We start from the raw sequence: 50,361 nt of genomic DNA on the forward strand, positions 1-50,361 counted from the left end.
TGATTTTAAGCACTTATTGATCCCCCCTAACCCCCTTAAAAAGTGGGGAACCGGAATCAAAGTCCCCCAATTTATCGGGGGATTTAGAGGGATCTAGAACGTTTTGCTACCGACAAAAGGACTTTTCAAACATCCTCTAAGGCGACTGGCTTAATTTTTGACCTCCTAAAACTTTTAAAACACCCTCTTAGAAAAGGTAAATCTAATATTGAGTTTTATGGAGTCGAAAAAGCTAAGTTCATATCTAAGCAAAACAGTCTAGGTCATCTAGGTTACAAACATACAAAAGAAACTAGAGCTAAGTTTAGTCAACAACGTAGAGGTCGAATTATATCGCCTGAACATCGTATATTATTATCAAAACGACGTAAAGATGGTTTTGCTAGTGGAAAATTGAAATTAAGTCCTAAAGTCGGATTTGGTAAAGGTGGTTTTAGGAAAGATATTGGACATTATGTACGTAGTTCATACGAGCATATATTTGCACTATGGCTCATACATCAAGGTTTATATTATAAGTATGAACCTCAATTTTTTACACTAAATATCAATAACGAAGTTACTACGTTTACACCTGACTTTTGGGTTAATGGTTACTGGTTTGAGATCAAAAATTCTTACAACATTACTCTCAGTTATTTTCAGGAAAAGCTAAAACAGTTCAAGCTCCAATATCCTGATGAAGTGATTTTTATAATTGTTGGCGATTCAACATGGAATAATCATGAAGCTATTAATGTAACAATATCTAATTTACCTGAATTAGCCGAACTAATAGTGATGCTTAAACAAGTTGTCTGCATCAAAGACTAACTCCAATAAACCCAGTTTATTCACCACTAATAAATTCCCAAAATTAATTACCTTCTAGTAATTATCTTGTAGAAGGGACATCCTTGCCCGTTAAATACTCGCTTTGCGCTTGCCTTGACACCTATCGCATAAGAAAATTTTGAGCGTTTTTATTTGTAAATCCCCTGGATAATAAGTCTATTTTCTGTGTTGCCAATTCCCCAAACTCTACGTCAAACATCCGCATGATTTTGCTAGATTCGTTATCCAGCCGATCGCAAAATCTAAATCTGAAGCAACGCCCGATAATTTACGCCTTGATAACACTTATTTAAAAGTTGGCTGAGATTTTTCTTTGACCAGAGTCATGGAAGAGCGTTACAGTAATGTTTTGTCGAGCGCTGGAATCTCTATGTCTCAGGTATCGCTCCCCCAATCGCTCCAGAAAGACCTCCCCCTCACCGCTCTTGCGCCCATGCAGGATGTGACAAACCTCTGGTTTATGAAGGTCATTGCCCACTACGGCAGTCCTGACTACTTCTTTACCGAGTATTTCCGGGTGAATGATACCTCACGGCTCAATCGGAGCATTCTGGCAGCAATCACCGAAAACGACACAGGTCGCCCCGTTTTTGCTCAAATGATTGGCGAAAGCATCCCCGACTTAGTAAGAACAGCAAAGGAACTCTGCAACTATAATATCGCTGGAGTTGACTTAAACATGGGCTGTCCAGCACCCAGAATCTATCGCAAAAATGTTGGGGGTGGATTGCTACTCTCACCAGAAAAAGTGGATCGGATTTTAGGAGAACTACGGCAGGCAGTAAACGATCGACCTTTGACCGTCAAGATGCGCGTAGGCTTTGCAAATACAGATACCTTTTACGAAATTCTAGATATGATCAATCGCCACAGCATCGATTTGCTGAGTTTGCATGGTCGCACGGTGAAAGATATGTACCACGGGGCAGTAAAATATGATTTGATCGCCCAAGCGGTCAGACGGGTTGATTGTCCAGTGCTGGCCAATGGCAATATCCACTCGGCGAAAACTGCCCTGGAAGTACTTTCTCAAACGGGCGCGGCGGGTGTGATGGTGGGACGCTGGGCGATCGGCAATCCTTGGGTTTTTAATCAAATTCGCCAGGCTTTGCGCTTTGAGCCGATTACGCCCGTTCCTTTAGTAGAGGTACGCAACTATATTGATCGTTTATGGCAAACCCCCACAGCAGCAACTATGCCAGTGCGAGCGCGCGTCGGCTACCTGAAAATGTTCCTCAACTACATTGCCCTAAGTGTTGACACTGAAGGTCATTTCCTGCGGCTGATGCGACTGACGCAGACTGAGGCAGAACTGCTTAACCTGTGCGATCGCTTTCTCCTTACTGATCTGACGAAAACTTTAGCCTTAGCACCCTACTTAGGCGTGTAACCAAGGTTTAGTTTTCCAGATTCAACCTTAGCTACGATGGGCTACGTCTACACTAAACTTGTATCAATAAACAGCCTAAACAGTACGAATTATATGAGCTAAAACTTGAGATTTACTTAATTCACTTACCAAGCGCTGGGCTTGGTGTTTGTAGAGGGGATATTGGAGAGTTTCGGGTAGTTGCTTCATCAGAGTTCTTGCTAGCTGCATATCACAACCACACACCCGCAAGATGACGTTTGCTCCTTCAAAAGCTGCTTCTGCTGATAATGCTTTCTCTACTCGCACTAACCATTGACCGACTGGAATGCTTCCTCGTTCTACTCGTTGCAATCCTTCAATTGTTCCTAAAACCACTAAGCGATCGCCTACTCTCAGCTTGATATCATCAGAGGGCATAAACTTTGCCGTTTGATCGGTAGCTTTAACGTGTAAAATTGGTACTAATCCGTAGCCGTAAGCAATATCTGCTAGTAATCGTCCGTTAAGAGTATCTTCGGCTTCAATTTGATATTCAGTTACGAGTATGGTTTGGTTATTTAAACGAAATAAATTGAGGATGTTTTCCCCAAATGCTGCTGCCACGAATGCTTCAGCCGCAAGTCCATAAACGTCCATAAACTTAGCATAGGGCAGCAGTTGCGCGACATTCTCGCCAAAACGCGGATCAAAGGTGCGGATAGCCAAACTGGCTGTGGGGTTAGCAGCGTGGGTTCTCAAGGCAATTTCTAAGTTTGCTACCTCATCATCAGTCACAACAATGACGCTTTTAGCGGTGGTTATATTGACTTTATTGAGAGCATTGGTGATATTTCCGACAATTAGCGGCATTTGGGGTAATACTCCTGGTTCCAAGTCAGTGGCATGAACTCCCACTAACGGTTGCTTAAGTTCTTGCAATAGCTGTGCAACTCGCCGACCGACTCTCCCCAAACCAATTATGACTGTATGATCTGCTTTGGGCACAGGGGGACGACCCTTGGAAAATTGAAATCTGGCAGCTAGGATACGTTCAGTCATAATGGCATAGAGAATACCGACAAAAACCGTACCCGCCACAGTCAAGCTGATACTGAAGAGATGCAACCACCAAGGAACGGCAAAGGGCAGTTTTAATTGTCCAAACAGGTTGTCGTAGCCACCAAGGCTTAGAACTAGGGAAACATTGATGGCATCCTGTAAGGTGATTTTGGGATATTGTAGCTTGTATAGTACCGTCCCACATAAGAATAATCCCACCATAAAAATGCTGCAAACTATAGCTACACGCTGGGTTTGGCTGTTTTCTTTCCAAAACTGAGTTAGTCTGTTTCGGAGATTCTGCACTGTTAGGGTAGTAACAATCGCCTGCCAGAATTGCTTGATACTTTTGACAGATCGTGCTGATGGAGGGATAAGGTTTTGTCTGACTTCAATATAGGCGATGGTATCTCCTAGCAACACTTGAGCATCGGGTTCCCATTGGTAGAATATTTTTGGTAGGGGTTTCCCTGCTTTGGCATGGAAAAGAACTCGGCGGTGGGAATTATTGATGTCGTGAAGTCGGTGATAATGGCTCCAAGGATGGGAAACATCTATGGGTATTCTAACCACACGCACTAAATGATTTTCTAAAGTGAAAAAGCCCCTAGTTTCACTGCTTAAAGCTGCGATCGCAAAACTTCTGGCAGATAACTGAGTAGCTTCAAAGGCTACAAAATTCCTTAATTTTTTACTCAGTAATTCATTGAGATTTTCTTGCGCTGACCGGATGACTAGGCGGATATTGGGATTAAGCGATCGCGCCGCAAATGCTGCCGCAATATTCACCCGCTCATCACTGGTGACAATCAAAATTGCCTGACAACGACGAATCCCGGCTTGTTCTAATACCTTGGGTTGGCGACAGTCACCAATCACAAGTTTATCTACTAAGTCGGATATGTCAGTAATTTCCCATTTTTGAATGTTTTCGACTTCAATAGCATTTACATTTGCACCAAATTCTTTCAGGACAGATACACAATACTGCCCTAAATGGCCCAGTCCACAAACTAAGAAATAGTTGACATTTCTTGTCGCATTTTGTTCCATAATTAACGTACTTATATTTATATAGGACTCCTACTTGAGTTTTACTTCTTTGATGTTCAGCCAAATTACGGATAAACTAGCGGATTAGATGGTAAAGTCCTCAAATGTTCATATTAGATAGGTTGTGTTGCAAAAATTAGGACTGGTAGAAATGTCGTTGTGCCATAGTCTTGTATCAAGGTTAGCTTGTTAGTGAACGCAGACATGATTGCCCAAGAGTCTCCCTCAGTCTTGGGATTATGGTTTAAGGAAAATAGGCATTTGAGGCGATCGCTACTCATTAATTTAATAGATCAAGTTAAGGTTTGTTTAGCCATTTTGTCATCAGATAGCGATTATGATCTTCAAACCCAACTCGGCGATAAAAACTTTGGGCAGAAGTATTTTTCCGCTCAACTTCGAGATGTAATACCTGAACATTGAGAGAGGTGCAAACCTCCTCAAGAAAGTTAATTGTTTGCTTACCTATGCCTTGTCTTTGGTAATTAGCCTGGATGTAGAGTTCATCAATGAAAGCATCACGCCCTCCGTATTCTAGGCTATAGCCTAATGTGAGAACCACATAACCAATTGCTTTACTCTGACACTTAATCAACCAGACCTGACCCATTGATTCATCATTCAGCAGTTGAATCAGAGCATTACGAGCAACTACGGCATTAAAAACGATACAACCGTCTAATTCATACAGTTCTTGGATTAAAATGAGAAGTGCTTCAATATCAATATTTTCTGCTAGCTTGAAATCAATTTTCATGATGTATTTACTCTAAATTGCATTTGAATTCATCTTCAAGCAATAGGATTGTTATACTGTGATGAAAGTAGTAATTGGGGCAATTTATGCTACAGCGATCGCCTTTTTATCCGGCTCAATGTCTGGTTCCTGAGATTGTACTTCACATTCACCAAATTGCTGAATGAGTTGAGCAACCAAACCTGTCCATCCAGTTTGATGACTAGCACCAATTCCGGCTCCATTATCACCATGAAAATACTCATGGAATAAAATTAAATTTTGCCAGTGCGGGTCATTTTGAAACTTCTGTATTCCACCATAAACAGGACGTTGACCAGAGGCGTTTTGTAAGAAAATTCTAGTTAACCTTTGAGATAATTCTGATGCAACTTCCCAAAGGGTCATCATCTTACCAGAACCTGTGGGACATTCCACTTTGAAGTCATCGCCCAGGTAATAATGAAATTTTTGCAGAGATTCAATTAATAAGAAATTCACCGGAAACCAAATAGGCCCTCGCCAATTAGAATTACCACCAAACAAATCACTACTAGATTCAGCAGGTTCATAATCTACACGAAATTGCGAACCATTGACATCAAAAATATAGGGATGTTCGGCATGAAATCTTGAAAGTGCGCGAATACCATAGGGGCTAAAAAACTCATTTTCATCCAGCATTTTTTGGAGAATACTTCTTAATTTATCCCGTGAAACAATTGCTAATAATCTTCTAGCACCAATTCCTTTTGTTTCCATACAAGCTACATTTTGCCGTAAGTCAGGACGGTTTTGGATAAACCATTCCAATCGCTTTTTAAAACCAGGAAGCACTTTTAACATTTCTGGTTCAATACTTAGAATCGCAAATAGGGGAATTAATCCCACTATTGACCGGACTTTTAAAGTAATCTGCTGTTCAGTTAAACGCAGCACATCGTAGTAAAATCCATCTGATTCATTCCATAAACTGGCTTCCATTTCACCAATTTTATTCATAGCATCAGCTATGTAAAGAAAATGCTCAAAAAATTTGGAGGCAATGTCTTCATAAACAGAATTGCTCTTAGCTAATTCTAGAGCGATCGTCAACATATTTAAACAATACATCCCCATCCCACTGGTACCATCAGATTGGTCAATATGTCCGCCGGTGGGAAGGGTTGTACTGCGGTCAAATACACCAATATTATCTAACCCTAAAAATCCCCCTTGAAAGACATTATTACCCTTAGCATCCTTACGATTCACCCACCAAGTAAAATTGAGCATGAGCTTTTGAAAAACCCGCTCTAAAAACTGTTGGTCTGTTCGCCCATACATCTTTTGTTCAATCTTATAAATGCGCCAAGTTGCCCAAGCATGAACCGGGGGATTAACATCACCAAATGCCCATTCATAGGCGGGAATTTGCCCATTTGGATGCATATACCATTCCCGTGTGAGAACATCCAATTGGTACTTAGCAAAATCCGGGTCAATCATTGCTAAAGGAATGGTATGGAATGCTAGATCCCAAGCAGCAAACCAGGGATATTCCCACTTATCGGGCATAGAGAGAATATCTTCATTATAAAGATGGAACCACTCTTGATTTCTACCATTTTGCCGTTCTGGTGAGGGTGTTGGTGTGTTGCGATCGCCTTTCAACCAATCCTCTACAATATAATTATAAAATTGCTTACTCCACAGCATCCCAGCAAATGCTTGACGCTGCACATTCCGCATATCTTCATTAAGAACATATGGAGTAATACGTTGATAAAATTCATCAGCTTCTTGTTGTCGCTGACTAAAAGTTACCTCAAATTCTTTGCCCAATGGCTCAACTAAGTTGGGTGTATCACTGAGTCGCAATTTGATAGTTTGAGTTTCACCTGCGCCAACTGTTAATACATAATCAGCAGATGCTTTTGTCCCAATTTTATCAGGATTTATTGCTGATTTTTGACCATGTATAATGTAGTCATTAATGCCATCTTTCACATAAGCTGAGGTATTAGGAGAGCCAAATAATCGCTGATGATTTGTCTCGTTTTCTGTAAAGAGTATCTCTGTTGCTTGCTGACAATACAGCCACTTGTTTCCTAAAGTTGGGTGAGATGCTTCAATGATATTGAAGCTATTACCTGATTTGATCTCTATTAAAGTAGGTTTATCTGTCTCTTCATTCCAAGACCAAGTATTGCGAAACCAAAGGGTAGGTAACAGGTGCAATGTTTTTGCTTCTGTGCCTCGATTAACTACTTTGATTTGGATGAGAACATCTTCAGCAGAATGCTTGGCATATTCTACAAAAACATCAAAGTAGCGATTGTTATCAAATACACCTGTATCTAGTAGTTCAAATTCTGGCTCTTGACGATTTCGGCGTTGATTCTCTGCAACTAATTGGGAGTAGGGAAAGGCTGTTTGAGGATATTTATACAGGGCTTTCATATATGAATGTGTGGGAGTGCTATCTAAATAAAAATAATATTCTTTTACATCTTCTCCGTGATTACCTTCACTACCAGTTAGACCAAAAATTCTTTCTTTGAGAATAGAATCTTCACCATTCCAAAGAGCGATCGCAAAACAAAGCCGCTGATGATTATCAGAAATTCCCAAAATTCCATCTTCACCCCAACGGTAGGCGCGAGAACGAGCCTGATCATGGGTGAAATAGTCCCAGGCTGTACCATTGGGACTGTAGTCTTCCCGTACCGTTCCCCATTGGCGATCGCTCAGATATGGCCCCCATCTACGCCAATGTGCTTTGTGATGAAAGGCTTCTTGTAATCTGATTTCTTCTGCGGTTGGAGTTGTCATAATTTCACCCTGTGCTTCTATACAGTTTAGTTTAATTTATTAATAATCTCAGCTATTTTGCATGACTTTTGGAGTCAAATAGTTATACCGATGCGCTGTCTATGGGACTATTCACAAAACTGCAAATCTCAAGTCTTCAAGTGTTAGCGATATAAAACCTCTCTAGGAGCGATCGCTTTATTCTGCCTAAAATTACTATTCTTATATATAGGAATATTATAGTAATACCTATATTATGGAGACAACAGACCTCTTCAGGAGCGATCGCCCCATGAATTCCCCAGTCATCACCAAATCTGTCAGTCCAAAGACTTCCTATGTTCTGCTGTATGATGTCAGTTGGGATCAATTAGAAAAGCTAGATATAGACCTAGAAGGTACAGGTGCCCGACTAAGTTATTTAGATGGAATTTTAGAAATTATGTCTCCACTTTCCGATGACCATGAAGATGCTAAAAGTACTACAAGTCGTTTGTTGGAGGCATACCTGAGAGAAAAGAAAATTCGCTTCTACGTTAGGGGAAGTGCTACACTCGGCAAACGCAAAGATGGTACACGACGAGAACCAGATGAGTCTTATAACTTTGGCACTAAAAAACCGATTCCAGATTTGATTATTGAAATTATTGTCACCAGTGGCGGCATTAATAAGTTGGAGATATACAAACGTCTGAAGGTTCCAGAAGTTTGGTTTTGGGAAGATGGACTACTTTCGGTATATTGTTTGCGAGATGAGGAATATGAAAAAGTGTCCCAAAGTTCTTTTTTTCCAGACTTAGATATAGAATTGCTGGCGCAGTATTCACGCATGGCTGATCAGTATGATGCAGTTAATGATTTTAGCCAGGTAATTCGAGAACATAGATAACAGGTCAAAATCAAAAAATCGAATAGTATCGCTTATGTTTCAAAATATTTCATTGCTGTTTGGACTTTCTCAACTTGCCTGGGTGCTTGCATTTCGTTAAAAAGTGCGATCGCTTGCACAAAACTTTCCATACTCATGTTGATTTCACCCATTCTTTGATAAGTCAATGCTCTTTGATAATAACCTTCAGCTAAGTCTGACTTAGCACCTATTTTATCAAGGATTTCTATTGCTTCTAAATGATGAAAAACCGCCCTGGCAAACTCTTCCTCTTCTCGATAAAGCACAGCCAGACAACTTATAGCTTTAGCCTTAATCTGGGTAAAGTTGTTTTCTTCAGAATGAAATATAGCTCTTTGGCATAACTCAAATGATTTTTTAAGATTACCTAAATTTTTATAAGTCAAACAAAGCTGTACTAAGCTATGCCCTATTCCCCATAAAGTCACTCTATTTGATGATGATATTGCAAAATAAGCTTCCTCAGCAATATGAAAAGCATCTTCTCTGCTACCAGAACATGATTGAATTAAAGCTAGACAGCATTGAGCATAAGCTATGTAATCATCAAGATTAGTATTTTGCTCAACAAGGCTACAAACAGAATTAAAGCAATCTTCGGCTGCTCTCATTTCCCATAATTCGAGCTTGCAAAGCCCTGTATTAAATAAAATAGAGATTTTTGTTTGCTTAACATCTAAATTGTCTAATACTTTTTCTGATTTCTCATAGCACTCTATAGCTTCTCTAATACACCCGATGATTCGATATGTATATCCAAGTATATTGTAAAGATTAATTAGTCTTTCTTGCGATTTTATATTATCTATTATTCGCTTGATTACAGAGAAATTTTTCTGTAGTAGTCCTAGTTGATAAAACGAGCAACCCAAAGGCAACCCTACACTCCACTGTTCACCTCGTCCTTGTAAAATTACATCACCAGCTTGCTCAAAATCACTAATTTCTACATAGTGATAATAAGCTTCTAAAGCGGTTAAGGCATCTGTGATATTTTTGACTACTTTAACCTGTTGTGTCCAAAATTGTGCGGCTTTTCGGTTGACTAATTCCCATTCTTCACCGACTAACCTTAACCTACTAATCGCTTCATCACGAATTACCGGATGCAACCAGTACTGTCCTTTTTTTGCTTCTATCAAAGATAAATCTTGCAGAGCTTTAATTACACGTCGATATTGTTGTTCTGGAACATCCCAAAGCAAGCATAAAACTCCCTCAACTGGTATGGAAGAAATATCTTGATAACGATAGCATCCTAAACGACACAGTAAATGGTAGGCTTCTAAGTCATGTTCTCGGAGACGACTAAATTGACTAGCGACTAAATCTTTTAACTCTCTTTCTATTAATAAATCTGTACAGTTTTCCTGCCAATACGCATATATATCACCGTGAAAATCTGTCAATATTGCTCCTCTGAGAATTTGCATCGCTTTGGCATTACCTCCATAAGCTCTGCACATTTCACTGAGAATAGTAGAATCACAATTGATATAGCGGCGGCTGAAAAACTGTCGCCACGCTTCATCATCTAAACCTTCTAGTGGGTAGAGATAAAGCTCTACACTAGACTCACGTAAACGCTCACGACTTGTTACTAAAGTAACTGAATGCACATCTGGATCTGCTAATACTCTTAATAGCTCAACATAAGGACGACGATATTCCAGAAACTTGCCATTTTTATCGAGAGCAGTTTCTAAATTGTCGATAAATACTCCAATTTTGGGAGTTTGCTGTCGCAGTTTCCGGCGTAATCGTTCTAAGTTGATACCAAAGTCGCGCCCTGGTTCTTCGTTAAAATCTCGCCTCAGCCACTCCTCAACCACACTCTCTACTGGAGTAATATTTTGGATTTCTGTGGCCATCCACAGTTCTAGAACAAAATTAAACTTTTGAGTTTTAAAATACTTACGTGCTAAGGTAGTTTTACCAACACCGCCTTCACCCTGGATCAGAATAACTTTTGCTCCCCCACTTACGAGGGTGTGGAGTTCGGCTATTTGGCGATCGCGCCCAACAAAGTTAGAATCTAAATCTTGGAGTTTAGCGCCATTAGTTGCTAAATCTGGAATATGGGAAATTTTTTGCGACTGTTGAGTTGTCCAAAATCCCTGAACCACGCCTTGGAAGGTTGATTTTGAGACTTTCTCCCCTAGCACATCTGATAATAGATGCCAAAGTCCTGCACCAACTGCTTTTAAATGCGCTTCTGTATAACCACGACTATTGGCGATATCGTGGTAAGTCCGTTTTCCATCTTCCCACAAATTACGCAAAATAATCCTTTGAATTTTATCTAAGTGTTCTCTCTTCTTGAGAAAAACCAAGTTATCTACAAACTCTAAGGCTTCTTCTGCACCCATTTGTTAACTTGATGTATCCTTTTTACTTGATTATAACCATATTTTTACTACTTCTTCCTACTTGTCATACTACAAAATACTTTTTCCTACTCGGTAGGAAACTTACTTTATCGTACTGCAAAGGATTATAAAGTGTACTATTCTTGTAATTAATACAAGCGAAGTTAAGTTAAGCGCCAAGAAAAGGTGTTTGAGGAGAAATTTTACCAGCGCTACTACTGCAAGCTTAGTAAATCACAGATATTACTTGTTACTCTCCCATATTAATGACTCATGAAAGTGGTGTTTACTAAACAGGCAGTAGGTATTAACTAACTAGATTCTGTAGAGCATATTTCCGACTAAGTATGTAAGTCTTCACCATACAGGAGGTTCAATGATGTTAGACAAAGATTGTCATCATGATTGCAATCAAAATCAGTGCCCCTTTGCCCAAGATACACGTAATCCTAATAGATATGTTTGTCTCAAATGTGGTGTTGAGCGAGAAATAAATAGATATCCGTCTGGTTTAAGCTCATTTTTACTGTTGTTATTGAGCTTGTTTATTGCATTTCAACTGTTGATTAACTATGAAAAGCAAAATAATCCCCAAAGGCAACAACAGTCTTTGAATAATTCATCGAATCAGGCAAATATCCACCTGTAAAACTAATACTGTTCAAACGGGATAAGATTTCCCATAGCCTAATTTTTGAAAGAGCAATGGGGAATAAAAAAGAATATTCACTGCTCAAAATTCAGCTACTTTCGTGAGTAAAATTATGGACACAAATCAGGATACGCTTCTATTCCGTTTTGCCTCTAAGTCCCTGAAATATTTCTTGTTCGTGCTGTTTGGGATTGCGATCGCCTACGTATTATCCAGTGGTTTGGGTATCTTACAAATCATACCCATATTGTTGTACGTTTTACAACAGTTTTTGCTGCCACTGGGATTTATTTTGTTGTGTTTAATTACAACAGCAGTAATTCTTGAATCCCTGCGTTAAGAATCAAGGAGTAGAGACGCGATTAATCGCGTCTCTACAAGAATTATCTTCTTTGTCTCCCTTGTCTCCCTCCTGTTCAAAAACTTCAGTTGGTGGTATAAACAGCTAATCTGCACGAAATCCACACCTGCTGTTGGACTTTTGGCAGCAACCATACTACGGTGATCACAATTTGGCTACATAGTTCAACGAAGTGCAATCTTCAAACTTACGGTAGAATCACTTTAATTCGATAGATCGGGAAAAGCCAAAAACTTTGCTAATACTGGGTTTTTCTCTATGGGATTTTGACTTACTATAGTTATGTTTAAGCCTCGTTTTATCCGTTTCTTTCGTCACCTGAATTGGCGCACGCTCAAAAAAACTTTCGCCAGGACAACCGAAAGACGGCTTTTGGGACTGGCTTCGGAAATTGCCTTCAATGCCATACTATCGTTGTTTCCAGCGATTCTTGCTGTCCTCACAGCCATCGGCTTATTAGCAGAATCTTTACAAGCTACCTTTAAACAACTGGCGGTGCAATTAAGTCAAGTTTTACCCGAACAAGCCTTGGTTCTGATTCGTGATTTTGCCACCACAGAAATTACCAACTCCAAAAACAGTAGTTTGTTTTCTTTAAGCTTTGTATTAGCAATTTGGACTGCTTCTGGGGCGGTGGGTACTGCGATGACAGCCTTAGATCAAATCCATCAAATTCCTCCAGAGAAGATACGCCCCTTTTGGAAAGCCAAACTCGTCTCTTTGGGATTAACAGTCGGTACTATGCTGCTTTTGGTGTTAGCTTCTTTTTTAGTATTTACCAGCGATTTACTTTTGGGAATAGTGGTGCGCGGAAATGATTCTTTACTTTTTTTGTTGCATCTTTGGCAGCTGTTGCGCTGGCCTTTAGCTTTAAGTATTGTTGCTGTCGCCTTTAGCTTTGTCTATCGCTATGGCCCAAGCCAGTGGAACCCAGGTACGCCAATGATGCCCGGAGCAATTTTAGCAGCTGTTTTCTGGGCAATATTGTCTGCTCTATTTCGGCTTTATGTGGCGAATTTTGGGAATTATAATAAAGTATATGGTGCTGTAGGGGCTGTGATAGTTTTAATGCTTTGGCTGTCAATGAGCGCTGCTGTTTTGTTAATTGGCGATCAGTTAAACGTGACTGTCGGCGAAGATATGCGCTTCAAAGCACAGCGTAATCTAACTAAAAATGTTAATTAGTAAATCCCTGAGAAAACTTTTGATAAATCTCAGTAGGGGGAGTAGAATATCTAACAATTCAATCCAAAGTGAGCGATCGCCTTCATGCCTAATTCTCCGCCTCGATTTTCGATGATTGAACCTGATGCCAAAGCATCTACCTTGAAGCGTCTGCGTCAGTTCAGTCGGCTACTAGATAATGCTATCACTATTCCCGGCACACAGATTGGTATTGGTCTAGATCCAATTTTAGGACTTATACCTATTGGCGGTGATTTTTTGGGAGTCATGTTTTCTAGCTACATCATCTTAGAAGCAGCGCGGTTGGGTGTATCTAAAGCCACCTTGGGGAAAATGGTTTTGAATGTAATCATCGATAGCTTGGTAGGCGCTGTGCCCATTTTAGGAGACTTTTTTGATTTTGCCTGGACAGCTAACACTAATAATATCAAGCTATTGGAAGACTATTTAAAGTTTCCCAGCCAGCAAAAGAGTGCAGACGGATGGTTTATCTTTGCCGTTTTGGCTGGATTGTTGTTGATCTCCATTGTTTTAGTAGCATTACCCGTAATCCTAATTAGAATGCTATGGAACGTCTTAACTGGTGGTTAAATTGTTTGTTGATAATGGAATGAAAGATTGGTGGCAAGTTACTTTTCCCAAAGGGCGGCAAAGTCTAATTATTAGTGATGCAAAAGGTTATCCTGTACAAATTGCTTATGGCGAAAAAGGTACAGGTAAACCACTAATTTTATTACATGGCATGGGTAGTTGGAGCTACAATTGGCGCAACAGCATAGCACCATTATCTAAACATTTCCGGGTAATTTGTTTTGATGCCAAAGGTTATGGTTTTTCCGAAAAACCATTGTCTCGTCGGGAAGATAAGGGTCATCAAGTTATTGAATTTCAAAGAATTATTCAGGCATTATGTGATGAGCCTGTAGTGGTTGTGGCTGAATCTCTGGGGGCATTAGTTGCCCTGGCCATTGCTCAAGAAAATCCCCATTTAATCGGGCGGCTAGTAGTAGTCAATGCACCGATTTTTACCGAACGTCTACCTCATTGGGCTATGTGGTTACTTGCCAAAATGCCCTTAGATATAATGCAAACAATTGATTCTTTGCGTCTGGCATATCTGTTTGCACCTCTATTTAGAGAAATTATGGCCATAGAAAGACGTAGGGTACTATTTGATCCGTCAATTCTGACACCAGAAGATATCTATTGGATAACTTACCCGTTTATTGAGTTGCCTGGTACGATCGCAAAAGTTGCCGAAGAATTACAAATAGCCGCGCAAGAAATTGAGAATTGGCAAGCAAATAAGCCAAATATGCTCACCAAAATTCAAACTAATCTGAGTGCGATTAAGTGTCCTACACTAGTTTTGTGGGGTGAACAAGATAGTTGGTTTCCTACTAGTCATGGTGAAAAATTGCATCACTATATCCCCAATTCCAAATTACAAATTTTGTCTAACTGCTATCATGATGCCTCAACTGGGGCTTTTGAGGTGCTGAATGCAGCGATTCTGGAATTTTTACAGGATACTGACTTGGACTGAAGATTGTGGATGTTAATAAAGCATAACTTTTGCCGGGTGCTGTATTCTCGCTTGACATCAGCGCAAATATGGGCTTTATCTTCTTACAGCTATTTTCAGGTAAATGAACCACATCTTTTTTATCTGAATATTGCGATGTTGAGGACAAATATCGCAATTTTTGTAAAAATGTTGCGATGTTTAAGACAAATGCTGCGATGTTGAGGACAAATGTTGCGATGTTTAGGACAAATATCGCAATTTTAGTAAAAATATTGCGATGTTGAGGACAAATGTTGCAATTTTAGTAAAAATGTTGCGATGTTTAGGACAAATATCGATCCCCCCTAACCCCCCTTAAAAAAGGGGGGAACCGGAATCAAAGTCCCCCTTTTTAAGGGGAGCCACTGCGTTGGGCGGCTCTGCCGACTTGAAGCACGTGGCGTGGATTTAGGGGGATCTAGAACGTTTTGCTACCTACAATAGGACTTTTCAAACAACCTCTCAGCAGCCAGCTTTAGTAGGCTTTGTTTAGGTAGCCCCAGACTTTAATTTGAGGGCATATTCAATGCAAACAACGAATCGCCTCTAATAAACCTCTAGCTTTATTTAACGTCTCTTCGTATTCTTTCTCTGGCTCAGAATCAGCCACTAAACCGGCACCAGCTTGCACGTTCACTGTATTATCATGCACTACCATTGTCCGAATTGCGATCGCAGTATTTAATTGTCCTTCAAAATCGTAATATCCATATACACCAGAATAAACTCCCCGACGACTAGACTCTAACTCGTGGATAATTTCCATTGCCCTAATCTTGGGTGCGCCACTGACTGTACCTGCTGGAAAGCTAGCTTTCAGTAAATCCCATGCTGTTTTACCAAGCGCTAATTTACCCACAACATTGCTGACAATGTGCATTACATGGGAGTAACGCTCAACTACCATTAATTCATCAACTTTGACGCTACCACTTTGACAAACCCGCCCCAAATCATTCCGCCCTAAGTCTACAAGCATTATATGTTCGGCAATTTCCTTGGGGTCTTGGAGTAAATCTTGAGCTAATGCTGCATCTTCTTGGGTAGTTTTACCCCGTGGACGAGTCCCAGCAATTGGCCGTACCGTTGCTACTATTCCACCAGATGGATCTGTTTCGGCTTTCACCATCACTTCAGGACTAGAACCGATAATTTGCCAATCTTGGAAATTAAAGTAAGCCATGTAAGGCGAAGGATTTATCTGACGTAGAGAGCGGTAAAGTGCAAATGGATCGCCTGTGTATGCTGTTGATAGTCGCTGGGAAATCACTACTTGAAAAATATCGCCTGCTTTAATGTAATCTTTGGCCTTTTGGACACTGGCACAAAAATCGGGGCGGGTAAAGTTACTGGTGTATTCCTCTGCTTCGCCAGATACACGACTTCCAGGCGGTTTCCATTCCAATCGGGTTTTTTGCGGTGATAAAGGTAGAGATAGCTTTTCGAGCATTTGAGTGACGCGATCGCCTGCTTGTTGATATGCTGCTTTTAAATCTACTTTCGGATCACGTAAATCAGCATAAGCGATCGCCCAAATTTTCCGCTTTACTTGGTCAAAAATCAATAAGTGGTCTACTTGCATCCACAAGCCATCAGGGATATTTCGCTCATCTGGTGGATAAATTGGCACGCGCGGCTCAATCCAGCGAATTAATTCATAGCCCCAAAACCCAAACAAACCGCCAATCCCTGGCGGTAGCTGTGGTAGCTTGACTGGCTGAAAAGGTGCTAAACATTCGGCTAAAGCTGTAAAAGGGTCGCCTGCAAAAACGACTTGCGAACCATCGCGGTTTTTCTGGGTTGTGCGGTACGCCGCAGGCGCATGCCCTTGGGGCTTATCGCCCCTTGCTTCCAAAACCCACAAAGGATCACAACCGACTAAACTATAGCGTCCCAGTTTTTCCCCGCCTTCTATTGATTCCAACAAAAAACTATAGGGCTGACCTGCACAGACTTTATACCAAGCAGATACTGGCGTATCTAAATCTGCCACCCATTCTTGATATATCGGAACGAAGTTGCCTTGGAGAGCTAGGCGAGAAAATTCTGAGAAATCTGGGAATACCATAAATAGTTTAGGGCATGGGGCATTGGGCATTGGGCATGGGGCATTGGGCATGGGGAAGAATTTAGTTTATATTCCCCAGTTCCCAATCCCCAGTCCCCAGTCTTTAGTCCCTATACTTCGTGGGTAGCTTTACCACTGAACTTGAGTTGTGCTGGACTGGGGTTTTCCCCAATGCTGTGTGGGACATAACCCACTTTCCCACGACCTTCATTCACCTTTTCAGGGAATACGCCGTCAGCTGGGTGAATTAAAGTAGTTTCACCGTTGGGTAAAATCCGGTAGATTTTATAATCTGTAATTTTGAGTTTCCGGAGTTTTTGACCGCCCAAAGCAATGCCATATTCTTTACGAGCTATATACAGTAGGTTTTCACCTGCCCGCATAGTAGCAGCGCCAGCTGTAGGCAATTCAAATACTTGTTCCTTTGGGCTAGTCCAAGTGATTGCGTACTTTTCTTCAGTTTGTGCTTTACTGAGCAACCCACCAGTGCTGCCAGCAAATAGCGGTGTTTGTCCAGAGAGTGTTTCTGCCATTTAAAGTATTCTCTCAACGTTTTTAAGGAATCCTAACACCGCAACCAGGATCATATTGCGATCGCGTTATAGACTGTAACAGTTTTTAGTCATTTATCCTTTGTCATTTGTTAAAAACCAATGCCCCATGCCTAATGCCCAATGCCCAATGACTAAATACCTATTTACTCTTGACTTTTGTCCGCTTTTCCTGTCTACTAACTTGAACAGTAGGTATAGTGAAGTGAAACTGACTACCCTGGTCTTTGCCAATTGACTCTGCCCAAATTTCACCACTCCAACCATTAACAATTTGACGGCAAATTGCTAAACCAAGTCCAGTACCGCCAGTAGTGCGGCGCAGCGCTCCCTCTTCTTGATAGAAGCGGTCAAAAACTACTTCTAAAAGATTTGGTTCAATGCCGCGTCCAGTGTCAGCCACAGTCACCTCGACCATTTGATCGTTGTTGTGAATCGCTTTAATGGTGATTTCTCCTTCGGGTGGCGTAAATTTACAAGCATTGTCTAGGAGTTTTGCCAGTACTTCTACCAACCAATCACCGTCAGCTCTAACTAAAGGTAAATTTTGGGCAATTTGAGTTTTGATTTTGGGCGGCTTTTCCGTTAAGGAACGTGTGCGATTTTGGCTGAGTGCTAAATCCACACACTCTTGTAAGGTGAGTGATTCTGGATGCCATTGCACTCGGCCACTTTCCAAGTTAGAAAGCGTCAAGAAATCTTGTACTAGTTTTCGTAGCCGCTCTGAGTCGGAAAGAGCAGTGTTGAGCATTAACTGCTGCAACTCCAAAGGCATATCCGGTTCACTAGCGAGGCTTTCCAAGCACACTTGAATAGTGGATAGGGGGGTACGAAGTTCGTGTCCAGTTATCGCTATGAGGTTGCTGCGGGTGCGGTCTAGGGCTTCTAGCTGCTGGTTAAGTTCTTCTAGGTTGGCGTAAGCTTCCGCTTGAATGAGAGCTGCTCCTACTTGGGTGGCGATCGCTTTTACCAGATCCAATTCCCCAGGTTGGCACTCGTGCGGTGGCATCCGGCAATAATGTAACTCCACAATGCCTAATAATCGCCCCTGAGAGAACACTGGTTCCATCAGCCAGGAACGAATGGCAAACTTTTTGGCAATTAAGGAAAGTCCTGGCGAATTAGCAACGCGAGGGTCACTCAGCGTATCGCTTACACAAATCCCTTCCCCTTGTTCCACTATGTCCCGAAATAGAAAATTTTTCTCTAACTCCCAGGTTTGCCCACGAACTGATACAATGCCAGGAGTCAAAAACTCGTGTTCAATTATGGCTTGGCTATCTGCGGCTTGAGCGCGGTAAATTAGACAGCGACAAGCTTCTAGGTGTTGTCCTAATTCTTGTGCCGCTACCTGGAGAACTTCGTGAGGATCAAGCGATCGCCTAATGGCAGTACTAATAGAGTTAACTAATCGTTCTTTTCGTGCCTGAGCAGCAATTGAACGATAGGCTTTGTGCAATTTGTACTGACTAGCTTGCAAATAAGTTAATAAGCGCTGCACAAACGGATCTGTGTCAATATCACAAGCATATTCATTAACCTGTTCTGCTCCAGAGTAGATTCTCGGCTCCCCGACGCCAAACCTCTGGCGTGCCTCCTCAATTTTACTTGCCAGTTCTGGTCTGTAAACCAAAATTCTATCTAATAGCAATTCGGCTGCTTTCAGGCTAACTCCCCTTTCCGATGTCCAAACTCCCTCAAATCTTCGGGCTGTGTCCATATCCAGACTAGGACTTAGTTCCGGTAGTTGCTTGTTTTTAGCAATAGAGCCAAGGTTTTCCCGACAAACCAGACAAGTCGCATAATTATCAGCAATCACAACCAAATGCCACTCGTGACTTAAAGCATCCTCTGTTTCAAAAGCGACCTTTTCGTATTCTTCCGATCTGTTGGTAAAATCTGTTTCTGGAGCAGATAATACGTATATTTGATTACTCCGCAAAGCAAGTCGCTGGTAGCGATGAGCTTCTTGGCGATAGAATCGCTCTCGCTGGAAACTAGCAATTATCAGGGGTTGGGCTAAAGTCGCAGCCAAAACTTGATCTTCCATCGCGTGGGAGAGCGCCGTTAGTGAAGCCTTAAAATATAGCTGGGGCCGCAAGTACGGTAGGGACTTTAGCAGATCACTCAGCACAGAAGTCGAAATGCTCATGAATTATTGTTTAACGCTCAATCTCGATCAGATCCACGTCACAGCTGCATTGTACAAATTCCAACGGAGTCTTAAGTTAAATAGACAGTTGCGATATGTAAAGAATGATCAGAAGCACTTTCCGCCAAGGCAAACGCAACACTTTGTTACCAATTAGGAGGAGGTGTGTACTGTCATTTACAAATTTAAAAGCCTTGAGTAGCAAATAGAGCAACAGCGGTAATGCATTCGTCTTTCGCACCCTGGCGGGCTGTAGACATAGATGTGGCGTAGCCATTTGCCGAGACCGCTTTGTTCTTCACCCAAGTCTTTATCCATTGATTAATATTATGGTGTTTCAATAAATAGGCTACTATGCCTAATATACATTCTTGACCAACTTTGCCATATACTGGCACAGGTAAAATCTTTCTGAACTACGTACTAGAATACTAACTATTGTATGGTTTTAACTGTTGTGTTCAATAAAAACCACTGTTTATTGATTGATAGTCCACACGTTGGCATAGCCCGCACTTCTCTACGAAAGGCGGCGCCAACGACAACGCTCAGTACAAGTTCAGTCACCATCGTAGACATTGCCTAGTTTGCCTACGTTAATTTATGCTAACTAAAGAAATTTTTTTACCCAAGAATCATTACTGCTACATTCAAACAATCTAATCCATAATTAGTGATTACAATTAATCAATCAATTATAATAAATTTGTCTAATTAAATACCAAAGATATTTAAGACAAAATCGTATAATAGTAGGGAACAAAATGTGTCCAACAAAAGCTGTGAATTTTGCATTTTTGCTGAGTACTCTATATACCTTATATCTCTGAAAGTTCAATGACTAATGAATTATCTCCAAATGCTTAGTTTTCAGTCTTGACTTTAGACTTACTAAAATATAAATTTATCAAGATTTACTTATATAGATTTGAACGCTGCTATTTTGTCAGCAGTATGTAAAGATTACTTTGGCTCGAATGGCTCAAACGAGTTTTAGAGAGTGCCTTTTTCCCAGAAGTTATGAGGGTCAGAGGCCTCTACTGGGAAGACCAGAAAAATATAGACCTGTACACGGAACTTTGGCTAATGACACCGGATACGCTAATGACCCCGGAAAAAATTTTCCTAGATGGAAAAACTTTTATTCCTGCTGAACAATTACCGATCCCGGAGTGGCCTTGTGTTGTGAGTGAAAGACCACAACCGACACTGACGGTTAAAGATGATGATTTATTTTTTGTGACAGATACTATCGGGAACATTTCTGGTTGTTCCCTCAACGATGGCAATCCCAGTATGGGACTGTTTTGTTGTGATACAAGATTTCTGAATCGCTTGGAGTTGCAAATTGAAGGGCGATCGCCTGTACTCCTCAGTAGTACCGCTGAGAAAGGGTTTTCACTCTCAGTTTTGTGTACCAACCCCAAAATCGACGATCGCTTGAAAGGCGACACTGTAGGAATTCGCCGGGAAATGGTGCTGAATGGGGCGCTATTTGAAGAAATAGAAATATCCAACTACAGCACAACAACCATCAGTTTTGAACTAAGCATCAGCTTTGATGCTGATTTTGTTGATTTATTTGAAGTCCGGGGTTATGACAGAGAAAAACGAGGTAGGCTTTTACGCCTGGAACCAACGGCTGAAGAAGGAACATTTTCTTTGGTCGATGGCGTTTCGCCTGTACCTAAAGATCCACACGCCTCTAGGGAAGAATCCATAACACTCGCCTATCAAGGTCTAGATGGCTCAGTTATGGAATCTCGTATTTTATTCCAGCATCGGCAACCAGACTATTTCAAAGGTTACACTGCGGTTTGGCAGCTAGAGTTAGCTTCTCACGAAACTCAAAAGCTGGGCTACCGAGTGAATATGTTTAAAAACAACCAGTCCAGTTCAACTGTAAGCGCCGCCATTACTTTAGGACAGGCGAAAGCTGCTGAGTTGATGGAGGAGCAAAACTGGGTACAGCAAATTACACGCATTAGCTCAGATAAGAGTACCTTCAATCGAGTAATTGAGCGCGCTGAACAAGATATGTATTTGTTGCGCCAATCTTTTGGGAAGTATAAGACTGTTTCCGCCGGAGTGCCGTGGTTTTCAACACTATTTGGTCGAGATTCGCTGATTACAGCTTCCCAAACCCTAATGTTAAACTCGCAAATCGCCAAGGAAACCCTGATCCTACTGGCGACATATCAAGGTAAAATTGACGACGAATGGCGCGAAGAAGAACCGGGTAAGATTTTGCACGAGTTACGTTTAGGAGAAATGGCTCGTTGTCAAGAAATTCCCCATACACCCTACTACGGTACAATTGATGCCACTCCCCTGTGGCTGATGCTCTATGCCGAACATTATGCTTGGACTCACGATCAAGAACTCCTAGAGCAACTTTGGCCAAATGCTCTAGCAGCAATGGAGTGGATCGATCGCAATTCCAAACAAACCAGCTACCTCAGTTACTTCCGTAAATCCAAACGCGGTCTTGTTAACCAAGGTTGGAAAGATTCTGGTGACTGTATCGTAGACCACAAGGGAGAATTAGCCAACGGCCCAATCGCCCTCTGTGAAGTGCAAGCTTATGTCTATGCTGCAAAAATGCGCCTAGCAGAAATAGCTAGGATGAAGAAACGCCTTGATTTAGCAGATCGTTGGCTAGAAGAGGCTAGAAGTCTCAAGGTTCGTTTTAATCGAGATTTTTGGGTGGAAGACCAGGATTTCTGCGCTTTAGCTTTGGATGGAGATGGCAAGCCAGTAGACAGTATTACCTCAAATCCCGGTCATTGTCTGAATTTGGGACTCTTCACCCACGAGAAAGCTTATAGTGTAGCAGAACGGTTGCGCGCACCAGATATGTTTAATGGTTGGGGCATTCGTACCTTGAGTAGTTTGTCACCCGCTTATAATCCGATGGGCTATCATATTGGTTCAGTTTGGCCTCATGATAACGCTCTGATTGCAATGGGATTGCGATCGCTCGGACTCATCGATCAAGCCCTGGAAATTTTCCAAGGTTTATTCGATATGACTAGTCAACAGCCCTATCAACGTCCTCCAGAACTTTTCTGCGGCTACGAACGTAACGGTGATAATGCCCCCGTCCAGTATCCAGTTGCCTGCACTCCCCAAGCTTGGGCTACGGGCAGTATTTTCCAATTACTACAAATGATGGTCAACTTGGTGCCTGATGCTCAAAATAACTGCTTGCGAATAATCGACCCCGCTTTGCCAGAATCGATTAATCGCCTGTCATTTCATAATCTACGAGTTGGCCCCACCATCCTCGATTTAGAATTCGAGCGTTCTGGTACTACCACTGCTTGTCGCGTTGCGAAAAAACGAGGCAACCTCCGGGTAGTTATCGAAGCATAGGAAGGAAGTAGGGAGTTTACCACTCCCTATTCATCGCCAGTGTGTAGAGTTCTCAAGAGCTGCTCTGTAAGCTCGATCAATTCATATACAGAATTTTGCGTAAGTTGTGTAGTTTTGAAACCATGAGCGATCGCATTACGTAATAAGAGTGCATTCATTAGTAACTGATACTCAGATTTTGAAATTACACCTTCAATTGCTAATTGCTTTACTAAGTAGAGTGGATCAAATCTTTCTAAACTTAGCTCTTCTTTTTCGGCAATAAGTCTCAAAGTTGCTTCTACCAAAGACCAAGAATATAGAATAGCTGATTCTGGATGTTGCGTTGTAAGTTGCCTTGCTACTTGCAACTGTGATTCTATTTCATCTTCTTGAAGAGAACCCTCTGCTTTCAGAGAATACATTATATCCTCCGGGTTGGTCATTACTAATTCAAATCTCCAACCAGGATGTTTTTCTACCGCTTGAGCTAAATTAACTAAATATTGATTAGAAGAAGAGGTAAGTGAGGAGCGTGACTTGACTTCAATAACTACATTTTCTTCTCCCCGACGTACTATCATGTCGGGGCGATAGTTATTAAGGAATTCAGGCAAGTCTTCTGGATTTGGATGAAAAAAAACTTCGTAACCCTTTTCACGATACTCTTCTGATAGTTTCAGCAATCGCTCTCTTTCTAAGTTTGCGGTTGAAGTTGCCATCAAGTACTTACCTCCTGGTTAGGAGCATCAATTACAACAATATGTAAGAACTCCTTGCCACGGGCAAAGCCTTCAGCCAATATCGAGGTCGTGTCTTTTTTTCTCAAGTCTAACAAATTCCTCTTTCTAACTAAGAGATCGCTTACTTGCTTATCATCGACGTAGGCTATTCCTTTCATTGCATCTTGAATAGGCTTCACTATATTGTCTACATCCATTTGATCAGAATCATAGAAATAGGTTATCTGGAGCATAACCCACCCAGTAGCTATTTTTTGTTCCGAAGACCAGTATTTTTTAGCCTCTTGTTTCACTGTGTTTTGCCAAGCTTCACGCCGATTACCCTTGCCTCGGTCACGATTCTGTTGTGATACTGGTGGACCATCTACTATAAACTCAAATCTGGTCAATGCACTTCTAAATAATAGATCACAGGTTATTCTATGCTAGTAACCTCGAACACAAGCAGATAACTCCTGCTACTCAGCTAGATTTAGCTTTTCTCTTACTGCCGTTACTAACTGTTGCTGTCTCGCGCACTAGCTTAAACCTGTGTCAAATGGACAACACAATATTAAATTACCAGCTTACCGACGCGATCGCCTCAAATTCAAGGATGGTAATAAATTTTTGCTACGCGAAAGATTAAGGATGTAAAACAACAATAATTTACACCCAAACTCCTGTACAGACGCGATTAATCGCGTCTCTCTTACGCTTCCTCTGAACTTTCGCCTTTATGTCCTGGAGATGCTTCGTAAAGTGCATCAAGATGTTGACGCGCATCTTCAACGTTAATCGAACGCATTACCAAAAGTGGCTCTTTAATTAAGTTGCCTGCACTATCTAATAACTCTGGATGGGGTACAAACTGTTTTTTTGATGAATAATAACCATAATTGCCTTGATTGTTCATTGACAAGGAATTCGTGGGGTAAGTTCGCTCCCGATCAAAACTGAACATAATCAGGTTACGAATTAAGTTGCCAACAGCTATAAATGCAAGGATTGTAAAAGCAAGAATGTAAAGCAGGTGTAACATTGAATTTTCCTCCAAGACAGCTATTTTTAAAACTTTATTTTGTAACGCTTTGCTTCGCCGAGACTATGACTCACAGTTAAGACGAGTATTTGACGCACTCTTTGTGCGGTTACATTTATATAGAGTTATTTGTCAACCATTATTTCACTTACGGTAACATAAGATACATTATTTTGTTAATCCAAATAATGTTAATAAATTGTTAAGAATTTTGTACTATCTTTTTGACGACTGATTTAGCGTCTTGTGTAGATGCTTCCTCAAATTGTCATTAGACATCGCTAAGTAGTCTGCTAACAATCAGTAGATGAGAGCATCTGCTGCTTAGACTTCACGCGCTTCACGAAAGCGCATTGCCACATTCCAGCATTCTGTTACTAATTGATGCCAAGGCATTAACGTTGCCATATCAAGCCCGACTTGTCCATCAGTAGCGCTAAACAGCATCTTCGCCGTGTTTAGTTCATTCTGCGCCTGCTTAACTCGCAAGAGCAAGGCAGATTGCTCTTGGTCACTCATAAATGAGAGCTGCTCGCTTTCCAGTAGATTACGCGATCGCGTAAACCAATATTGAAAATCGTCCAGCAAGGGTTCTAAAACTGTTTTCAGCAACTCAGTCCCTGGTAAATTTGAGTCTTGCATAAAAAAGAAGGATATTTTCAACTTGCTTACTAATATTAACGTTATTTACGTTTCTTAACAATTTTCTTATTTCTCTCACAATTCCCAGAAGGTAGAAATTATGTAACAAAAAACACATAATTTATTATGTAGTCTTGATTTTGGGTTTGTATCGTTCTTTTGGAGAAACGTCTATATATCCGCAGATATAGCTGACACCGAGTTGCAATTCATCAGATAATTTAGCGATGTCTACGACGGGCTACGCCTACGCGTAGAATCCTAAATTTTATTTATGAGGTAATCAATCAAAAATTTATCTTCATACCCGATTACAAATTAATTCCGCAGTTGGAAAATAAAGCCAAACTGGCAAAAATCAAAATCGTTATAGTTGAAGAAGCCGTACACATCGGATAAATTACCTTTTATAATCACTTTGCCAATGGTTCAGCAGCCAATGTCGCTAAAATCATCAGATCAGTCAGATCAATCAGAACAAGTTGAAAAAATATATTTGCCGCGTACCAGCGAATCGGAGACGTTAAAAAAGATTCGCCACACTGCTTCCCATGTCATGGCAATGGCAGTACAAAAGCTGTTTCCCAAGGCGCAAGTCACAATCGGTCCTTGGATTGAAAACGGATTTTATTATGATTTCGACAATCCAGAACCATTTAGCGAAAATGATCTCAAAACCATCAAAAAAGAGATGGTAAAGATTATCAATCGCAAACTGCCAGTAATTCGGGAAGAAGTCAGCCGAGAAGAAGCCGAACGCCGCATTCAAGAAATTAAGGAACCTTACAAACTAGAAATCCTGTCAGATATTAAAGCGGAACCAATCACGATTTACCACTTAGGGAATGAATGGTGGGATTTGTGTGCGGGGCCTCATGTGGAAAATACCAATGAATTAAACCCCAAGGCAATTGAATTAGAAAGTGTTGCTGGGGCTTACTGGCGTGGAGATGAAACCAAAGCTCAACTACAACGCATCTATGCTACCGCTTGGGAAAACCCGGAACAACTGACTGAGTATAAACGGCGAAAAGAAGAAGCGCTGCGGCGAGATCATCGAAAACTTGGCAAGGAACTAGGATTATTTATATTTTCTGACGTAGTGGGGCCGGGTTTACCTTTGTGGACTCCCAAAGGTACTGTATTGCGAAGTACTTTGGAAGACTTTCTTAAGCAAGAACAGGTAAAACGGGGTTATTTATCTGTGGTAACGCCTCACATTGCCAGAGTAGATTTATTTAAAACCTCTGGACACTGGCAAAAATATAAAGAAGATATGTTCCCGCTAATGGCAGATGATCAGGAAGCCGCTGCACAGGAACAGGGCTTCGTCATGAAGCCAATGAACTGCCCCTTCCACATCCAAATATATAAGAGTGAGTTACGCTCTTATCGAGAACTCCCGATGCGCTTGGCGGAATTTGGCACTGTTTATCGTTACGAACAATCAGGGGAATTGGGAGGTTTAACGCGGGTACGCGGTTTTACAGTGGATGATTCTCACCTGTTCGTCACCCCAGAACAGCTAGATAGCGAATTCCTCAGTGTGGTGGATTTGATTTTGTCGGTGTTCAATAGTCTGCAACTGAAGAACTTCAAAGCTAGACTCAGTTTCCGCGATCCAGCTAGTGATAAGTACATTGGTGATGATGAAGTTTGGGACAAAGCCGAAGGTGCAATTCGCCGTGCAGTGGAAACCTTGGGGATGGAACATTTTGAGGGTATTGGAGAAGCGGCATTTTATGGGCCAAAACTTGACTTTATCTTTAGTGATGCCCTAGAACGGGAGTGGCAATTAGGAACTGTGCAGGTGGATTATAACTTGCCAGAGCGTTTTGATTTGGAGTATGTTGCTGAAGATGGCGTTCGCAAACGCCCAGTGATGATTCACCGTGCGCCTTTTGGTTCGCTGGAACGGCTAATTGGGATCTTAATTGAAGAGTATGCGGGTGATTTCCCTTTATGGTTAGCGCCAGTGCAAGCTAGATTACTGCCAGTAGGTGACACACAACTAGACTTTGCTAAAGATGTGGTGACGAAGATGAGAACGTTGGGCATCCGTGCAGAAGTTGATACCAATGGCGATCGCTTGGGTAAACAGATTCGCAATGCAGAGAAAGATAAAATACCTGTGATGGCAGTGGTGGGAGCTAAAGAAGTGGAAACTAACACTTTGAGTATCCGTACCCGCGCCTCTGGAGACTTAGGTAGTATTTCTGTTGATCAAGTTTTGGATAAATTACAAGAAGCGATCGCTAACTTCGATAACTTTCAGATCGATGTCACAAGCGCAGAGTCTAAAGCTAGCTTCGAGAACTTTGACATTGATGGTACAGGTATAAAGTCTGAAGAACCACCAGTTGCTCAACAATCTATCTACTCTTTAAAATCTTTACTCTATGTAACAGGTTTTGTATCATATTTAGTTGTAACTGGGGCAATATCGCTATGGTTATACAACACAGGCGGTAACATTACCTTTGATATAACCAATATATATGATTGGTTGAAAAAACTAGGTAGTTTTTAGGGTGAAGGCAGTAGCAATCAATATGAAAAAATTGGATTAATTTCAAATAGCAAACAGTAGGCTGGGTAATGCCCAGCCTCAAAAATTAACTGAAAAATCAGAATTAATGCCAGCCAAAGATATTTATCATGATTGTGTGAAAAATGCACTCATCAAAGATGGGTGGAAGATTACGGATGACCCTCTTAGCCTTAAAATTGGTAAGAAGGATATATTTATTGATTTGGCAGCCGAAAAACTGTTAGCCGCAGAAAAACAGGGAAAGAAGATTGCTGTAGAAGTAAAAAGTTTTATCGGCATATCGGAAGTAGAAGACCTTAAAAATGCCCTTGGCCAGTACATATTGTACGAAAAAGTTCTTCTACGAATTGAATCAAAAATAATTCTTTATTTAGCAATTCGTGACACAGTATTTATCAAAATTTTTACAGAAGAAATTGGCAAAATTTTATTAGAAGACAATACTCTAAAATTGATTGTATTCGATTCCCAAGAAGAGGTGATTACCAAATGGATAAACTAGAGCCTTACCGAAATATAATCCGTAACACACTTGCAGAGTATCTCAATATTTTCTATGCAAACGCTAATATACGTAATCGAGCGGCATTTGACTCACAAAATGATCAATATCTAATTATTTCTGAGGGCTGGGACGATAAACAACACCTCCATAGCTGTTTAATTCATGTCGAAATAATTTACAGTAAAGTTTGGATTCAGTGCGATAATACCGAAAATGGTATTGCGAATGAACTCGTTCAAGCAGGTATCGCTAAAGAAGATATTGTTTTAGGATTTCACGAACCTAATGTTAGAAAATATACGGGATTTGCTGTTGCTTAAAAATTCAATTTAAATTTTCAAAGACCTTCAATGTTACTTGCCAAAGTGATTTACCTTGCTGCATGATCGGTTGCCCATTATTCTCAATCCACAAGTCCTCAAAAGCAGTTTCAACTTTACCATTGTGTTTTTCCAAGTGATTCAATGCGTGCTGTGCAGGATCGTAATCTTGTAAAATCTCGCGTGCAACACTAATTTCTGTAAGACTTAATTGAGCATCCATAATTTATCCTCATTTTCTAGCTAGTCATTTGTCATTGGACATTAATTATTCTCTCTCATCTCTCTATTCCTTACTCCCTGTAAAGGTTCAAACTAAGTCAGAATCTAAATAAACTCGATTGCATCTTACCGACAATGCAAATTACCCAAAGCCTCCATACAGCAATTCTTGTGACTAACTTAGAACGTTCTGAACACTTTTATGGCAAAGTTTTAGGATTATCTAAAATAGATCGCTCACTTAACTATCCTGGTGCATGGTATCAAGTCGGCGATTATCAAATTCACCTGATAGTCGCAACCATTGTTCCCACCGAAAATCCAAACGAAAAATGGGGACGTAATCCCCACGTCGCTTTCTCAGTTGTTGACTTAGATACTGCCAAACAGGAGTTGCTCAATTACAATTATCCCATTCAATCCAGTGCATCGGGTCGCGCTGCCCTCTTCACTCAAGACCCTGATGGGAATATTATCGAGATGAGTCAGCAGTGAGAGGAAGTGAGGAGTGGGGGGACAAGGGAACTAATGAAAATCATTGCCTATTCTTACACTGATCCGCTATTGGAATCTTCTCTTGATCAAGCCGATTGGGGATGGGAAGTGGATCGGGTTTATGAAGATTTGGGCAAGCAAGAGTCCTTTGGACACGCTACGCGAACGCAATTACAACAATTATTTACCGATTGCCAAACTGAACCAGCAGATTATCTCTTGATTCGTCGGTTGGAAGAATTAGGGGATACTGTAGAAGAAATTAGCGATCGCCTTCATCAACTCGAAGCAATGGGAATGGCGATTATCGCTACTGAACAGCCCTACACTTCCGAAAATTATCCTCTGGGCGCTGATTTGCTAAATTTGCTTCACGCAATCCAACGTCAGCAACGTAGTCGTCGTATCCGTCAAGGACACGCCCGGAATCGTCTTGATGTTGCACCTCCACCCGGTAAAGTTCCCTATGGCTACCGCAGAGGCAAAGGTAAGTATACCATTGACCGCAGTACTTCACCAGTGGTCAAAGATTTTTTTGAACACTTTGTACTTTATGGTTCCCTGCGGGGTTCAGTCCGTTACTTGGCGAAAAAATACAGCAAGAAAATCTCTGTTACTACTGGACGGCGCTGGCTAACTAATCCAGTTTATCGCGGCAATACAGCTTACCAAAATGATGAAATTATCTCTAATACTCATATTCCGATAATTTCTAAGGAAGAAGCTGCCCAAGTTGACCGACTTTTACGCCGTAACAGCCGTTTACCATCCCGGACTGCAAGTGCACCGCGTTCTTTAGCTGGATTGGTTGTCTGTAGTGAGTGTCAGTCACATCTGACAGTTACCCGTGTTACCCAACGCAACCAAGATCGCGAGTATCTTTATTTACGTTCTATTAGCTGTCCCCACCGCCCCAAGTGTCGGGCTATTCCTTACCAAGAGGTTTTAGAACATACAATTGAGACGGTTTGCCGTGAATTACCCTTAGCTGTAGCGGGGATGAATTTTCCTCAATTGGATGCAATGAAGAATAGTTTAGGGGAAGCGATCGCACGTCAGCAAGAAATACTCACTCAGTTACCCGCTTTAATTGAAACTGGAATTTTAGACGACGAAACAGCAAAGTTAAGGGCTTACAAACTCCGCACAGAAATTTCTACACTTGAAGCAAAGTTAGCGACTCTTCCCCCAGTCAACTTGCGTTCTGTTGCTCAAGCTGTTTCTATTGCCCAATTTTGGTTAGATTTGTCGGAAACAGAACGACGATTTTACTTTCGAGAATTTATTAAGCAAATTGAAATTGTTCGCCATGAGCAAGAATGGAATTTGCAAGTAATCTTTATTTTCTAATCATTCGTCAACAATTAGATCCCCGACTTCTTTAAGAAGTCGGGGATCTCAGCTTTCGGTATAAATATTTTTATGCTCTTGAACAATTTAAACTTTTAACTACAATCATCATCTGTAATATTCACATAATAGTATTAATAATAACTCTGGATAAAATATCAAACAATGTAGATTTATTTACAAACTACTCAACAGTTAACCAGCTAGTTTTTACACCATTCATTTGTATCATTCACTTCCAAATAAAATTTATTAAATAACTAAAATAAATTTCTCAATAAAATAGCCCTAATTAAAGAAACTTGAGTTAATCTTGGTAACTAGCAATTGTTAATAACATACGTTGTTACTGGGCGGCAACATTGGAGATTTGCTCTGGTCTCTATGTAATCAAACCAGCAAGTAAAATGATTACCAGAGAATATGCAAGAAGGAAGTTTTATTTGGAGTCATTTAGAAAGACAGCATCGCAGCGTTGGCAAATGGATTGATTGGGTATGGCTAATAGTGCTGCTTTTGGCAGCAGTGTTACTATTTAGCATCAATCTGGGAGGATTGCCGCTGCGAGATTGGGATGAAGGTACTGTGGCACAGGTTGCTCGTGAAATTTGGCAGGCTCCAGCAGGTTCAATGCACTGGCTTTATCCAACGCTAGGAGGTGAGCCATATCATAACAAGCCGCCTTTGATGCATTGGCTAATTGCTTGGGCTTATTCTCTAGGAGGCGAAAATGAATGCACAACACGGCTACCTGGAGCAATTTTAACAGCGACTTCTGTACCTTTACTGTATTGCATTGGTCGAGAGATATTTCGCCAACGTTGGGCGGCTATTTATAGCGCCTTGATTTACCTAACAATGCTACCCGTGGTACGTCATGGGCGTTTGGCAATGTTAGATGGGGCGGTGGTAAGTTTTTTGATGGTGATGATGTTGTGCGTGTTACGATCGCGTCGAGATTTACGTTATTGCCTTGGTGTTGGCATTAGTTTTGGGTTAATTTGTCTGACTCAAGGACTACTAGGCATATTATTAGGTGCGATCGCGATCGTATTTCTGTTTTGGGATACGCCACGACTGCTCACCTGTTACTATCTGTGGATCGGAATTTTAATTGGCATTCTGCCTGTAGCTGGTTGGTATGGTGCTCAACTAATGCACTACGGTTACAGTTTCGCCCAAATTGGACTTGTAAATCCATCCTTGAGCCGAATTGGGTCATTTGTAGAGGTAAATTCTGAACCACCCTGGTACTATGTTATTGAACTTTTCAAGTACACATGGCCTTGGTTGTTATTCTTACCGCAAACTGTACGCTTAACCTGGGAAAATCGCAACCTTAGCTGGGCAAAAGTAGTACTTGCGTGGAGTGGTGTTTATCTGCTGGTAATTTCTTTGATGATTACCAAACTACCCTGGTATGTATTGCCGATTTACCCTAGTTTAGCCTTAGCCTTGGGTATCCAATTAGCAGAGACGGAAAATTCGCCTTTAGTGTCATCCTATCCCCGTGCTTGGGTGGCTGGTTTGGCGATACTTGCTGTGGTGGCTTCTACTGGTAGTATTTATTTCAGTTGGGGGACAATACCGAAAACAGACTTACAACTGATTTTTGCAGCAGTAGCTTTAACTATGACCTTAGCAGCTATTTTGGCAGAGCGGGGTGATAGGGAATTTTTGAAGATTTTATTTTGGGGAAGTTATATTTCGCTGCTGCTGTTGATGAAATCTAATTACTGGGTTTGGGAATTATCTGAAGCTTATCCAGTTAAACCAGTCGCCGCCATGATCGTCCGGGCAAATCCGGCTACAAGGAAGATTTACACATCTTTTGCCTACTCTCGCCCCTCGTTGGATTATTATAGCGATCGCACCATTATTTCCGCTTCGACTGGCGAACTGCAATATTATTGGCACTACAATGGGCAACCCTACTTCCTGCTTGATACATCTGCTTTCAATAATCTCCAACTAGACTCGATGAAGCTAATTGATCAAGCCGAAGGTTGGAAGTTAGTCACGAAAGATACCAGTCGATTGTAGAAAGTCAACAAAGAAGAGGCAGTAAAAAACCCTATACTTAAAAATAGTTGCTTTTGCTTCTTACCTCGGTGCGATCGCTTTATAAACAAAGTCCGCTCACAATACGATTCGGTTAAAATACATAGTTCTTAGTGATCCTTTTTAGTCCTCCTTAAAAAGAGTGAAATAGAGCCATTCTGAGCAAGCCTTTTTAAGGGGGGTTTGGGGGATTAAGTCTTATCCGAACCGTATTGCCTCTAAGATGTTTCACTACGTAAAATCATCCCTCTTCGAGTCGCAGAGGCACAGGCTTGAACTTTAGTTGAAGGTAGGGAGAGGTTCGTCAAACTTACGTAATATTAATCACAAACATTAGGCTTTTAATCACAAACATTAGGCTTTTAATCACAAACATCAGGCTTTTAGTTAGAAATATCACGTTTTTAGTTACAAACATCAAGTTTTTAATCAGAAAAACTGCGTAGGTTGGGTTTCGTTCCTCAACCCAACCTACGCAGTTTAAGGTTTTTGGTGCTAACCCAAGCGTATTGACTTATAGGGAGCGAGAAGGGATTCAACTAATCACTGATCAGTCTTTAAACGGACATAATGTAAAACCGCGTCTCATTTGGGGGAATAAGACACGGCTTTACAAAAGTATTTCGTTATAATATTACTGAAATCAAAATAAGATTTGATTTATACTAAAGTATTTACTTATTGAGATTTGTTCTTTGCTTGATTAACTTTCTCTGTTGTGGGAAAGATTTGGCGATCGTAGCTTGTACTTTCTTGGGTTAGGGCGATCGCACTAAAGAAAATTGCACTACTTACAGCCAAGGCTACCATAGGACGCTTAAGCAGAATAAAATCTCTGGCAATCCTAGCTAAAGGTCGGCTTTGGCGACGTAGCGCCGAAGAAATCATCATTTGTCTCCAAGTAAACGGATCGCGGACGTAATGACCGCTTTGGCAAACTACTAGCCGTTCTTGGCAATAGGGACAGGTAAACAAACCAATACACGTCTTAACTGGTTTGGGTGTAGCATTTCTTTGGCAAATTGGGCAAGTAACATAATGATTATCAAAGGTGTGTATATTCATTTACCTCGTCCGCCTAGTCCACTTAGTCGCTCTATAACAATAGCTATATTGAATTGGATCACACTTAGCAGACTTTAAAATAAGGTCTGACATCAAATCTAAATCACACCTACATTGTATTACTATCAAGGATGGCTCAATGGTAACAACACGAGTATAGCTAAATTTAGGTGAGGATGACTCCTGCTTAATGCTTGCGGGTGTGTCCATCTAACCCACAGAAACTGTTTTGTCTTTAGAAAGTAATAGCGTCAGATGCTGACTCGTACCTTACCCGCGCAGGCGTAAGCCCAGTTTAGGCATCGTTGACCCTTAAATAATAATTGTCCCCTATTTAACTATTCTGTCTACAAAAATTTTGCACAGTGACATTTTTTGCTGAAGCTTTATAAATTAAGCAAATAAAGTCTACTTGTCTGGTTGCTAAATAATGGCTCACAATGAGAAGTAACAGATAAAAACTTAAATTTTTTCTTACATTTACCCCGCCTCTCGATGACTCTCTTGCCTCCTACTCAACTGAGGAAGGTAACGGAACAACCTGCCTTTCCTACACCTTCCACCCGCTTAACCAATGTAATTAACCGTTTTCAACCATCCCCAGAAACCGTTGTGCTGTTTTTAGCTATGCTAATTGGCGGTGGCACTGGTATGGGTGTAGTCACCTTTCATTATTTGATCCAGCTGATTCACCAGCTAATGCTGGAAAACTTGATGGGTCAAATCGGGGTCTGGGGTGCTTGGACTTTAGCTTGCGTTCCCACCCTTGGCGGATTAATCGTTGGCTTGATGCGGTGGCGCACTCAAGACTTTGGCCCGGAACTTTCATCTCTTATCGCCGCCTCTCAGGGAACAGAAATCAGGCGACCACTACGGCCAGTTACGAAAATGCTGGCCGCAGCTGTTTCTTTGGGTAGCGGTGCTTCTTTGGGGCCAGAGGGACCGAGTGTAGAAATTGGCGCAAATTTTGGGATGTTGTTGTCTGTGATCTTAAATGTGTCTCAAGAACGACGACGTTTGCTTTTAGGTGCTGGCGCTGCTGCTGGATTAGCGGCTGGATTTAATGCTCCCATCGCTGGAGTATTTTTTGCTCTGGAGGTGGTGATGGGAGCTACATCCTTTGCTACTTCTGCTGTGAGTGTGGTGCTGCTAGCGGCGGTGGTAGCAGCATTAATTGCTCAAATTGGTTTGGGGACACAACCTGCTTTTGATTTACCTGTTTATCAAGTCCGCAGCCCCTTGGAATTACCTCTTTATCTTGGCTTGGGTTTAGGAGCTAGTTTAGTTTCTCTAACTTATACTCAATCAATTCGTTTGGTCAAAGCCTGCTTTGCTGGAAAGGTTACAGGTTTTAAATTTTTGGGGCGAATTCCTGAGCCGATTCATCCAATTATTGGTGGTGTCATTGTCGGCGCTGTTGCTTTGCACTTCCCGCAAATTCTGGGCGTGGGTTATGAAACCGTGGAAGCAATGCTTCAAGATGTGGAGTTTCCACTATACCTATTGGTTGTGCTGTTGGTCATGAAACTATTAATGACAGCAATAAGTGCGGGTAGTGGTTTTATTGGCGGTTTGTTTGCACCAGCGATGTTTTTGGGTGCTTCTTTTGGATCAGCTTACGCCAAAATTTTGGCTGTGGGATTTCCGGCAATTTACGATCAGATGGCAGCTCCCCCAGCTTACGCAATGGTGGGAATGGCAGCAGTATTGGCGGGTAGTGTCAGAGCGCCGTTAACAGCTATTTTAATGCTGTTTGAATTAACCCGCGACTATCGAATTGTTTTACCGTTGATGGCAGCTGTGGGTTTGAGTGTTTGGCTAGTGGAAATGATTAAACCAACTTTCAACTCGAACTCTAATCTACAACAGATTGGTCTTTCGGAATTGAAAGATGAACAAGCGGAAATTGTGCAGCAAATTTTGGTAGAGGATGCCATGCAGCCTTGTCCAAAAAAGTTACCTGCAACTCTTGGGGTGTTAGACGCAGCTGTGGAAATGATCCGCGATCGCACCCGAAGTGCTTTAGTAATTGATCAAGCAGAGCAATTAGTTGGTATCCTTTGTCTAGAAGATATTAACCGCGCCCTTGCCCTTTGGCAAACTTACCAAAATTCGCCAACTGAAATTCAAGATAATTTAACTAGTCAAACCCTCATAGACATTTGTACTACTGAAATTCTTTACGCATGGCAAGATGAACTTTTATCTGAGGCTTTAGACCGGATGAATCTTAGAGGTTTGCATCAATTACCAGTGATAGCACGAGATCAACCCGATCGCATTTTAGGTTTACTAGAAAAAGAGCAAATTGCATTAACCTGCAATTTAGCCGTTACGCGCAAAGCACTGCGCCATTATTTACCAATCTTACCCACAACAGATATAGTCATTAGCAATTAGTCATTGGTCATTAGTCATTAGTCATTGGTCACTTGTACTGAGCGAGGCGTTGGCGTGGTCACTGAACTTTGCCGTATCCCTACGGGGAAGCAAGCTACGCGTAGCGTCTGTCTGCGACACGCTGCGCGAACGCAGAGAAGTATTGGTCATTAGTCGTTAGCTTTCACAAAGAACAAATGACAATTGACTAATGACCATTTATAGTCATTAGTTTTCACAAAGGACAAATGACAATTGACTAATGACTATTTATTAAGCAGTGGCTTCTGAGGTTTCATTATCTTCGTGATCTTCTGGATCTACCTGTCTCAGACGAATGTGCTTTTTACCTAAAGTGATGATAAACTCATCTCCTGGCTTAAGATTCATCTGTTTTGTATAAGCTGAACCGATAAGTAAGTTACCATTCGATTGCACACTAATTCTATAGCTAGCACTGCGTCCACCACGCCCATTAGCACTGGGTGTACTGTCCAACTGAATGCCTTCGGCATCAATTAGGGCATTTAAGAACTTCATCATATTGACGCGCTCTATACCATTTTTGGTAATGGTATAGTAGCCGCACTTCTTGGCTTTGTCTTCTTTGCTCTCGGCCTCTAGCTCTTTGACTTTTTTGAGCAGTTCATCACCGAGTAGGGGTTCAATTTTTTTCAGTTTAGGCATCAACTTAGGTCGAAAACGAATGTTTGAAGTGTTTGAATCGATTTTATTTTAGCTGAGGTTGAGCTAATAGGAACATAATCCTTTAGTTTTTATCTCAACATAGCCAAGTATATTACACTCAGATGCAGAATTGTTGTGCGATTAGCAATATTGGTAAGACAATCTATTTTAGAGAATGCTGATAACTATATATATAGTTTGTGAATCACTGCTAGACTATACTTATTTAAGTTTTCTAAATTAACGCTCAAAAGGTTGTCTAAAAGCTTTGGATGATAACTGAGTCATACAATGAGGGAGCAAAACTGATCCTTAGTCAAGAGTTAAGGATAAATATTTGGACTTTAGACATTGACTATTGACTAAACAACAAAGCTTACCAGAATGAAACTAACTACCAGAGGACACTACAGTGTGAAGGCGCTGCTAGATTTAAGTTTACAACCAAGATATGGCCCTGTATCTGTCAGAGCGATCGCCAAACGCCAAAATATTCCAGCTCCTTACCTCGAAAAACTACTAATAGAAATGCGTCGGGCGTCTTTAGTGAATTCAATTCGTGGTAGCATCGGCGGATATCAATTGGCCAGAGAGCCTGTACAAATATCTATAGGACAAATTTTAGAGGCAGTCGGCGAGACAATTACCCATTTACCTCATCACACCCCAGCACCGTCACAAGCTGAAGATTGGGTAACATTTACCCTTTGGCAGAGGCTCAACCAAAAACTCAAAGAAGCTTTGTACAGTATTACTCTGGCAGACCTTTATTACGATGCTCGGAGCTGGCAAGCTTCCCTTGGAGAAGAAGCTAGTTTTGTGGTTTAGTCATTGGTTATTCACAAAGGACAAATGACATCAGCGGTTGTTTTAATCATTGCTGCACTTTTAGATTACTTAATTGGTGATCCTTGGGGTTGGCCTCATCCCGTGCAGTTTATGGGGTGGGTAATTTCTCGCTTTACCAAATTTTCTCTAAAATTGTGTCAAAATTCTCTAACACAACGTTTAGGTGGAATTGTATTAGGCATTATCCTAATAATTGGCAGCGGTGTTATTGGCTTTTTGATAATTCAAAGTGCTAGATGGGTGCATCCGCTGTTGGGAGTCGTAATAGATAGCATTCTTTTGGCTAGTTGTTTTGCTGGCAGAAGTTTGCGAGCAGCAGCGGTGGCTGTCTTACAACCTTTAACAGCAGGAAATTTGGGGGAAGCTCGGAAGATTTTAAGTAATTACGTTGGTCGAGATACACAAAACCTCTCAGAAGCAGAAATTTCACGAGCCATTTTAGAAACAGTCGCAGAAAATGCCACTGATGGAGTAATGGCTCCGCTTTTTTATGCAATTGTTGGTGTTTTCGTGCCAGTTGTCGGACCTACTCCCTTAGCTTTAGCATACAAAGCCAGCAGTACCCTTGATTCAATGGTAGGCTACCGGGAAGCACCCTATACTTATTTGGGATGGTTTTCTGCGCGGTTGGAAGATTGTTTGACTTGGCTGCCTTGTCGGTTAACAGTCATAACTCTGGCACTGTTATCGGGTAAACCGATATACGTTTGGCAAATTTGTGGTCGGGATGCAATTACCGATCCTAGCCCTAATTCTGGCTGGAGTGAATGCGTCTATGCTGCTATTTTGGGTGTGCAGATGGGGGGTACAAATTGGTATCGTGGGGTAGCTAAACACAAACCTCTACTAGGAGATGCGATTTATCCCATCACCCCAACTTCTATTCAAAATGCTTTACAACTGACTCGATATTGTTTTTTGGTATGGTTAGAGGTAGCGATCGCTATATTCTTAATACTTCCAAATAGGTAATGATCAATATTGGGCATTAGTGATTGAGATTCTCCCAGTCTCCCCGCCCCTTAGTCCTTAATATTATTCATTCAGGGTTATCAATATATAGCTATAGGACTCATATTTGATTTTTGAACAAACTCAGTACAACTCAAAGAGACTTCTTCCCTACTCCCCACTCCCAGCCTACGCAAATAATTTCAGAAATCAAATCGGATTGCTATATGTCTGCCAAAGTAGTTGAAATTCTTTCATCCGAAGAAATCCGTCGTACCTTGACTCGCCTTGCTTCTCAAGTTGTGGAAAGGTCGCGCGATTTGTCCCAATTGGTGCTTCTCGGTATTTATACCAGAGGTGTGTTATTAGCGGAATTGTTGGCACGTCAGATTGAGACGCTAGAAGGTGTGAACGTTTTGGTCGGTGCTTTGGATATTACATTTTATCGAGACGACCTCGACAAAATTGGGTTGCGGACTCCGGCGAAAACCAACATTCCTTTTGACCTAACGGGTAAAACGGTTGTACTCGTGGATGATGTGATTTTCTAAGGACGGACGATTCGCGCTGCTTTGAATGCGGTAAACGAGTACGGTAGACCAGAAGTGATTCGTTTAGCTGTGTTGGTAGACAGGGGTCATCGGGAATTGCCAATTCACCCAGATTTTATTGGCAAGCAGTTACCTACTGCTAAAGAAGAAATTGTCAAAGTTTACTTACAAGATTTTGATGGACGAGATGCTGTGGAGTTGATTGGAGATTAGTTACGGAGCTTTTTTAAACGCTGAGGGAAGCGCAGAGGGGCGCTGAGTTTTGCCAATTTTAATTCGCTATGAATTTATAAAATTCTGTACTTAGTTATTTGTCTTTTGGAGTTGAGAGACAGAATTATAGCGCTTCTGGTTTAAGTTTCGGGTTCAGAGGTCGGAGTTTCGAGTTCAAAGCTAAAATAAGGTTGAATCAGCAGTTATTTTTACAAGCCAAGGGCTTCATACCAAGTGCTAAGAAGAATTACACTGTGATTAAGGAGCAAATAGGTAGCGATCGCTCACAATAAACTGCGTGTTTAACCTTCTTCAGCCAATTGTAGAATTCTACAGGCGCTAAACAGGCATACGGCGAACAAAGCGCGTAGGCGTAGCCCACCGCAGGCATCGCAGTCATTGTCTAAGCCATCACTGAAGATTAACTGTATTTCTGACTGTGTTAAAACCTTAGCGCGTCCATGACGATTTACTTTCATTTTTAGACTGTAAACCCTGTAATCCACAGCCTATAATGTTTTGACACATGGTTTGCATAACTGTTTGACTTTTAGGTGAAACTAGAGGTGGTAGTAGAAAAAATAAAAATTATGAGGAGGTTTGAATCAAACCACTGCATCCTACAATAGAACAGCTAGAAACCTTCTACCGCGTATGTGTACGAGCAAGCAATCTATTAAGAACAATTGAATTAACTCGCTACGATACACGCTCTCAAAGAATCGTAGTGTTAATAGGCGAAACAATTCAAGTAGAAATTTTAAGTAACGGTGAGGAATTAATTCAATGAGTAACTATCAACAATTAAGCGAAGCCGAACTGAGAACTTATGTAAAAAAACATCCAGATGATGAGGAGGCTTTTCAACATTATTTAACAATTATGAGGGCAAAACCTAACCGGGTTGTAGTTAGTACAGAGGAACAAGCCCTAATTGAATTTAGGAAGAGAATACAAGCGGAGTTAACACCCTAACCCGCCCTAACCCCATCACACCCATTCAATCACCCATTCCTCCACAACCCCAATACTCACACCGTAGCGTGTTTGTAGCTGTGGGGTTTTGTTTTAGGTGGTTGAGTGCGATCGCAAAAGGTAGTTAAGCTGTTGTGCAGCTTGATTGTATAATATAAATCAAGTAGCCAAGCGATCGCCTCTTATGACCAAGCTATCAATATCAAACCCGATGACCACGATGCTTGGTACAACAAAGCTTGCTCTTATAGTTTGCTAGGGAATCTCGATTTGGCAATAGAGAATTTGCAACAAGCTATCAATCTAAATCCTGAATGCCGAGAGATGGCAAAAACTGACACTGATTTTGACAATATTCGAGAAGATAGACAGTTTCAAGATTTGATTAGTCGTTAGTCATTAGGTATTGGGCATTGGTTAGTAGTTAATCTACCGCAAAATTGGGCTACCGTGATGATGAACTAAATACCACTTACCACCAAGAAACTGAAATACATTTGTAGCTGTTGATTGTGCTTCTAGTCTTCTCCCACCTACCACTTGAAACACATTTTCTCTCAATACAACGTAGGCGATATTATCACTTAGTTCTGTAGTAATTATATCTGTGTTAATTTCGATATAAGCGGTATTTGTAAATATCTGTTCCCAAGAAGTGCGAATCTCCTTCCAACCTCGCAATACATTACTTCCAGGATGAATACAAAAACTTCCTGTTCCTTGTGACCATAGTGCACTCATTGCCTCAATATCTTTTCTTTCAAAAGCTCGATAAAAAGCTGCATTAGCCGCTAAGACTTCATCCTTCGTCATAGGTAATCAAATATTTAAAAGTTATGAGTTATGAGTCACTAAATTATAACTCTCAAGTTTGACAAATTTATTAACTACCAATGCTCCAATACGGTTCGGATAAGACTCTATCCCCCCAACCCCCCTTAAAAAGTCTTGCTCAGAATGGCTCTATTTCCCCCTTTTTAAGGTGGACTTAATGGGGATCATTAAGGACTGTGCACTTAACCGAACCGTATTGACCAATGCCAAATCCCTTTGAGTGGATTGCGGTTTTTGGCTAACCCACAGCGTAATGTCATGAGAAATTGACATGATGGCGATCGCTCACGTCAAACCAGCCGCCAGTGTCATGATTCGATGACATTTTGATCCCAGAAAGGCTGATAAACTCGTGAAACAAGCAAAAACCTACTTGTTCCCTCTTGATCCCTAGATATGCTTAGTGGTTAATATTGACTTAAGAAATAGAAATCCTTCGATCCCAAAGAAATGCTGATTTTGGCATAACAAGGGATTTAAAGGAAGTTACCTGAATTTTAAAACAGACTAAAAAACTTAAAAACTGGGCAAAACCAGGAGTTAGGAATAAGAAATTCATCTGGAGTGGATGACATTTTACAAGCATTCTTTAACCAGGGGAAATCATTTACCACTTAAACTACTGGAGGCCAAATTAATGGCAAAAGAACGCCCGCCACTTGAAGAGATGACTTTACGCCAACTACGTAAAGTTGCCAGTGAATATAGCATCTCTCGCTATAGCCGAATGCGTAAATCCCAATTGCTGGCATCAATTCAAGAAGTCCAGCGCAGCAAACTTTCGCTCAGTCCATCTCGTTCATTGGAGGCACAGGAAACCGTGGAAGCTGCAAAGTTTGAATTAGGTCAGGAAGATCGGACTGGTGGATCTTTGGCTGATGTTGATGCAGGACTCGCAGATTTGCCCTCTGGCTATGGTGACAGCCGGATTGTACTTTTACCGCGCGATCCTCAGTGGGCTTACACTTACTGGGATATTCCCAATGAACACAAAGAAGAACTGCGACGCCTTGGGGGACAACAACTTGCACTACGGATTTATGATGTCAGTGACATTAATATCGAATACCAAAGTCCCCACAGCATTCAAGAATATCCTGCTGATGAACTAGCCAGAGAATGGTATCTACCAGTTCCAGTTAGCGATCGCGATTATGTGATCGATATCGGCTATCGTGCTGCTGATGGACGCTGGTTGGTACTAGCTCGTTCTACGAGAGTACACATTCCTCCCGTTTATCCTTCTGATTGGATTGAGGATGTCTTCATCACTGTAGATTTTGAAGAAGACTTGTCTGGCAAGACTCAATACGAACTAGTTCCCCCTACCAAAAATATTCCAGCGATCGCAACTGCAACTACTGCCAATGGTAATGCTGTGAATGGCAGCAACCCCATCTACGACCAAATCTTTGGTTTAGCGGAATCTGCCGAAGCACAACGGGTTGCTGGTTCTATTTTCGGCTCACAGCATGGTTTAGCGCGTCCTGAACAAGCTATTAGCTCCTACGTTTTCCCATCTGGTGTGGGTATGTGGGCAGTTCCCACCATGTCTGGCTTAACCGCTTCCGGTGCAGGAATGTCAGGTGTTGGCTTCTCAGCTTCCGCCGTACCAATGCGTCCGCGCCAGTTCTGGTTAATTGCCGATGCTGAATTGATAGTCTATGGTGCAACTGAACCCGATGCTACCGTAACCATTGGTGGCCGTCCAATTCAGCTAAATCCCGATGGAACATTTCGCTTCCAGATGTCATTCCAGGATGGCTTAATTGATTATCCGATTTTGGCTGTAGCTGCTGATGGTGAGCAAACCCGGTCAATTCACATGAACTTTAATCGTGACACACCATCCCGAAATACTAACACCAAAGAAGAAGCTGTTTTAGAATGGCTCCCTTAAATTTTGGCTGTTAGATTAACTGGGTAATGAAACTTTAAATTATTTCCCGCTATAGTAATTCTGTAGCGGTTTTTTTTGTATTATATGTCTATAAAAAAATTATTTTTGTTATTTATCTTGATAAGTGCAGCGAGTTTATTATCAGGTTGTCAAGAGATTGAAGCAAATTCAGTAGCAAAAGCATCTAAAACCTGCCCTGGGAAAGATGTCAAGTTCAGTATTGATTTTTTTAAAACCAATAATCAAGGTACTAAAAATCAAAGAGGTATTAACCATGTGATTATTTTTAATCCCAAATCAGTAGAATTAGATTTCAAAGTTAATCTTGGTCTATCTCATCGACTCTACGCCAAAGATGCTAAGGGGAAACTGCGTAAACAATATATACCAAGACAGTTTCATGAACTCATCACTGATGAAAATGCTAAATTAAACGGACAGCTACCCATTGCCGCAATTAATGCCGACTATATAGATACTAATGATCAACCACAAGGCTTAAATGTTTCTCGTGGCGTAGAGTATTCAGGAGCATTTAAAAATAAACGTTCTTCCTTTGGGATATCAGGAGGTAAACTACAACAGCGACAGGCTACCATCCAGGCTGGCAGAAGAAAAAGCGATATTCTCAATTACAATTTAGTGGGAGGTAATGGCAGATTTTATCGTCAGGGTAAATTTAAAAATATTTGTCAAGATTTGGGAGAGTTTGCTTGTAAAAATGCAACTAATCGCTCTATGGCAGCTATCACTAATAAAGGCTATGTAATTCTGTTAGTTAATGACTCTAAAGCTAATTCAGATATTGAATTATCTCAAGTTAATCAAGAGTTACTGCCAGATATGTTTGATAATGTCCTGGAAGGCATTGCTAACAATAATTGTTTAGGTAAGATTCAAGAAGGAATTTTATTTGATGGAGGTATGTCTCCAGGATTGTATTACAATCAGAAAACTTATGTAGAAAACGCTGGATCAATTGGTTCAGTTTTTTTGATTTACAAAAAATAAAGAGGTTTAATTAAGCAAGCAAATCTATATCTAACAAAAACTTATGACACCTGAAGAAATTGCTCTGACGCTAACAGAATTATTTGGCACAGATGCTGTTGGTGCGATGATCCCCCCTGGCTCATGGCAAATAAACACTTCTAGTTTCCGGCTGTTGGTGCTGCTTTCCGAAGATAGTACTTGGCTGCGAGTTTTACTGCCTATTGTCCCTGCCCAGGAAGCCCAACCATTTTTAGGACAGTTCCTAGAAGCCAACTTTGATGACACTCAAGAAGTACGTTACGCTTTACATGAAGGAGTACTTTGGGGGGTATTTCAGCATCACAGTGGCACTTTGGTAAGTGTAGATTTGTCCAATGCCATCAATAGACTTGTATCTTTACATCAAGCTAGATTAAATGATGTCTTTAATCGACTGATTGAAAGCCGTATCCGGCAAATTATTCAGGCAGCAAAACAGCAAGGGCAATCTCTGCAAGCTACTATGCAAACTTTGGAACGCTTTTATGCAGAAGGAGTGATGGGCGAAATAAGCCAAACCCCAGAGGCGCGAGAAGAAGTTATAGTTGCTTGGCGGCGTCAGTTAGAACGCCTGTGGAATGAAATAGATTTTAATCCTTGAATCAGGATTTTTATTTACGTCCCGCTTAGATATTACACTAATTTAAACATATTTGTATTCATTATGGATATCATTGAAATCCTCAAAGAAGACTATCAAAGATTCCCAGTAAATCAAACTTACAGCATTTACGCTCCAGACGTTTATTTTCAAGACCCATTGAATAAATTTCATGGCGTTAAACGCTACAAAGAAATGATTAATTTCATCGAAACTTGGTTTTTAAATCCCAAAATGGATTTACATAATATTCAAGGTTTGAAAGACACAATTAAAACTGAGTGGACACTCAGTTGGAATACTCCTCTGCCCTGGAAGCCACGTATTTCCATTCCTGGTTGGAGTGAATTAGGTCTTAACTGTGATGGTTTGATTGTTTCCCATGTTGATTATTGGAACTGTTCACGTTTAGACGTGCTAAAACAGCATTTATTTGCTGCAAAAAATAAATAAATTATGAATTATAGGACTTACGCATTGACAGGAAATACCAAATATGCGCAAGGTTAAAAACCACATCTTTCGTAGGGGTTTAGCATGCTAAACCCCTACAGCATGGCCTATTTACGATCAAAAGATAATTAAAAAAAGCCTGAAACAACCTATTTTCGTTAATGCACATCACGATGAATTTGTACAGTGCCTAAGTTCTAAATTAGTCTAAATTTATTACTTGTCTTGGCAAATAGAATTCGCGCGCCAGGTGCTTCTCCTTGCCGGAGACGCTGCGCGTAGCTTGCTTCCCCGAAGGGGTACAAGTCGGCGGAGCCGCCCAACGCAGTGGCTCCCCTTAAAGAAGGGGGACTTTGAGAGAGGTTGCCCCACTTTTTTAAGGGGGGTTAGGGGGGATCTAGAAGTGCCTAAAATCACAGACAATCACTTTTCAAACAACCTCTAGGACTGATATGCCAAGACCTTACGAGCTTCCCCATCAAAAATATCAAGCATTTGATCGCGCCAGCTATAAACTGGATCATCTGCTGCAAGTAGGGGAAATGAGCTAACGCAGCGTGCCCACTGAAAAGAGCTAAACACTACATAATCTGCCCAAGCTGGTGTCTGTCCAGCCAAGAAGGGTTGATGCTGGAGAGTTCGACGTAGTGGGGTTAGGCTATTGCCAAAGGTGATAACTCGCTGTTCCCGATCAGCAGAGATTGCTTCTAGTGTTGCACCAAAAGCCTTTTCGCGTGTTTGGCGGAAGTAGTCTTTGTCTTTTTCGTGTAGGTGCGAATAAATATCTGTGATGATCAATCGTACAATTTCCGGATTCAGTACTGCTTCAACCCAATCAGTGACAAACCGAGATAACGACTTGCCAATCTCTCCACCAAATAGTGATGGGTATTCAGGATAGCTCTCTTCTAAATATTGAGCGATCGCCCACGAATCGTAAACAACTTCCTCATTATCAACTATCACGGGTACTTTACCCTGTCCTGAGAAGGCAATAGTTTCCTTTTCAGTAAACCGCCAAGGTATAGCTTCAAAGGGCAATCCTTTATGAAGTAGAGCTAGCCGCACACGCCAGCAGTTAGGGCTAAAACGGCGATTGTCCTCGGCTCCTGCCAAATCATACAGCTTAATCTTTGTCAATTTCATCATAATTTGTAGGTTGGATTGAGCGATCGCAAAACCAATTATTTCTACGGGGATTTTTTGGTTTTACTTTAATTTAAGTCATCTTGGTTAAGAATATTGCCATACAATGTTTATTGACCAAGTTTCGCTAGGATATTGTAACCTGGGCAATAGCGACTCTCTATTGATGTGACACCAGGCGACGCCGAATAGCCCGTCGGAGACATCGCTTTTTCACATCCATGACAACAACCCTCGACTTTCTCAGTCACCTTAACCCTAGCCAACGTCAAGCCGTCGAACATTACTGTGGCCCGTTGCTAGTAGTTGCTGGCGCAGGTTCCGGTAAAACACGAGCGTTGACTTATCGCATCGCAAATCTGATTCTGAAACACCGTGTTGATCCAGAAAATATCTTGGCGGTTACTTTTACCAACAAAGCCGCACGGGAAATGAAAGACCGGATTCAACGGCTGTTTGCTGAACAACTGGCGATGAAACAACATGGTCAGAAGTTGGATTTGTTGACAGAATATCAACAAATCCAATTGCGATCGCAAGTTTATAAAAATACTATCAAAGACTTATGGTGTGGCACTTTTCACAGTCTATTTTCTCGTATTCTTCGCTTTGATATTGAAAAATATGTAGACGAAAAAGGACGGCGTTGGAATCGCAATTTCTCTATCTTTGATGAATCAGATGTTATGACTTTGATCAAAGAAATCGTTAATAAACAGTTAAATTTAGACGATAAGAAGTTTGACGCTCGCTCTGTCCGCTACGCTATTAGTAACGCTAAAAACCAAGCCTTATCACCCCAAGAATTTGAGCAAGATCAACCCAATTATCGCGGACGAATAATTGCTCAAGTCTACAATTTATATCAAGATAAGTTAGCAGAAAACAACGCTCTTGATTTTGATGATCTAATTCTTGTACCTACTAGATTATTTCAGCAAAACGAGCAGGTATTGGGTTACTGGCATCGGAAATTTTGCCATATTCTTGTAGATGAATATCAGGATACTAACCGGACTCAGTATCAACTCATCCACTTATTAGTTACTAATGGCGAAACCAGAAAGAGCGAATGGAAATGGCCAAATCGCTCAGTTTTTGTCGTCGGCGATGCAGATCAATCCATTTACAGTTTTCGGATGGCAGATTTCACCATCTTGCTGGGATTTCAGGAAGACTTTGGTGATGGTTTGGTAGATGATGACACCCGGACGATGGTTAAGCTTGAAGAAAACTATCGTTCTTGTGAAAACATTCTGCAAGCGGCTAATGAACTGATTGAAAATAACACCCAACGGATTGATAAAGTCCTGAAAGCTACGCGGGGCCCGGGTGAGCAGATTACTTGTCATAAAGCTGATGAAGAACTTGCAGAAGCCGCATTTGTAATCAATCAAATTCGCACTTTAGAACAGCAAAATCCAGAGTTGAACTGGGGTAGTTTTGCTATACTTTATCGGACAAATGCCCAATCTCGTCCTTTTGAAGAATTGTTGGTAAAATATCAAATTCCTTACATAGTTGTGGGAGGAATGAAGTTTTACGATCGCAAAGAAATTAAAGATGTTATTGCATATTTAAGAGCGATCGCTAACCCATCTGATACAGTCAGTTTGTTACGAGTTATCAACACTCCCCGGCGAGGAATTGGCAAAACCACTATTGACGCTTTGGTAAACGCTGCCCAGCAATTAGGGACAACTCTGTGGGAAATACTCAGCGATGAAACATCAGTTAATACCTTAGCTGGACGAGCGACAAAAGCTGTAAATAGCTTTGCTGAAATGATTAGCCGTTGGCAAGGACAAATGACTACGCTTCCCGTAACTGAGGTTTTACAAGGAATATTAGAAGATTCTGGTTATGTTCAAGATTTGATGAGTCAAGGCACAGATGAAGCCACAGATAGAGTCCAAAACGTCCAGGAACTTTACAACGCTGCACTGCAATTTCAAGAAGAAAACGAAGAGGTTTCCCTCAGAGACTTTCTGAGTAGTGCTGCCCTCAGTTCCGATTTAGATAACTTAAAAGAAGGACAAACAGCCGTTTCTTTGATGACTTTGCACGCTTCCAAAGGTTTGGAATTTCCCGTAGTATTTTTGGTGGGATTAGAACAAGGGCTATTTCCCGGCTATCGTTCGCTGGGTGATCCTGCATCTTTGGAAGAAGAACGCCGCCTGTGTTATGTGGGCATTACTCGCGCTCAAGAAAGGTTATTTTTATCACACGCGCGCGAACGCCGTTTGTATGGTTCTCGTGAAGCCGCCATGCGATCGCAATTCCTCGACGAATTACCAGAAGAATTATTAAGCACTCAACGCTTGAGTCGTCAAACTTATACAAAAAGTGCCGCTAATCCTAGTGGAAAACAAGACACGAAAGAGAATTGGCAAGTAGGCGATCGGGTATTACATAAAACCTTTGGTATTGGTGAAATAACGCATATTTTTGGAACAGGTAATAAAATGTCTGTAGCAATTAAATTTGCTAGCTTGGGGCAAAAAATCATCGACCCCAGAGTAGCACAGTTACAAAAGGTGGAATGATACAGTTTTTGTTTTTCATATTTCAATTTCTTCAAAGTGTTCAACAATGGGAAATGGCTCATAAAAATGATGCAGAAGTTTTTTCCATTCTTGAAACTCAGCAGAGCCTCTAAATACAACAGTATGAGCTTCTAAATTTTCCCATTTAACAAGTAATAAATATTTACCTTTGACTTCTAGGCATTTATGCAGTTTATGAGATAAATATCCGTTGATTGAGGAAATAAGACTAGAAGCTTTTTTAAAAGCAGCTTCAAAATCGGATTCTAATCCTGGTTTAATATAAAGCATCACAGCCTCAAGAATCATAAATTTTTTCGGTGATAATTAAACTAATGTTATTTAGTTTAATATAGATGCGATGTCTACGATGGTCACTGAGCCCTTCGACAGGTTTTACAGTGAAACTGCTCAGGGTAAGACTTGCCGTTCGCGTGGTCACTGAGCTTTGTTGAAGTGCAGCGTCTCGTAGAGAAGTGTGGGCTATGCCTACGCACATACCTTAATAAATCAAAACTAATTTTTGAGTAAATAGATAATCGCAGCACAAACTCTTTGTAATATCCTTTGGTTGGACTTTTAAACTCTTGCATTAACTTTTGTAGAGTTACGTACTTCTTGCATGAGAATTTACCACCTTAAAACCCTATACCTATCTCGTTGCTTGTCTTAACATAAGTAAAACTAATATTTGACATCAGTTTTATTAACTTAACAAAACTTGATTAAAATTTGTAAAGCAGTGTACAGTAATTTCACAGGCGAAAACAAAACCGCCTAATTCATTCACAAATAACTGCACTTATAAAACAATGACAGCAACCATTCAACGCCGCGAAAGCGCTAACGTTTGGGAACGGTTTTGTAGCTGGATAACCAGCACCAACAACCGCTTATACATCGGCTGGTTCGGCGTAATCATGATTCCTACCTTGCTAGCCGCCACCGCCTGCTTCGTAATCGCCTTCATCGCTGCCCCACCAGTAGACATTGATGGCATCCGTGAACCAGTCGCAGGTTCCTTAATCTACGGAAACAACATCATCTCCGGTGCAGTAGTACCATCCTCCAACGCTATCGGCTTGCACTTCTACCCAATTTGGGAAGCAGCATCTTTAGACGAGTGGCTGTATAACGGCGGTCCTTACCAACTAGTAATATTCCACTTCCTGATTGGCGTATTTTGCTACTTAGGTCGTGAATGGGAACTATCCTACCGCTTAGGAATGCGTCCTTGGATTGCCATCGCCTATTCTGCACCAGTAGCAGCAGCA

The 50,361-nt window shown here is 41.2% G+C and carries 45 protein-coding genes and 2 pseudogenes; 28 read left to right on the top strand and 19 right to left on the bottom strand.

The window, feature by feature from the left end:
* Positions 1–393: 393 nt before the first annotated feature.
* Positions 394–813, top strand: coding sequence for a hypothetical protein (locus ACEW80_RS21640; RefSeq protein ID WP_373528569.1), 420 nt, complete (start codon positions 394–396; stop codon positions 811–813).
* 391 nt (positions 814–1,204) lie between these two features.
* Positions 1,205–2,224, top strand: a complete 1,020-nt coding sequence (locus ACEW80_RS21645) for a tRNA-dihydrouridine synthase family protein (RefSeq protein ID WP_373528609.1) — start codon at positions 1,205–1,207, stop codon at positions 2,222–2,224.
* 75 nt (positions 2,225–2,299) lie between these two features.
* Here the strand turns inward: ACEW80_RS21645 and ACEW80_RS21650 are convergent, their stop codons facing one another.
* The 3 genes from ACEW80_RS21650 to ACEW80_RS21660 all read right to left on the bottom strand — a co-directional run bounded on the left by ACEW80_RS21650 (position 2,300) and on the right by ACEW80_RS21660 (position 7,847).
* Positions 2,300–4,297 (bottom strand): TrkA family potassium uptake protein, encoded by a 1,998-nt coding sequence (locus tag ACEW80_RS21650; RefSeq protein WP_373528570.1) that lies wholly within the window; start codon positions 4,295–4,297, stop codon positions 2,300–2,302.
* Between the two features lie 298 nt (positions 4,298–4,595).
* A complete protein-coding gene (locus ACEW80_RS21655; protein ID WP_373528571.1) occupies positions 4,596–5,054 on the bottom strand; it encodes a GNAT family N-acetyltransferase in 459 nt (152 codons plus the stop codon).
* Positions 5,055–5,138: 84 nt separating this feature from the next.
* The gene (locus ACEW80_RS21660; protein WP_373528572.1) at positions 5,139–7,847 is read right to left on the bottom strand and encodes a glucosidase; all 2,709 of its coding nucleotides are present in this window, start codon (positions 7,845–7,847) and stop codon (positions 5,139–5,141) included.
* Positions 7,848–8,082: 235 nt separating this feature from the next.
* Here ACEW80_RS21660 and ACEW80_RS21665 point away from each other — a divergent pair, with 235 nt between their 5' ends.
* The gene (locus ACEW80_RS21665) at positions 8,083–8,715 is read left to right on the top strand and encodes a Uma2 family endonuclease (RefSeq protein WP_373528573.1); all 633 of its coding nucleotides are present in this window, start codon (positions 8,083–8,085) and stop codon (positions 8,713–8,715) included.
* A 32-nt stretch (positions 8,716–8,747) separates the two neighbouring features.
* Here the strand turns inward: ACEW80_RS21665 and ACEW80_RS21670 are convergent, their stop codons facing one another.
* Positions 8,748–11,105 carry an AAA family ATPase gene (locus ACEW80_RS21670; protein ID WP_373528574.1) on the bottom strand — a complete coding sequence of 786 codons (2,358 nt, stop codon included), beginning with the start codon at positions 11,103–11,105 and terminating at the stop codon, positions 8,748–8,750.
* Positions 11,106–11,481: 376 nt separating this feature from the next.
* On the opposite strand from ACEW80_RS21670, the gene ACEW80_RS21675 reads away from it, so the two are divergent.
* The 5 genes from ACEW80_RS21675 (at position 11,482) to ACEW80_RS21695 (ending at position 14,849) form a co-directional block, all read left to right on the top strand.
* Entirely contained in the window at positions 11,482–11,754 is a 273-nt protein-coding gene (locus tag ACEW80_RS21675) for a hypothetical protein (protein ID WP_373528575.1), read from the top strand.
* Positions 11,755–11,869: 115 nt separating this feature from the next.
* Positions 11,870–12,097 carry a hypothetical protein gene (locus tag ACEW80_RS21680; protein WP_373528576.1) on the top strand — a complete coding sequence of 76 codons (228 nt, stop codon included), beginning with the start codon at positions 11,870–11,872 and terminating at the stop codon, positions 12,095–12,097.
* Between the two features lie 303 nt (positions 12,098–12,400).
* Positions 12,401–13,303: a YihY/virulence factor BrkB family protein gene (locus ACEW80_RS21685; protein ID WP_373528577.1), complete on the top strand. Its 903-nt coding sequence runs from the start codon at positions 12,401–12,403 to the stop codon at positions 13,301–13,303.
* Positions 13,304–13,387: 84 nt separating this feature from the next.
* Entirely contained in the window at positions 13,388–13,894 is a 507-nt protein-coding gene (locus ACEW80_RS21690; protein ID WP_373528578.1) for a DUF4112 domain-containing protein, read from the top strand.
* A 19-nt stretch (positions 13,895–13,913) separates the two neighbouring features.
* Positions 13,914–14,849, top strand: a complete 936-nt coding sequence (locus ACEW80_RS21695) for an alpha/beta fold hydrolase (RefSeq protein ID WP_373528579.1) — start codon at positions 13,914–13,916, stop codon at positions 14,847–14,849.
* Between the two features lie 544 nt (positions 14,850–15,393).
* On the opposite strand, the gene trpE is transcribed toward ACEW80_RS21695, so the two are convergent.
* From trpE to ACEW80_RS21715, 4 genes are all read right to left on the bottom strand, one after another.
* The gene (gene trpE / locus ACEW80_RS21700; RefSeq protein WP_373528610.1) at positions 15,394–16,938 is read right to left on the bottom strand and encodes an anthranilate synthase component I; all 1,545 of its coding nucleotides are present in this window, start codon (positions 16,936–16,938) and stop codon (positions 15,394–15,396) included.
* A gap of 110 nt (positions 16,939–17,048) precedes the next feature.
* The gene (locus ACEW80_RS21705) at positions 17,049–17,471 is read right to left on the bottom strand and encodes a photosystem I reaction center subunit II PsaD (RefSeq protein WP_373528580.1); all 423 of its coding nucleotides are present in this window, start codon (positions 17,469–17,471) and stop codon (positions 17,049–17,051) included.
* A gap of 160 nt (positions 17,472–17,631) precedes the next feature.
* A complete protein-coding gene (locus ACEW80_RS21710) occupies positions 17,632–19,641 on the bottom strand; it encodes a DICT sensory domain-containing protein (protein ID WP_373528581.1) in 2,010 nt (669 codons plus the stop codon).
* A gap of 185 nt (positions 19,642–19,826) precedes the next feature.
* The gene (locus ACEW80_RS21715) at positions 19,827–20,039 is read right to left on the bottom strand and encodes a hypothetical protein (protein ID WP_373528582.1); all 213 of its coding nucleotides are present in this window, start codon (positions 20,037–20,039) and stop codon (positions 19,827–19,829) included.
* A 688-nt stretch (positions 20,040–20,727) separates the two neighbouring features.
* Here ACEW80_RS21715 and ACEW80_RS21720 point away from each other — a divergent pair.
* Positions 20,728–23,016, top strand: a complete 2,289-nt coding sequence (locus tag ACEW80_RS21720) for a glycogen debranching N-terminal domain-containing protein (protein ID WP_373528611.1) — start codon at positions 20,728–20,730, stop codon at positions 23,014–23,016.
* 26 nt (positions 23,017–23,042) lie between these two features.
* Here the strand turns inward: ACEW80_RS21720 and ACEW80_RS21725 are convergent, their stop codons facing one another.
* The 4 genes from ACEW80_RS21725 to ACEW80_RS21740 form a co-directional block, all read right to left on the bottom strand.
* Positions 23,043–23,717 (bottom strand): hypothetical protein, encoded by a 675-nt coding sequence (locus ACEW80_RS21725; RefSeq protein ID WP_373528583.1) that lies wholly within the window; start codon positions 23,715–23,717, stop codon positions 23,043–23,045.
* On the bottom strand, positions 23,717–24,127 hold the full coding sequence (locus ACEW80_RS21730) for a RusA family crossover junction endodeoxyribonuclease (protein WP_373528584.1): 411 nt from the start codon (positions 24,125–24,127) through the stop codon (positions 23,717–23,719). Before ACEW80_RS21730 ends, ACEW80_RS21725 begins: the two co-directional genes overlap by 1 nt.
* Before the next feature lie 302 nt (positions 24,128–24,429).
* The gene (locus ACEW80_RS21735; RefSeq protein WP_373528585.1) at positions 24,430–24,759 is read right to left on the bottom strand and encodes a DUF2973 domain-containing protein; all 330 of its coding nucleotides are present in this window, start codon (positions 24,757–24,759) and stop codon (positions 24,430–24,432) included.
* A gap of 324 nt (positions 24,760–25,083) precedes the next feature.
* The gene (locus ACEW80_RS21740; protein ID WP_373528586.1) at positions 25,084–25,401 is read right to left on the bottom strand and encodes a DUF2605 domain-containing protein; all 318 of its coding nucleotides are present in this window, start codon (positions 25,399–25,401) and stop codon (positions 25,084–25,086) included.
* A 424-nt stretch (positions 25,402–25,825) separates the two neighbouring features.
* On the opposite strand from ACEW80_RS21740, the gene thrS reads away from it, so the two are divergent.
* The 3 genes from thrS to ACEW80_RS21755 all read left to right on the top strand — a co-directional run bounded on the left by thrS (position 25,826) and on the right by ACEW80_RS21755 (position 28,777).
* Positions 25,826–27,931, top strand: coding sequence for a threonine--tRNA ligase (gene thrS / locus ACEW80_RS21745; protein WP_373528587.1), 2,106 nt, complete (start codon positions 25,826–25,828; stop codon positions 27,929–27,931).
* A gap of 106 nt (positions 27,932–28,037) precedes the next feature.
* A complete protein-coding gene (locus ACEW80_RS21750; RefSeq protein WP_373528588.1) occupies positions 28,038–28,454 on the top strand; it encodes a XisH family protein in 417 nt (138 codons plus the stop codon).
* Positions 28,442–28,777 carry a XisI protein gene (locus ACEW80_RS21755; protein WP_373528589.1) on the top strand — a complete coding sequence of 112 codons (336 nt, stop codon included), beginning with the start codon at positions 28,442–28,444 and terminating at the stop codon, positions 28,775–28,777. Before ACEW80_RS21750 ends, ACEW80_RS21755 begins: the two co-directional genes overlap by 13 nt.
* A gap of 4 nt (positions 28,778–28,781) precedes the next feature.
* On the opposite strand, the gene ACEW80_RS21760 is transcribed toward ACEW80_RS21755, so the two are convergent.
* The gene (locus tag ACEW80_RS21760; RefSeq protein WP_373528590.1) at positions 28,782–29,000 is read right to left on the bottom strand and encodes a hypothetical protein; all 219 of its coding nucleotides are present in this window, start codon (positions 28,998–29,000) and stop codon (positions 28,782–28,784) included.
* 134 nt (positions 29,001–29,134) lie between these two features.
* Between ACEW80_RS21760 and ACEW80_RS21765 the strand changes: the two genes are divergently transcribed.
* The 3 genes from ACEW80_RS21765 to ACEW80_RS21775 all read left to right on the top strand — a co-directional run bounded on the left by ACEW80_RS21765 (position 29,135) and on the right by ACEW80_RS21775 (position 32,887).
* Entirely contained in the window at positions 29,135–29,494 is a 360-nt protein-coding gene (locus ACEW80_RS21765; RefSeq protein ID WP_373528591.1) for a VOC family protein, read from the top strand.
* A 33-nt stretch (positions 29,495–29,527) separates the two neighbouring features.
* Positions 29,528–30,844, top strand: coding sequence for a recombinase family protein (locus tag ACEW80_RS21770; RefSeq protein ID WP_373528592.1), 1,317 nt, complete (start codon positions 29,528–29,530; stop codon positions 30,842–30,844).
* Between the two features lie 423 nt (positions 30,845–31,267).
* Positions 31,268–32,887: an ArnT family glycosyltransferase gene (locus ACEW80_RS21775; protein ID WP_373528593.1), complete on the top strand. Its 1,620-nt coding sequence runs from the start codon at positions 31,268–31,270 to the stop codon at positions 32,885–32,887.
* A 696-nt stretch (positions 32,888–33,583) separates the two neighbouring features.
* On the opposite strand, the gene ACEW80_RS21780 is transcribed toward ACEW80_RS21775, so the two are convergent.
* Complete coding sequence (locus ACEW80_RS21780; RefSeq protein WP_373528594.1) at positions 33,584–33,970, bottom strand: hypothetical protein; 387 nt, start codon at positions 33,968–33,970, stop codon at positions 33,584–33,586.
* 495 nt (positions 33,971–34,465) lie between these two features.
* Between ACEW80_RS21780 and ACEW80_RS21785 the strand changes: the two genes are divergently transcribed.
* Positions 34,466–36,370, top strand: a complete 1,905-nt coding sequence (locus ACEW80_RS21785; protein WP_373528595.1) for a chloride channel protein — start codon at positions 34,466–34,468, stop codon at positions 36,368–36,370.
* Between the two features lie 252 nt (positions 36,371–36,622).
* Here ACEW80_RS21785 and ACEW80_RS21790 read toward each other — a convergent pair whose 3' ends face one another.
* Positions 36,623–37,036, bottom strand: a complete 414-nt coding sequence (locus tag ACEW80_RS21790; protein WP_373528596.1) for an AbrB family transcriptional regulator — start codon at positions 37,034–37,036, stop codon at positions 36,623–36,625.
* Between the two features lie 384 nt (positions 37,037–37,420).
* Here ACEW80_RS21790 and ACEW80_RS21795 point away from each other — a divergent pair, with 384 nt between their 5' ends.
* The 3 genes and pseudogenes from ACEW80_RS21795 (at position 37,421) to pyrR (ending at position 39,600) form a co-directional block, all read left to right on the top strand.
* On the top strand, positions 37,421–37,864 hold the full coding sequence (locus ACEW80_RS21795) for an Rrf2 family transcriptional regulator (RefSeq protein ID WP_373528597.1): 444 nt from the start codon (positions 37,421–37,423) through the stop codon (positions 37,862–37,864).
* A 24-nt stretch (positions 37,865–37,888) separates the two neighbouring features.
* Positions 37,889–38,857 carry an adenosylcobinamide-phosphate synthase CbiB gene (gene cbiB, locus ACEW80_RS21800; RefSeq protein ID WP_373528598.1) on the top strand — a complete coding sequence of 323 codons (969 nt, stop codon included), beginning with the start codon at positions 37,889–37,891 and terminating at the stop codon, positions 38,855–38,857.
* Positions 38,858–39,063: 206 nt separating this feature from the next.
* A pseudogene (gene pyrR, locus ACEW80_RS21805) lies at positions 39,064–39,600 on the top strand (bifunctional pyr operon transcriptional regulator/uracil phosphoribosyltransferase PyrR).
* 302 nt (positions 39,601–39,902) lie between these two features.
* Here pyrR and ACEW80_RS21810 read toward each other — a convergent pair.
* Positions 39,903–40,079 carry a hypothetical protein gene (locus tag ACEW80_RS21810; RefSeq protein ID WP_373528599.1) on the bottom strand — a complete coding sequence of 59 codons (177 nt, stop codon included), beginning with the start codon at positions 40,077–40,079 and terminating at the stop codon, positions 39,903–39,905.
* 146 nt (positions 40,080–40,225) lie between these two features.
* Between ACEW80_RS21810 and ACEW80_RS21815 the strand changes: the two genes are divergently transcribed.
* The 3 genes from ACEW80_RS21815 to ACEW80_RS21825 all read left to right on the top strand — a co-directional run bounded on the left by ACEW80_RS21815 (position 40,226) and on the right by ACEW80_RS21825 (position 40,971).
* Positions 40,226–40,390, top strand: coding sequence for a hypothetical protein (locus tag ACEW80_RS21815; RefSeq protein WP_373528612.1), 165 nt, complete (start codon positions 40,226–40,228; stop codon positions 40,388–40,390).
* On the top strand, positions 40,387–40,575 hold the full coding sequence (locus ACEW80_RS21820) for a hypothetical protein (protein ID WP_373528600.1): 189 nt from the start codon (positions 40,387–40,389) through the stop codon (positions 40,573–40,575). The genes ACEW80_RS21815 and ACEW80_RS21820 overlap by 4 nt, the downstream gene beginning before the upstream one ends.
* Before the next feature lie 174 nt (positions 40,576–40,749).
* Complete coding sequence (locus tag ACEW80_RS21825; protein ID WP_373528613.1) at positions 40,750–40,971, top strand: tetratricopeptide repeat protein; 222 nt, start codon at positions 40,750–40,752, stop codon at positions 40,969–40,971.
* A 33-nt stretch (positions 40,972–41,004) separates the two neighbouring features.
* On the opposite strand, the gene ACEW80_RS21830 is transcribed toward ACEW80_RS21825, so the two are convergent.
* Positions 41,005–41,388: a nuclear transport factor 2 family protein gene (locus ACEW80_RS21830; RefSeq protein WP_373528601.1), complete on the bottom strand. Its 384-nt coding sequence runs from the start codon at positions 41,386–41,388 to the stop codon at positions 41,005–41,007.
* A 658-nt stretch (positions 41,389–42,046) separates the two neighbouring features.
* Between ACEW80_RS21830 and ACEW80_RS21835 the strand changes: the two genes are divergently transcribed.
* From ACEW80_RS21835 to ACEW80_RS21850, 4 genes are all read left to right on the top strand, one after another.
* The gene (locus ACEW80_RS21835) at positions 42,047–43,309 is read left to right on the top strand and encodes a DUF4912 domain-containing protein (protein ID WP_373528602.1); all 1,263 of its coding nucleotides are present in this window, start codon (positions 42,047–42,049) and stop codon (positions 43,307–43,309) included.
* Between the two features lie 84 nt (positions 43,310–43,393).
* Complete coding sequence (locus tag ACEW80_RS21840) at positions 43,394–44,320, top strand: phosphodiester glycosidase family protein (protein ID WP_373528603.1); 927 nt, start codon at positions 43,394–43,396, stop codon at positions 44,318–44,320.
* A 43-nt stretch (positions 44,321–44,363) separates the two neighbouring features.
* The gene (locus ACEW80_RS21845) at positions 44,364–44,942 is read left to right on the top strand and encodes a hypothetical protein (protein ID WP_373528604.1); all 579 of its coding nucleotides are present in this window, start codon (positions 44,364–44,366) and stop codon (positions 44,940–44,942) included.
* 63 nt (positions 44,943–45,005) lie between these two features.
* Positions 45,006–45,395: a DUF2358 domain-containing protein gene (locus tag ACEW80_RS21850; RefSeq protein ID WP_373528605.1), complete on the top strand. Its 390-nt coding sequence runs from the start codon at positions 45,006–45,008 to the stop codon at positions 45,393–45,395.
* Positions 45,396–45,836: 441 nt separating this feature from the next.
* On the opposite strand, the gene ACEW80_RS21855 is transcribed toward ACEW80_RS21850, so the two are convergent.
* Entirely contained in the window at positions 45,837–46,544 is a 708-nt protein-coding gene (locus ACEW80_RS21855) for a glutathione S-transferase family protein (protein ID WP_373528606.1), read from the bottom strand.
* Between the two features lie 218 nt (positions 46,545–46,762).
* Here ACEW80_RS21855 and pcrA point away from each other — a divergent pair, with 218 nt between their 5' ends.
* Positions 46,763–49,087: a DNA helicase PcrA gene (pcrA, locus tag ACEW80_RS21860; protein ID WP_373528607.1), complete on the top strand. Its 2,325-nt coding sequence runs from the start codon at positions 46,763–46,765 to the stop codon at positions 49,085–49,087.
* Between the two features lie 15 nt (positions 49,088–49,102).
* On the opposite strand, the gene ACEW80_RS21865 is transcribed toward pcrA, so the two are convergent.
* Positions 49,103–49,396 (bottom strand): antibiotic biosynthesis monooxygenase, encoded by a 294-nt coding sequence (locus tag ACEW80_RS21865; protein WP_373528608.1) that lies wholly within the window; start codon positions 49,394–49,396, stop codon positions 49,103–49,105.
* 503 nt (positions 49,397–49,899) lie between these two features.
* On the opposite strand from ACEW80_RS21865, the pseudogene ACEW80_RS21870 reads away from it, so the two are divergent.
* Positions 49,900–50,361, top strand: a pseudogene (locus tag ACEW80_RS21870) (photosystem II q(b) protein); the annotation flags it as partial.

This window comes from Nostoc sp. (genome assembly GCF_041747015.1).
Classification (GTDB): domain Bacteria; phylum Cyanobacteriota; class Cyanobacteriia; order Cyanobacteriales; family Nostocaceae; genus Nostoc.

Excerpts from the sequence above, each read along its gene's own strand:
- ACEW80_RS21720 (WP_373528611.1), top strand. The coding sequence starts at position 20,728 with ATGACACCGGATACGCTAATGACCCCGGAAAAAATTTTCCTAGATGGA.
- ACEW80_RS21650 (WP_373528570.1), bottom strand. The coding sequence starts at position 4,297 with ATGGAACAAAATGCGACAAGAAATGTCAACTATTTCTTAGTTTGTGGA.
- ACEW80_RS21765 (WP_373528591.1), top strand. The coding sequence starts at position 29,135 with ATGCAAATTACCCAAAGCCTCCATACAGCAATTCTTGTGACTAACTTA.
- ACEW80_RS21755 (WP_373528589.1), top strand. The coding sequence starts at position 28,442 with ATGGATAAACTAGAGCCTTACCGAAATATAATCCGTAACACACTTGCA.
- ACEW80_RS21680 (WP_373528576.1), top strand. The coding sequence starts at position 11,870 with ATGGACACAAATCAGGATACGCTTCTATTCCGTTTTGCCTCTAAGTCC.
- pcrA (WP_373528607.1), top strand. The coding sequence starts at position 46,763 with ATGACAACAACCCTCGACTTTCTCAGTCACCTTAACCCTAGCCAACGT.
- trpE (WP_373528610.1), bottom strand. The coding sequence starts at position 16,938 with ATGGTATTCCCAGATTTCTCAGAATTTTCTCGCCTAGCTCTCCAAGGC.
- thrS (WP_373528587.1), top strand. The coding sequence starts at position 25,826 with ATGGTTCAGCAGCCAATGTCGCTAAAATCATCAGATCAGTCAGATCAA.
- ACEW80_RS21830 (WP_373528601.1), bottom strand. The coding sequence starts at position 41,388 with ATGACGAAGGATGAAGTCTTAGCGGCTAATGCAGCTTTTTATCGAGCT.
- ACEW80_RS21775 (WP_373528593.1), top strand. The coding sequence starts at position 31,268 with ATGCAAGAAGGAAGTTTTATTTGGAGTCATTTAGAAAGACAGCATCGC.
- ACEW80_RS21855 (WP_373528606.1), bottom strand. The coding sequence starts at position 46,544 with ATGATGAAATTGACAAAGATTAAGCTGTATGATTTGGCAGGAGCCGAG.
- ACEW80_RS21655 (WP_373528571.1), bottom strand. The coding sequence starts at position 5,054 with ATGAAAATTGATTTCAAGCTAGCAGAAAATATTGATATTGAAGCACTT.
- ACEW80_RS21845 (WP_373528604.1), top strand. The coding sequence starts at position 44,364 with ATGACACCTGAAGAAATTGCTCTGACGCTAACAGAATTATTTGGCACA.
- ACEW80_RS21735 (WP_373528585.1), bottom strand. The coding sequence starts at position 24,759 with ATGTTACACCTGCTTTACATTCTTGCTTTTACAATCCTTGCATTTATA.
- ACEW80_RS21790 (WP_373528596.1), bottom strand. The coding sequence starts at position 37,036 with ATGCCTAAACTGAAAAAAATTGAACCCCTACTCGGTGATGAACTGCTC.
- ACEW80_RS21795 (WP_373528597.1), top strand. The coding sequence starts at position 37,421 with ATGAAACTAACTACCAGAGGACACTACAGTGTGAAGGCGCTGCTAGAT.
- ACEW80_RS21675 (WP_373528575.1), top strand. The coding sequence starts at position 11,482 with ATGATGTTAGACAAAGATTGTCATCATGATTGCAATCAAAATCAGTGC.
- ACEW80_RS21840 (WP_373528603.1), top strand. The coding sequence starts at position 43,394 with ATGTCTATAAAAAAATTATTTTTGTTATTTATCTTGATAAGTGCAGCG.
- ACEW80_RS21865 (WP_373528608.1), bottom strand. The coding sequence starts at position 49,396 with ATGATTCTTGAGGCTGTGATGCTTTATATTAAACCAGGATTAGAATCC.
- ACEW80_RS21660 (WP_373528572.1), bottom strand. The coding sequence starts at position 7,847 with ATGACAACTCCAACCGCAGAAGAAATCAGATTACAAGAAGCCTTTCAT.
- ACEW80_RS21760 (WP_373528590.1), bottom strand. The coding sequence starts at position 29,000 with ATGGATGCTCAATTAAGTCTTACAGAAATTAGTGTTGCACGCGAGATT.
- ACEW80_RS21695 (WP_373528579.1), top strand. The coding sequence starts at position 13,914 with ATGAAAGATTGGTGGCAAGTTACTTTTCCCAAAGGGCGGCAAAGTCTA.
- ACEW80_RS21740 (WP_373528586.1), bottom strand. The coding sequence starts at position 25,401 with ATGCAAGACTCAAATTTACCAGGGACTGAGTTGCTGAAAACAGTTTTA.
- cbiB (WP_373528598.1), top strand. The coding sequence starts at position 37,889 with ATGACATCAGCGGTTGTTTTAATCATTGCTGCACTTTTAGATTACTTA.
- ACEW80_RS21810 (WP_373528599.1), bottom strand. The coding sequence starts at position 40,079 with ATGAAAGTAAATCGTCATGGACGCGCTAAGGTTTTAACACAGTCAGAA.
- ACEW80_RS21705 (WP_373528580.1), bottom strand. The coding sequence starts at position 17,471 with ATGGCAGAAACACTCTCTGGACAAACACCGCTATTTGCTGGCAGCACT.
- ACEW80_RS21710 (WP_373528581.1), bottom strand. The coding sequence starts at position 19,641 with ATGAGCATTTCGACTTCTGTGCTGAGTGATCTGCTAAAGTCCCTACCG.
- ACEW80_RS21770 (WP_373528592.1), top strand. The coding sequence starts at position 29,528 with ATGAAAATCATTGCCTATTCTTACACTGATCCGCTATTGGAATCTTCT.
- ACEW80_RS21645 (WP_373528609.1), top strand. The coding sequence starts at position 1,205 with ATGTCTCAGGTATCGCTCCCCCAATCGCTCCAGAAAGACCTCCCCCTC.
- ACEW80_RS21725 (WP_373528583.1), bottom strand. The coding sequence starts at position 23,717 with ATGGCAACTTCAACCGCAAACTTAGAAAGAGAGCGATTGCTGAAACTA.
- ACEW80_RS21835 (WP_373528602.1), top strand. The coding sequence starts at position 42,047 with ATGGCAAAAGAACGCCCGCCACTTGAAGAGATGACTTTACGCCAACTA.
- ACEW80_RS21750 (WP_373528588.1), top strand. The coding sequence starts at position 28,038 with ATGCCAGCCAAAGATATTTATCATGATTGTGTGAAAAATGCACTCATC.
- ACEW80_RS21850 (WP_373528605.1), top strand. The coding sequence starts at position 45,006 with ATGGATATCATTGAAATCCTCAAAGAAGACTATCAAAGATTCCCAGTA.
- ACEW80_RS21820 (WP_373528600.1), top strand. The coding sequence starts at position 40,387 with ATGAGTAACTATCAACAATTAAGCGAAGCCGAACTGAGAACTTATGTA.
- ACEW80_RS21780 (WP_373528594.1), bottom strand. The coding sequence starts at position 33,970 with ATGAATATACACACCTTTGATAATCATTATGTTACTTGCCCAATTTGC.
- ACEW80_RS21670 (WP_373528574.1), bottom strand. The coding sequence starts at position 11,105 with ATGGGTGCAGAAGAAGCCTTAGAGTTTGTAGATAACTTGGTTTTTCTC.
- ACEW80_RS21785 (WP_373528595.1), top strand. The coding sequence starts at position 34,466 with ATGACTCTCTTGCCTCCTACTCAACTGAGGAAGGTAACGGAACAACCT.
- ACEW80_RS21690 (WP_373528578.1), top strand. The coding sequence starts at position 13,388 with ATGCCTAATTCTCCGCCTCGATTTTCGATGATTGAACCTGATGCCAAA.
- ACEW80_RS21685 (WP_373528577.1), top strand. The coding sequence starts at position 12,401 with ATGTTTAAGCCTCGTTTTATCCGTTTCTTTCGTCACCTGAATTGGCGC.
- ACEW80_RS21665 (WP_373528573.1), top strand. The coding sequence starts at position 8,083 with ATGGAGACAACAGACCTCTTCAGGAGCGATCGCCCCATGAATTCCCCA.